The sequence below is a fragment of the Domibacillus antri genome (assembly GCF_001936625.1).
GTDB lineage: Bacteria > Bacillota > Bacilli > Bacillales > Domibacillaceae > Domibacillus > Domibacillus antri.
Map to the genome: position 1 here is coordinate 1 of NZ_MSDU01000016.1, position 50495 is coordinate 50495.

The 50495-nt window shown below is 45.3% G+C and carries 50 protein-coding genes, 2 pseudogenes and 1 riboswitch; of the genes and pseudogenes, 46 read left to right on the plus strand and 6 right to left on the minus strand.

All coding sequences use genetic code 11. The annotated features are described in order from the left end of the window. Positions 1-260 precede the first annotated feature (260 nt). The 9 genes and pseudogenes from BTO30_RS08700 to BTO30_RS08735 form a co-directional block, all read left to right on the plus strand. Positions 261-765: pseudogene (locus BTO30_RS08700) on the plus strand (DMT family transporter); the annotation flags it as partial. 28 nt (positions 766-793) lie between these two features. Further along, positions 794-1945: an IS200/IS605 family element RNA-guided endonuclease TnpB gene (gene tnpB, locus BTO30_RS08705; RefSeq protein WP_075398344.1), complete on the plus strand. Its 1152-nt coding sequence runs from the start codon at positions 794-796 to the stop codon at positions 1943-1945. Positions 1946-2059: 114 nt separating this feature from the next. Then, positions 2060-2857 (plus strand): alpha/beta fold hydrolase, encoded by a 798-nt coding sequence (locus BTO30_RS08710; protein WP_342743390.1) that lies wholly within the window; start codon positions 2060-2062, stop codon positions 2855-2857. A 238-nt stretch (positions 2858-3095) separates the two neighbouring features. Then, on the plus strand, positions 3096-3689 hold the full coding sequence (locus BTO30_RS17925) for a Bcr/CflA family efflux MFS transporter (protein WP_342743391.1): 594 nt from the start codon (positions 3096-3098) through the stop codon (positions 3687-3689). A gap of 29 nt (positions 3690-3718) precedes the next feature. Next, positions 3719-4291 (plus strand): MFS transporter, encoded by a 573-nt coding sequence (locus BTO30_RS17930; protein WP_342743392.1) that lies wholly within the window; start codon positions 3719-3721, stop codon positions 4289-4291. Positions 4292-4375: 84 nt separating this feature from the next. Continuing rightward, positions 4376-4867: pseudogene (locus BTO30_RS08720) on the plus strand (SRPBCC family protein). A gap of 393 nt (positions 4868-5260) precedes the next feature. Then, a complete protein-coding gene (locus BTO30_RS17615; protein ID WP_245796393.1) occupies positions 5261-5614 on the plus strand; it encodes a peptide-methionine (S)-S-oxide reductase in 354 nt (117 codons plus the stop codon). A 378-nt stretch (positions 5615-5992) separates the two neighbouring features. After that, the gene (locus BTO30_RS08730) at positions 5993-7204 is read left to right on the plus strand and encodes an EAL domain-containing protein (RefSeq protein WP_083632343.1); all 1212 of its coding nucleotides are present in this window, start codon (positions 5993-5995) and stop codon (positions 7202-7204) included. A 12-nt stretch (positions 7205-7216) separates the two neighbouring features. Beyond that, positions 7217-7624, plus strand: coding sequence for a hypothetical protein (locus BTO30_RS08735; RefSeq protein WP_075398345.1), 408 nt, complete (start codon positions 7217-7219; stop codon positions 7622-7624). 102 nt (positions 7625-7726) lie between these two features. Here BTO30_RS08735 and BTO30_RS08740 read toward each other — a convergent pair whose 3' ends face one another. Next, positions 7727-8050, minus strand: coding sequence for an iron-sulfur cluster biosynthesis family protein (locus tag BTO30_RS08740; RefSeq protein WP_075398346.1), 324 nt, complete (start codon positions 8048-8050; stop codon positions 7727-7729). 340 nt (positions 8051-8390) lie between these two features. Here BTO30_RS08740 and BTO30_RS08745 point away from each other — a divergent pair, with 340 nt between their 5' ends. After that, positions 8391-8771, plus strand: a complete 381-nt coding sequence (locus BTO30_RS08745; protein WP_075398347.1) for a hypothetical protein — start codon at positions 8391-8393, stop codon at positions 8769-8771. Positions 8772-8913: 142 nt separating this feature from the next. Continuing rightward, on the plus strand, positions 8914-9174 hold the full coding sequence (locus BTO30_RS08750; protein ID WP_075398388.1) for a hypothetical protein: 261 nt from the start codon (positions 8914-8916) through the stop codon (positions 9172-9174). A gap of 550 nt (positions 9175-9724) precedes the next feature. Here the strand turns inward: BTO30_RS08750 and BTO30_RS17990 are convergent. Further along, positions 9725-9811: a putative holin-like toxin gene (locus tag BTO30_RS17990; RefSeq protein WP_425429448.1), complete on the minus strand. Its 87-nt coding sequence runs from the start codon at positions 9809-9811 to the stop codon at positions 9725-9727. A gap of 714 nt (positions 9812-10525) precedes the next feature. On the opposite strand from BTO30_RS17990, the gene BTO30_RS08755 reads away from it, so the two are divergent. From BTO30_RS08755 to BTO30_RS08770, 4 genes are all read left to right on the plus strand, one after another. Further along, the gene (locus tag BTO30_RS08755) at positions 10526-11827 is read left to right on the plus strand and encodes an McrB family protein (RefSeq protein ID WP_158023579.1); all 1302 of its coding nucleotides are present in this window, start codon (positions 10526-10528) and stop codon (positions 11825-11827) included. A gap of 188 nt (positions 11828-12015) precedes the next feature. Beyond that, entirely contained in the window at positions 12016-12606 is a 591-nt protein-coding gene (locus BTO30_RS08760; RefSeq protein WP_075398349.1) for a hypothetical protein, read from the plus strand. Positions 12607-12636: 30 nt separating this feature from the next. Beyond that, positions 12637-13140 (plus strand): hypothetical protein, encoded by a 504-nt coding sequence (locus BTO30_RS08765; RefSeq protein WP_075398350.1) that lies wholly within the window; start codon positions 12637-12639, stop codon positions 13138-13140. Between the two features lie 29 nt (positions 13141-13169). Continuing rightward, entirely contained in the window at positions 13170-13988 is an 819-nt protein-coding gene (locus BTO30_RS08770) for a hypothetical protein (protein WP_075398351.1), read from the plus strand. Positions 13989-14252: 264 nt separating this feature from the next. Here BTO30_RS08770 and BTO30_RS08775 read toward each other — a convergent pair whose 3' ends face one another. After that, positions 14253-15347, minus strand: coding sequence for an NAD(P)H-dependent flavin oxidoreductase (locus tag BTO30_RS08775; protein ID WP_075398352.1), 1095 nt, complete (start codon positions 15345-15347; stop codon positions 14253-14255). A gap of 112 nt (positions 15348-15459) precedes the next feature. On the opposite strand from BTO30_RS08775, the gene BTO30_RS08780 reads away from it, so the two are divergent. Further along, the gene (locus BTO30_RS08780) at positions 15460-16254 is read left to right on the plus strand and encodes a PhzF family phenazine biosynthesis protein (protein ID WP_075398353.1); all 795 of its coding nucleotides are present in this window, start codon (positions 15460-15462) and stop codon (positions 16252-16254) included. A 26-nt stretch (positions 16255-16280) separates the two neighbouring features. After that, positions 16281-16835: a DJ-1/PfpI family protein gene (locus tag BTO30_RS08785; protein WP_075398354.1), complete on the plus strand. Its 555-nt coding sequence runs from the start codon at positions 16281-16283 to the stop codon at positions 16833-16835. A gap of 113 nt (positions 16836-16948) precedes the next feature. Here BTO30_RS08785 and BTO30_RS08790 read toward each other — a convergent pair whose 3' ends face one another. Next, entirely contained in the window at positions 16949-17893 is a 945-nt protein-coding gene (locus BTO30_RS08790) for an ABC transporter substrate-binding protein (RefSeq protein WP_075398355.1), read from the minus strand. A gap of 292 nt (positions 17894-18185) precedes the next feature. On the opposite strand from BTO30_RS08790, the gene BTO30_RS08800 reads away from it, so the two are divergent. From BTO30_RS08800 to BTO30_RS08810, 3 genes are read left to right on the plus strand one after another with little or no spacing between them, the layout of a single operon-like run. Continuing rightward, positions 18186-19181, plus strand: coding sequence for a FecCD family ABC transporter permease (locus tag BTO30_RS08800; protein WP_075398357.1), 996 nt, complete (start codon positions 18186-18188; stop codon positions 19179-19181). Then, positions 19178-20221, plus strand: coding sequence for a FecCD family ABC transporter permease (locus BTO30_RS08805; protein WP_075398358.1), 1044 nt, complete (start codon positions 19178-19180; stop codon positions 20219-20221). The genes BTO30_RS08800 and BTO30_RS08805 overlap by 4 nt, the downstream gene beginning before the upstream one ends. Positions 20222-20227: 6 nt before the next feature. Continuing rightward, on the plus strand, positions 20228-21022 hold the full coding sequence (locus BTO30_RS08810; protein ID WP_075398359.1) for an ABC transporter ATP-binding protein: 795 nt from the start codon (positions 20228-20230) through the stop codon (positions 21020-21022). A 271-nt stretch (positions 21023-21293) separates the two neighbouring features. Here the strand turns inward: BTO30_RS08810 and BTO30_RS08815 are convergent, their stop codons facing one another. Beyond that, positions 21294-23105 (minus strand): L-lactate permease, encoded by a 1812-nt coding sequence (locus BTO30_RS08815; protein WP_075398360.1) that lies wholly within the window; start codon positions 23103-23105, stop codon positions 21294-21296. A gap of 153 nt (positions 23106-23258) precedes the next feature. Between BTO30_RS08815 and BTO30_RS08820 the strand changes: the two genes are divergently transcribed. From BTO30_RS08820 to BTO30_RS08835, 4 genes are all read left to right on the plus strand, one after another. After that, positions 23259-23975 (plus strand): FadR/GntR family transcriptional regulator, encoded by a 717-nt coding sequence (locus BTO30_RS08820; RefSeq protein WP_075398361.1) that lies wholly within the window; start codon positions 23259-23261, stop codon positions 23973-23975. A gap of 138 nt (positions 23976-24113) precedes the next feature. Beyond that, positions 24114-24830, plus strand: coding sequence for a (Fe-S)-binding protein (locus tag BTO30_RS08825; RefSeq protein ID WP_075398362.1), 717 nt, complete (start codon positions 24114-24116; stop codon positions 24828-24830). Positions 24831-24843: 13 nt separating this feature from the next. After that, complete coding sequence (locus tag BTO30_RS08830; RefSeq protein ID WP_075398363.1) at positions 24844-26274, plus strand: LutB/LldF family L-lactate oxidation iron-sulfur protein; 1431 nt, start codon at positions 24844-24846, stop codon at positions 26272-26274. Further along, the gene (locus tag BTO30_RS08835) at positions 26271-26981 is read left to right on the plus strand and encodes a LutC/YkgG family protein (protein ID WP_075398364.1); all 711 of its coding nucleotides are present in this window, start codon (positions 26271-26273) and stop codon (positions 26979-26981) included. The genes BTO30_RS08830 and BTO30_RS08835 overlap by 4 nt, the downstream gene beginning before the upstream one ends. Before the next feature lie 71 nt (positions 26982-27052). On the opposite strand, the gene cls is transcribed toward BTO30_RS08835, so the two are convergent. After that, positions 27053-28579 (minus strand): cardiolipin synthase, encoded by a 1527-nt coding sequence (cls, locus tag BTO30_RS08840; protein ID WP_075398365.1) that lies wholly within the window; start codon positions 28577-28579, stop codon positions 27053-27055. A 127-nt stretch (positions 28580-28706) separates the two neighbouring features. On the opposite strand from cls, the gene BTO30_RS08845 reads away from it, so the two are divergent. The 22 genes from BTO30_RS08845 to BTO30_RS08950 all read left to right on the plus strand — a co-directional run bounded on the left by BTO30_RS08845 (position 28707) and on the right by BTO30_RS08950 (position 50384). After that, a complete protein-coding gene (locus BTO30_RS08845; protein WP_075398366.1) occupies positions 28707-31034 on the plus strand; it encodes a 3-hydroxyacyl-CoA dehydrogenase/enoyl-CoA hydratase family protein in 2328 nt (775 codons plus the stop codon). A 13-nt stretch (positions 31035-31047) separates the two neighbouring features. Continuing rightward, a complete protein-coding gene (locus BTO30_RS08850; RefSeq protein WP_075398367.1) occupies positions 31048-32226 on the plus strand; it encodes an acetyl-CoA C-acetyltransferase in 1179 nt (392 codons plus the stop codon). 9 nt (positions 32227-32235) lie between these two features. Continuing rightward, the gene (locus tag BTO30_RS08855; RefSeq protein WP_075398368.1) at positions 32236-34008 is read left to right on the plus strand and encodes an acyl-CoA dehydrogenase family protein; all 1773 of its coding nucleotides are present in this window, start codon (positions 32236-32238) and stop codon (positions 34006-34008) included. A gap of 185 nt (positions 34009-34193) precedes the next feature. Beyond that, entirely contained in the window at positions 34194-34544 is a 351-nt protein-coding gene (locus BTO30_RS08860; RefSeq protein ID WP_075398369.1) for an arsenate reductase family protein, read from the plus strand. 71 nt (positions 34545-34615) lie between these two features. Continuing rightward, positions 34616-34999 carry a glycine cleavage system protein GcvH gene (gene gcvH / locus BTO30_RS08865; protein WP_075398370.1) on the plus strand — a complete coding sequence of 128 codons (384 nt, stop codon included), beginning with the start codon at positions 34616-34618 and terminating at the stop codon, positions 34997-34999. A gap of 93 nt (positions 35000-35092) precedes the next feature. Then, complete coding sequence (locus tag BTO30_RS08870) at positions 35093-35449, plus strand: ribonuclease M5 (protein WP_143331930.1); 357 nt, start codon at positions 35093-35095, stop codon at positions 35447-35449. Positions 35450-35451: 2 nt separating this feature from the next. Further along, positions 35452-35745: a thioredoxin family protein gene (locus BTO30_RS08875; RefSeq protein ID WP_075398389.1), complete on the plus strand. Its 294-nt coding sequence runs from the start codon at positions 35452-35454 to the stop codon at positions 35743-35745. 92 nt (positions 35746-35837) lie between these two features. Beyond that, positions 35838-35942: riboswitch (SAM riboswitch) on the plus strand. 72 nt (positions 35943-36014) lie between these two features. Then, positions 36015-37040 (plus strand): methionine ABC transporter ATP-binding protein, encoded by a 1026-nt coding sequence (locus tag BTO30_RS08880; RefSeq protein ID WP_075398372.1) that lies wholly within the window; start codon positions 36015-36017, stop codon positions 37038-37040. After that, positions 37033-37701 carry a methionine ABC transporter permease gene (locus tag BTO30_RS08885; protein ID WP_075398373.1) on the plus strand — a complete coding sequence of 223 codons (669 nt, stop codon included), beginning with the start codon at positions 37033-37035 and terminating at the stop codon, positions 37699-37701. Before BTO30_RS08880 ends, BTO30_RS08885 begins: the two co-directional genes overlap by 8 nt. Positions 37702-37728: 27 nt before the next feature. Beyond that, entirely contained in the window at positions 37729-38580 is an 852-nt protein-coding gene (locus BTO30_RS08890) for a MetQ/NlpA family ABC transporter substrate-binding protein (RefSeq protein ID WP_075398390.1), read from the plus strand. 273 nt (positions 38581-38853) lie between these two features. Beyond that, complete coding sequence (locus BTO30_RS08895; protein ID WP_245796395.1) at positions 38854-39015, plus strand: YuzK family famiily protein; 162 nt, start codon at positions 38854-38856, stop codon at positions 39013-39015. Positions 39016-39189: 174 nt separating this feature from the next. Then, the gene (gene sufC / locus BTO30_RS08900) at positions 39190-39966 is read left to right on the plus strand and encodes a Fe-S cluster assembly ATPase SufC (RefSeq protein ID WP_075398375.1); all 777 of its coding nucleotides are present in this window, start codon (positions 39190-39192) and stop codon (positions 39964-39966) included. A 17-nt stretch (positions 39967-39983) separates the two neighbouring features. After that, positions 39984-41294, plus strand: a complete 1311-nt coding sequence (gene sufD, locus BTO30_RS08905) for a Fe-S cluster assembly protein SufD (protein WP_075398376.1) — start codon at positions 39984-39986, stop codon at positions 41292-41294. Then, positions 41291-42520, plus strand: coding sequence for a cysteine desulfurase (locus tag BTO30_RS08910; RefSeq protein ID WP_075398377.1), 1230 nt, complete (start codon positions 41291-41293; stop codon positions 42518-42520). The genes sufD and BTO30_RS08910 overlap by 4 nt, the downstream gene beginning before the upstream one ends. Then, positions 42510-42944, plus strand: coding sequence for a Fe-S cluster assembly sulfur transfer protein SufU (gene sufU / locus BTO30_RS08915; protein ID WP_075398378.1), 435 nt, complete (start codon positions 42510-42512; stop codon positions 42942-42944). The genes BTO30_RS08910 and sufU overlap by 11 nt, the downstream gene beginning before the upstream one ends. Positions 42945-43100: 156 nt before the next feature. Then, positions 43101-44498 (plus strand): Fe-S cluster assembly protein SufB, encoded by a 1398-nt coding sequence (sufB, locus tag BTO30_RS08920; protein WP_075398379.1) that lies wholly within the window; start codon positions 43101-43103, stop codon positions 44496-44498. Between the two features lie 120 nt (positions 44499-44618). Beyond that, entirely contained in the window at positions 44619-45464 is an 846-nt protein-coding gene (locus tag BTO30_RS08925) for a DUF72 domain-containing protein (RefSeq protein ID WP_075398380.1), read from the plus strand. Between the two features lie 15 nt (positions 45465-45479). Continuing rightward, entirely contained in the window at positions 45480-46289 is an 810-nt protein-coding gene (locus tag BTO30_RS08930) for a sulfite exporter TauE/SafE family protein (RefSeq protein ID WP_075398381.1), read from the plus strand. Positions 46290-46304: 15 nt separating this feature from the next. Then, positions 46305-47660: a bifunctional metallophosphatase/5'-nucleotidase gene (locus BTO30_RS08935; protein ID WP_075398382.1), complete on the plus strand. Its 1356-nt coding sequence runs from the start codon at positions 46305-46307 to the stop codon at positions 47658-47660. Between the two features lie 41 nt (positions 47661-47701). After that, the gene (gene yunB / locus BTO30_RS08940; protein ID WP_075398383.1) at positions 47702-48433 is read left to right on the plus strand and encodes a sporulation protein YunB; all 732 of its coding nucleotides are present in this window, start codon (positions 47702-47704) and stop codon (positions 48431-48433) included. 344 nt (positions 48434-48777) lie between these two features. Further along, positions 48778-50271: a sodium-dependent transporter gene (locus BTO30_RS08945; RefSeq protein ID WP_075398384.1), complete on the plus strand. Its 1494-nt coding sequence runs from the start codon at positions 48778-48780 to the stop codon at positions 50269-50271. After that, a complete protein-coding gene (locus BTO30_RS08950; protein WP_075398385.1) occupies positions 50271-50384 on the plus strand; it encodes a methionine/alanine import family NSS transporter small subunit in 114 nt (37 codons plus the stop codon). Before BTO30_RS08945 ends, BTO30_RS08950 begins: the two co-directional genes overlap by 1 nt. The last annotated feature ends 111 nt before the right edge of the window (positions 50385-50495 follow it).

Sequence of the window (50495 nt, forward strand, 5' to 3'; positions counted from 1 at the left end):
TGGGTCTTTATGGTGCTCTTCAGTTGGAATGGCAGGCGGAAATGCCCTTGTTTCTACATCTTTATTTTGAGGTTAACTGGAAGGAAACTGTATGATTATTGTTAATCAACACGCGTGAGTCTAAATATTTAGCATACCGAAAAAAATCGTCTTTGTTATTTACAATGGTGCAAGTAACACTTTTGATCCGAAAAAAGAAAGAGAAGTTTTTGAGGACGAAATAAACAGGGTCACGTCAGATGTTAACAGGAGGAGTGCAGGTGAATAAATTTATTTACGGGTTGCTGGTTGTAATGACGACTGCTTTAATGGGTTCTTCATTTGCTATCGGAAAAATGGGACTGGTTTATTTTTCCCCGCTGCTGCTCGTTGCTTTCCGCTTTACTATTGCAGGTGTAGTTATGGCTGTTATCGTAAAAGCTTTGAAACGCCCGCACCCGCTAAAAGTGAAACAGTGGCTTCAGATGGCGGCCGTCGGCTTTTTTCAAACTTCAGCAGTGATGGGCTTCATTTTTTTAAGCTTGCGGACCATTACATCGGGTGAGTCTGCAATTTTAACTTTTACGAATCCGCTGCTTGTTGTAGTGTTGCACAATCTTTTTGAGGGTTCGATGCCGGCTTGTTCAGTGGGTGGGAGTGCTTCTTGGAATGGCCGGTGTGTTTATTACGATGGGCAGCCAGCTCAATATCGAAACGGGTACGTTTTTAGGGTTTATGTCGGCGGTAGCGTGGGCGATTGCAACACTGCTAATCAAGTCATGGGGACACCGGATTTGAAGTGAGGTGAAAGGCAATGTTAGTCAATAAAGCATATAAATTCCATATCTATCCAAACAAGGAACAAGAAATACTGATTGCTAAAACAATCGGTTGTTCCCGCTTTGTATTCAATCACTTTTTGGCACGATGGAATGATGCTTACAAAGAAACAGGTAAAGGGTTAACTTATAACGCTTGTTCTTCTCAATTAACGCAACTAAAGAAAGAATTAGTATGGTTAAAAGAAGCAGACAGCATCGCCATTCAATCATCACTTAAAAACCTTGCTGATTCGTATTCACGATTCTTTAAAAAGCAGAACAAAGCCCCACGTTTCAAGTCTAAAAAGAACAAGGTACAATCTTACACAACCAAGCACACGAATGGAAATATTGCCATTGCAGACAATAGAATCAAGTTGCCTAAACTTGGTCTTGTTCGCTTTGCAAAAAGCTGTGAAGTTGAAGGACGTATTCTTAATGCCACAATTAGACGTAACCCAAGCGGCAAATACTTTGTGTCCATTCTTGTTGAAACAGAAGTGCAAGAACTGCCTAAAACTGGCTCATCTGTTGGAGTGGATGTGGGATTAAAAGACTTTGCAATCCTTTCTACAGGTCAAATATTTGGCAATCCTAAATGGTTTCGTACATTGGAAAAGAAGTTGGCTGATGCACAACGTGTTCTATCCAGACGACAACAGTTGGCTTTGAAACGAAAATGCAAACTGGATGAAGCTAAGAACTATCAGAAACAAAAGTGTAAAGTAGCACGACTACATGAGAAAATCACAAACGCAAGAACAGATTACTTGCATAAAATCTCTACTGACATCATCAAAAACCACGATGTGATTGGTATTGAAGATTTGCAAGTAAGTAACATGTTGAAAAATCACAAATTAGCAAAAGCCATCAGTGAAGCATCCTGGTCACAATTTAGAACCATGCTTGAGTACAAAGCGAAATGGTATGGCAAAGAAGTAGTTGCTGTGTCGAAAACATTCGCTTCCAGTCAGTTGTGTTCCCGCTGTGGCTATCAAAACAAAGATGTTAAGAATCTAAATCTTCGTGAGTGGGATGGCCCTTCTTGTGGCACGCATCACGATAGAGACGTTAACGCAGGACAAAATCTTAAAAACGAAGCTGTAAGACTTCTAACCGTAGGAGCTGCGGGGATAGCCTAATCAATAACTGGCGATTACGCTGGTGTTCTTAGGAATCTCCCACTTCAAACAGCTCGCAAGAGTGTTAAGTGGGGGTAGTTCAACATACTGAAAAACGAAAAAGGGGAGAAGATCATGATGAACAAAAAAACAATGACACTTGCAAACTCAACAATGGCTTTTATAGAGGAAGGAAAAGGACAGCCGATTGTACTGCTTCACGGCTTTTGCGGAAGCGCTGCTTATTGGGAAAAAACAGTGCCTGAACTTTCCAAGCAGTACCGGGTTATCGTGCCTGATCTGCCCGGTCATGGAGCATCTTCTGCAGATAACCTGCCGCAGACCATTGAAGGGATGGCCGAAAATGTGAAACTGCTTCTGGATGAGTTGGAGATCGAAAACGCAGTCATATTCGGTCACTCACTAGGCGGATACGTAGCCCTTGCTTTTGCCGAAAAAAACAGCGATCGATTAAGCGGATTTTCTCTTGTCCACTCAACGGCTTTTCCGGATGCAGAGGAAGCCAAAAAGGGCAGGGATGCTACGATTGAAAAAGTGAAAAATCATGGTGTTCATGTGCTGATTGATGTATTGGTGCCTAGACTGTTTGCAAAGGAAAAGTTGATCACAAATGCAAAAGACGTAGAGAATGCGAAGGATATTGGCTACACAACATCACCAGAAGGGGTGATTGCGGGACTTCAGGCGATGAAAACCCGGCCTGATCGGAATCATGTTCTGGAAAACACGCATTTGCCGGTTTTATTAGTGGCCGGTGAAGGGGATCAAGTGATCTCGCCTGAAAGAACATTTTCGGCGGCCGGCCCGACGATTACCCATTCGCTTATAAAGAAAGCCGGTCATATAAGCATGCTGGAAGAACCGGATGAACTGATTCGTGAGATGCTGTCGTTTCTGAAAAAGGTTCAGTGAATCCTTTCTAAAGCCGGACTTTCTGATTTTAGGCCGGATTTTTGGCAGTTTGGGCCGAATTTTCTTATTTTGAGCCGGATTTTTGGCGCTTTAGGCCGGATTCTCATCTATTCGGCCTTCGAGAGGCGGAATCCGGCTTTTCTATCGATAAATCGGCCTAAATGACTCGAAATCCGGCCTTCCCCCATGCTTGTGGAACAGTCGCGTTTAAAAAGCTAGAAGAAAGGTGCTGCATCACGTGAATCAATTACTGGAAAACAAACGAATGCGGTTTGCGCTGCTTCTCGGCGCGCTTGCGGCATTGGGTCCTTTGACGATCGACACCTATTTGCCGTCGTTTCCCACCATTGCAAATGACTATGGCACAACGGCATCACTTGTTCAGATCAGTTTAACAGCCTGCTTACTTGGGCTCGGTTTCGGGCAGCTCGTTATCGGACCGATGAGCGACGTCCGGGGCCGGCACAGACCGCTCATTTTCTTTCTTTTCTTATACTTCGCTGCATCTATTTTTTGTGCCTTCGCGCCATCGATCTTTTGGTTTATCGGCGCGCGCTTTATGCAGGGATTTTCTGCAGCAGCCGGACTCGTTATTTCACGGGCGATTGTTCGCGATGTATACAGCGGCCGGGAACTGACGAAGTTTTTTGCCCTGCTCATGCTGATAAACAACATGGCGCCGATTTTAGCTCCGGTTGCCGGTAGCGGCATTCTTGCGTTTACGGATTGGAACGGGGTCTTTATCGTTTTGGGCGCAGTTGGTATTTTGCTTGTCCTTGTCGTGACATGGAAATTGGATGAAACGCTGCCCGCTGACCGCCGAGCAATTTAGGACAAACCTTCCGAAACTTTCTTTCTTTAATTAAAGACCGCCATTTTGCCGGTTACGCGCTCACACAAGGATTTACGCTGGCGGGGATTTTTGCGTATGTGTCCGGCACGCCATTCGTCTATCAATCCATTTATGGGGTGTCCCCGCAGTTATTCAGTGTCTTATTTGGGATGAACGGAATTGGTCTTATGATCGGCACGCAGCTGGTCGGCCGCTTTGTTGATACCGTTTCGGAAACCCGCTTTTTAAAAATAGGCTTATCGATGTCAATCGCCGCGAGCATCACCTTGTTAGCTGTGGTTTTATTCAAAGGGCCGCTTTGGGCTGTCGTGATTCCGATATTCTTTTTCGTTTCTTCGATTGGCATCATTGCCTCATCCTCGTTTTCACTCGCAATGGAAACACAGGGTCATATTGCGGGAAGCGCCTCTGCTCTATTAGGTTTATTGCCTTTTGTTCTTGGTTCCATTACCGCGCCGCTTGTTGGAATAGCAGGTGAACAGTCAGCCGTTCCGATGGGAGTCATTATCTTTTCCGCAAGCTCTCTTGCACTGCTGTCCTATTACGGACTGGTCAAAGAAACGCAAAAAAGTGTTTCGTAGAATGGCCCTGTATTTTTGAAGTGAAAGTAAATGACTGGTACGTCCGTTAAGAGGGAATGATAAAAACGGAAAGGGGAGAGTATGATGTTAGCGGCCATACAAAAAGCGGAACAAGGTTATATTGCCCGGTTTGAGCGTCATTTCAATCATTCTGTTGAAGAAGTTTGGGGGATGCTGACGGAGAACGACAAGCTGGAGAAATGGTTTTCCGAGCTCCGGGTCGAGGATCTTCGGGAAGGCGGCACGATCACGTTCGATATGCAGAATGGTCTGTTTGAAAAGATGAAAATTCTTGAACTCAGGATGCATTCCGTCTTGGAATATACATGGGATTAAGATATTGTTCGGTTTGAGCTGTATCCAGATGCGGCAGGCTGCCGGATGATCTTCATTGAAAAGATTCGTGCGTTAACGGACCATACGCCAAGGGATCTTGCCGGCTGGCATGTATGTCTGGAGGTCATCGAAGCACTTCTGGATGGCAGAATTATAGAATCCCGAAAAGACAAGTGGGAAACATGGTATGAGAAATATGTTTCAGCGGTAAAAGAAGTATCAGAAAATGGGCTGAAGTAAATTGAATAATGTGAAAGGGAGCGGCTTCGTTAAAAGCGTCTCTTTTTTTCTTCATATGTTAGCGGAAAAAGTCGCGCAGCCATTAAACAACGCCGACTCTTATATGGGCGGCGTATGCTAAGCTTGTTGAAAGATAAAGTAAGGTTGTATTTTGTAATTTATTCCTAAATGATGTGTCCTATAAGCTGCTGATGGCGAATGGGTGCCGGATTCTGCACAAATTCGGCCGAATTCAAAGAAAATCCGTCCAATGATCACGAATTCCAGCCATCGACATAAGAAGGGGAAGTCTCAATGAGTTTCTAAGAGTTCCCCTTTTTCTTTTACTATTAAAGCACGGTCTTGTATCATTTTTTAAAAGGGGCGAAAAACATGAATTAGGATGAAAAGCTGATGCCTGCGATTGAAGGGGAGTGGCAGTCTCATCTATTGAAAGTGGAAACAGCGACATTCGGGATGGGCTGTTTTTGGGGGGCGGATGCAAGATTTGGTTCACTGCCGGGTGTGATTAGCACGCGTGTCGGCTTTGCGGGCGGCTTAAGAGAGAACCCGACGTATCGACACATGGGTGATCATACCGAAACTCTGCAGGTGGATTTTGATCCGGCGGCCCTTTCATTTGAAAAGATATTGCGTATTTTTGGGGGAAATCACACATCGACAAATCGGGTGAACGATAAGGAGCGGCAGTACATGTCGCTGTTGTTTTATCATGATGGGAAGATCGTCATCAAAAATATTATTTGAAGCGTTTTTTGAAAGCGACAGAATGGCTAAAGCTATATTATCCGTCGGAGAACGCGTTTACCGATTCGGCGCTAACCGCGAGATTAAACGGATTCGTGAGGGAATTTGGCACACTGAATCATATTAAAAATGAAGTGGACGGCTGGGACATAAGCGAGGATTCCAGGCAGGCTGTGCAGCATCTATTGAAAAAGATTCGATGGTGAGAAAATGAAAAAAAGGAATTCATCAGGTTAACACCTGCTCATTTTTATATCAGAATGACGTTATTCATTCTAACTTATAGAAACTTTTCAAAAGTTTTGTGTTTCAAATCTGTATAATAAAGATAACATTTATCTTCAGGGGTCAGCCCCCTATCGAAGGGAACGTATTTTTATGAAAATAGAGACGAAAAGAGGAAAACGTAAAGGGATGATAGATCTGCAGCAGGTCATTCCCTATTTTCAGCCAATTGTCAGTGCAGATGAACAGGAAATATGGGGATATGAAGTATTGGGAAGACTGAATTCCCCATCTGGTGTCAAATCACTCGGCCCTTTTTTTAATGATCCAGAAGAAGATGCCGAACTTCAGCGCCGTGTAGATCAGCACATTAGACAGTCTGCATTGCAGCGCTTCGCGAAAGTCGAAAATAAGAACACTCATTTATTTATCAATATAAATCCGGACTGGCTTCAGATGGACTGGCAGGACGGGGACAAAGATTGGATATCGAAACATGGCGTCGATCCAAAACAGGTTGTGTTGGAGGTTACTGAATTCTTGTTTCTGATTAAGGAAAAGGAATTGATCGAAATGCTCGACTACTACCGGAAGCTGGGCTGTAAAATCGCCATTGATGACGTCGGAAAAGGGTTCAGCAATTTAGATCGGATCGCTTCCTTTCATCCTGATATATTGAAGGTTGACATTCTTTTACTTAAAAATAGTACACATTCCAAGTCGTTTATGGACGTTCTCCAATCCTTATCTGTGCTGGCCCGGAAAATGGGGGCTTCTTTATTATTCGAAGGAATTGAAACACAGAGTGAATTGCAAAATGCCTGGAAAAGCGGCGGGCGTTTTTATCAAGGCTACCTTTTTGGCCGGCCGAATTCCAGCTTTCAGGAACTGTACGCTTCTGCTAAGAAAGAAATCGTACATATGATCGACCAGTTAATTGAAGCGGAATTAACTGCGTGGAAAAATCAATTTGAGCTGGAGCATTCGCTAAACCAAACATTAAAGAGAATTCAGTCTTCTATATCAACGATGTCCGATCCGATGGTTTATCTATCAGACCTGGCGGCGTATATGAAAGACTTTTGTTATCGTGTGTACGTATGTGATGATAAAGGATACCAAAAAACGGACAATTTCATTTTATCGAAAGGAAAGTGGCGGCAGCAGCCTGAATATAAAGGGAAAAACTGGAGCTGGCGGCCATATTTCGTGTATAACATTGCCAGAATGAAAATGGAACGAAGAGGAATGTTGTCCGAACCTTATCCGGATTTGGAAACCAATTTGCTCATTCGAACTTTTTCCTATCCGATTGACCGGGGTTATTTATTTATGGATATTATGATCGATTCGAAAAAAGAATAGGAGCGTGCTGCTATGTATCCCGCGACGCTGATTACGTGTTTTTTATTTTTAGTGCCGATTGCCCTGGTCTTGTTAATCGCGCTGCTTATGAAAAAGCGGAGAACCGGGCTATTGCTGGCGGCTGTGTGTATCGGTGCTGGAGAAGTCATTTATTTAATGAATGACAGGGATGCGGACCGAGTTGAAGGATATGAAAATCTGGACGCCGTCGACGAGCATTTACGAGCGCTGTATCCGGATGAGAAATGGGTGTCGTACAATGCGGTCGGCGCAATGTATGAAGTGGAAGTCGTCTTTTATAATGAACCCGGTGTCATGTACGGTTATGTAGTGGATGATGAACGCGTATACCAAAGCGGCGGAGGATATGAAGAAGGGGTTGATCCCGAATGGCTGCATTATGAGGAAGAAACGAGATAGAAGGAAGCGAGGGCAAGGAAAAGTAAATGGCGGATAGGGAAGAACGGCCGGATTCCACACGAGAAGACCGGATTCCATCTAAATCCGGCCATCTCCTTCTTTTTATTTATTCCGGAACGCCATCCGGCCATTTAAAATCTGGTTCGGGCTTTTGAGCTGAAACATACCCGCTTCAGCAGAGTAATCAATTTTCAATTCTTCATCATAAAAGACCATTTTCGGTTTCTCCACCAGAATGGGCATATCGTTTGTTTCAAGAAGCACATCATGATCGGCATCCGCTTCATCCACGTACCAAAGAGTCGGCACACCATTGAGGACACAGCCGTTTCCTTCCGTATCCCACTTCAACTTCAAGATGCCGTCTTCCCGATTTTTTAACGCATTTATTTTTTCGGACGCAGCCGGTGTGATGGTAATATCCAAGTCAATCAGTCCTTTTTCTTTTCAGTATAGCACAGACACATTTTATGAGCCGGTTTCATGTTTCCCTTTCTAGGAAAGTCAAACTATTATTGAATAGCGTCAACATCTAGTTCGTCGAAATCCGTTAATTTTAGATGAAAGGAACATCCGAATGTTCCAAAAATTGCATTGAAGCTCCTTGTGGTGATAGGATCATGCTTATATGGTGATTATTGATGATGCGGATTTTCGTCGGCTGTTGATTGACGGAAGCAAAATGAAAATCCATTCTTATGTCGTCTGCTTCCCTTCTAAATAATGTATAATAATGAAAAACGAACGAAAGGCAGGGGGGATGTTTATGGGCAGAACAATTCAATTTGAAGAGAAAGAACTTGTCATCAAATTTTCAAGATTAACGGCTGCTGCCGGCTTAAAAAAAGAGCTGAGAATTCCGTACCAGACGATCCGAAATGTAGAAGCAGGAAATTTTAAGCTGCACTGGGCCGCTTTGCGTTTGGGAGGAACCTCTATCCCGTTTGGATATAAAGCTGGCCGTTTTATTTATAAAGGAAAGAAATATTTTCTCTCTTATAGCGATGCAAGCCATGTGGTGGTACTTGATTTGCAAGGTCATGATTTTGATCATATCGTCGTGCAAGCCGGCACCCCGAAACAAATGAAACGGGCTATTTTGAAGCGCTGCCCGCATTTAATACCGGAAACGGATTTTCCTTCCTGAAAGACGAGCCTTATTCATCCGTCATCGTGAAAAAGCGATCTGCTCTGCGCGGATCGCTTTTGTTTACTCTTGTGTTCGGAATTCCGTTTCTCTGACATCGCATTCCCCCAAGAAATGCAGAAGGAAGGGAGTGCCTGCTTTTATGATTGAAAAAATCTGGACGCGAATTATAGAGTGCGAAGGTGAAATATTCACGCAGAAAAAAGGAAAAGAATTCAGCTATTCTATCAAAGGGAACACATTGTTTCTTAGTACTACCAACCGCTCTATAAGCAAGCAAGTTATAGAGCATGCATTGGAATTTGTTCCATTAGAAAAAAAGACGCCATTGCAGCATTTGCAGGCGCCATCGTATCTATACGGAAATTTAATGGATGATAGAATCAGAAAACATGATTGGTGAACAGCAGTAAACAATTTCCTAAAGTTATTTTTATTTTAAAAATGAAAACATGTGTTTAAGAAACGGTAGAGTTTTTCAGAGAGCTGCATGAAGATAACGGAACAATTAGCGGCAGCCCGGGAATTTCAAGAGAAACAGAGGAAGGGTCTGCAAAAGTGGGATATTCTTCTTTTCGAAAATATAATTTAACGCGAAAGAAAAACGCTGAGGCATGCAATTATGATTTTCATAAAAAGTGAACGTCTTATTTTCAGCAGACGGGCGGAGCAACAATATTTGCGCTGCCTCACAAGTTGTGCAGGGAAAAGGTGTAAGGCTGGATTCTTTTTGGGATGTGTGTTGAACAAGATAAGCTTTACATATGATAAGTCTTTATTTGAAATCCCCCGCCAAAGCCGTTATAATAACCGTAACAAACGCATAACATAAAAAAAGCCGCAGGTGCTGGTAACACCCACGGCGATGTACAGATCGCTGCCACTCAGGGAGCGGCTGACTCAGGAGTATTATGAAATAGACCTCCCCGAACTTGTCAGGGCTCAAGGGAGGTCTATTTCTTTGTATCTTTAGACAGCAGGACCATTAATGTTCCGAAAGCGATCATCAGTGATAATGCTTCAAATACTGTCCTGGGCATCACCCCCTTTCAAGCGGGGTGAGCCAGACCATCCCTTGAGTGAGCCTATGCGATTGTACAGATGCCATTATAGCACATATATTCGGATGGCATTGCATCAAATAACGGATAGTGCTGACAAAATGAAAAGTCATGAAACACAATCTGCAAAACAGAATCCGCCGCGCCTCCTCATGAATGCACAATGCGGCGGATCATTATAGGTGAAGCAAAAAACCCGCACCAAAAATGGTACGGGTTTTTTGCATTCCTTTTCTTTTAAAAAGCTGCCGACGAAATTCCAAGAAAATAATCAAGTTTTATAGGAAATTCGACAACTTTCGACAAAAGTAATCAAAAATAATTGGTAAAATTGTCTTAAAAATGGAGTGTGAGCATGATGGCTTTTTTGACATGCCGCTGTGGCGAAATGATGAAAGGAATTCAAATTGGCCGTCATGTTCGTTATTTTGGAATGAAGTATAAATGAGAAAGGGGGATTTCTGATATTGCTTCTTTGTAGAATTAAATATCAGAAATAATGGTTATGACTAAAGACACGAAAGTAAAAACATTTGAACATTGGCTAAATAACGAGGGATGGGAGGATGCTTTATATTTAAGAGAGCAAAAGAGCTGTGTAACAAAAATAAGCAAAATGATTATCTCGAGAATGTACCGCTTTTTTTACAGCGTTTGAAAAATGAGTTGTTCTGGGAGCATATGGTTTTTTCAGTGGATTCATTTAAAAGGATTAAAAAGCCATCCAAAACAGATGCCATTATTGTAAATGCTACGGTTATGGAACCGACAGAAACAGGAGAATATCATCCGTGCCCGCATCCATTACAGCCAGGACTAAATTGGTCTGTATCCTCGATTATTTCTGAAGAGAAACTTTCAGCAGTGCTTGTAAAAGGCACTTTATTTGAAGCAGCATATGAAATGCAGCGCGATAAAAGACACTTACATAATCTGATTAAGTTTGATTTAGAAACATATAAAGACATTCAGCTGACTGAAAAACAAATTCAATGGCTAAAAATTCTCGGAAAAATTGATCGGTACATAAATTTAGCAGAAGATGTAAAGGAAGAGGACGACAGACCAACACATCCTTGGGAGCCTGAAAAAGCTGTAGATACGCTGCAGACACTTATTTATCACAAATCAGAAGATGATTTGATCTATGACGAAAGAGTCATTGAAAATTTGTTGCGTGCTATTCAAACGAATACAATGGTTGTCTTAAGCGGACCATCTGGAACAGGGAAATCAAGCATTGTATCGGAATTTGCCCATGCTATTAAGAACGCAAAAGCGACATTCGTTCCGGTACAGTCCGGGTGGACAGATACACAAGATTTATTGGGGTATTTTAATCCGATGGATCAATGTTTTGTTCCGACACCTTTCATGGAAGCGCTGGCGGATGCGGCAAATGATTTGGAAAACCTGCATATCATTTGTCTCGATGAAATGAATTTGTCTCATGTGGAATATTATTTTTCTGAGTTTTTAAGCAGCCGTGAAAATAAGTCCTCTTCTATTCGTCTATATAGTAAGAGGTACTTTGATATTGCTGAAAAGAGGATCAGCAGTGATCAGGTTGATCCGGAAAGCGAAGAATTCTTAAATGCAGCAGATCTGGTCAATCGATATCCTTATAAATTTGACATCCCGCCGAATGTCCCCTTTATCGGAACGATGAATATGGATCATACAGTGAAATCATTAAGCCCAAAAGTCATTGATAGAAGTTTCATTATTGAAATAGATCATTTAGACAAGAAACAAAAAGGGCAAATTGAAAAAAAGGTGCAAGAGAATGTGCTGACCGGCTGTATCGTTGTGAATGTAGAAACGCTCAGCCGGTTTTTTACCGTCGAAAATGCGTTTGAAAAGGAAACACAGGAAATAATCGATTTATCTCAGCAGCTGGACATTATTGCAAATGCACCTTTAAACAGCTGGGGAAGAAAGCAAATTGCCGCTTATCTCGATAGAATTCCTGAACAAAAAATGACAAAAAAATAAAAAGATGTATACTATGACCAATTAATTTATTCTAAAATCCTTCCGCGTATTGAAGTGTCCAAGAAAAATGAAGAAGGAATAAAAGCGCTGCAAGATTTTGCAGAGAGAATAAGGAAATACAAATATTCATCCACAAAGCTTGAAAAAATGCTTGCTGATGAACGTATTGTGCGGTTCTGGTGATCAACATGAGATTGTTTTACATTTACGTAAAAGAAGAGAAGCCAGTTCTTTCAACGGGGAGGAAGAAGTGCAAAGAAATAGCAATAGAGGTATTTGAAGAACTGCCAAAAGACGGGTCATTTTATGTTATGCAGGAATATGAACGGTTAAAAGGTAAAACAATGAGGATTGGCGTGAAGGCTGAAGGAGCAGTACGTGTAGAAATAAAAGGATCATGGGGAAAGGAAATTCCTTTATCACAATCTGAAAATGAAAAAAACATGTGGTATGAAAAGTCGGAAATATGGATGGAAGATGGATTTGAGACAAAGAAAGAGTCGATTTTCGGCATCAATTCATGCGGAGAATGGACTGTAACAGCTTACGGCGAAAACGGCAGCATTCTTTCAATGGCAAAAGCAAAAATTGTTCCTCAGACGTTAACCATAGAGCAATATACCGTCATGCAAATGGAAGTGAAAAAGATGTTTGAAGAGCTGGCTTTTACGTCAGCGCAGCCAGATGAGCGAACAAAAATTAAAGAACTGGACATTGCTCTTTTTCCAATCGAAAAGCTGGAAAAACAGCTAAAGAAATGGGCGGAGTGGCTGGAATAAATTATAGAAAATCCGGCTGAAACGCTTCAATTGGAAAAAGAAAAAGTACAGAAGCTTCATTTGAAAAAATGGGACAGCCAAACGGTTTTAGAAGCAAGCCTTTTTCCTTATCGTGAAAAGCTGTCAGCCAAAACATTCAAAAAAGAAACAAACATAACTGAACACCGCATGATACGCTGGATGCTGGAACAAATCGACAGCAGAATTGAACAAGAAGTACAAACAGAAAAAGCAGCTTATGAAAACGTGAAGCGAATTGCGGATGATTTACAAAAATTGAATACAAACAACACAATAGAAGGCGGCCGCGCTATTGAGAAAATAAGAAAACGGAATGAACAGCTTAAAGAAGATATAAAAGAACTTGAAGAGCGAACGATAAGATGGGAAGCATTAAGCGGGTTCATGTCGTCTTTTATTGTGAACCCGCTGTTTGATGTCCCGGAAGAAGAACCAAGCTGGACACATTTATTTATCAGTCATCCAGCATATCAAGCAGTTTATGAAATATACGAACAAATGCACCTATTCTGACGGCAAAAGAGAGGGATTTTGAATCGGCAATGGTCAGTTCCCCTCATCTGTATGAAGTGTGGATATTATTTCAATTAATTCATCAACTGAAAAAAGCTCAATTTACATGTGAAAATATAACCGGATCCATGATCGCTCATTTTGAGAAAGAAAGAACACTAAGCGGCTGGAGCGGGAAGTTTAAATCTTCAAAAGGAGCAGCAGGTCTGTACTATGAAAAAGAGATTGATTTGGAAAATGGAAGAAAAGTTAAGCCAGACTTCATTTTTCTTTTCAAAAATTCAAATCAAAATTGGGATGCGCATGTTTTAGATGCTAAATACAAACCGTATACGAATATAAACGAAAACGTACTCCAAAACGATTTGGAACATTCGGCACGACGATATTTAGAAATCAAACATGAAAAAATAACGGTAAAAAGTGCGGCGCTCGTTCATATAGATGAAAAAACAAATAACTGGAATGTAGATGCAAATCATTTGTATAAAATTAGCCAGTTCCCCACATTGCCTGGCTTGACAGACCATTTGGCCACATACATGAAAAGAATTTTTCATCACTTTAACAATTGGCTGTCAATGTGCCCTAAATGTGGAGGCGATGCCGAATGTATTCTGGGAAATTATAAAGTTACTTACATTTGTGACAGATGCGAAAATGTTTGGGTGAAAAATCAATGCAGAGGTGATTTTCATCCGAATAGTACGACGCCAAGATTATTAAAATATCCATCCGGCAACTATAATATTCAAGTCGGGAACCAGTGGAACGTTTACTGTCCAGTTTGTTTTAGAGATGTAAATGGGAACAGGATACGTCAAAATCTTTATGGGCATTGTTTATAAGCGGACTTGTGTCTGCTCAATTCTAAAGTGACACAGCCGGACGATACCTTCTTCCGGCTGGGAGAGTCTCTCAAGAAGATAGGATGAGACATCCCTTTTTCATTACAATAGCCGGATTTCTTGCATCTTGGGCCGGTTTCCTCTCGATAAATCGGCCTAAATGGTTCAGAATCCGGCCTTCCCCATACTTGTGGGACCGCCTCTTTGTGTAACAGTAAGGGCAACACTTCGAAAAAAACGCCCATTTCAGCTCCATAATGGAACCTAAACCTGCTTACTTGTGCTGAGATTCCCTAAAATCTGTTCGGCTTCTTTCATGACTTGATGAATCACATCACTTGCGGATTGGTCCTTTTTTAATAGACGAGTTCCCTGCCCGGCCCATAACGACATGAATTCCGGCTTGTTTTGTTTAGCGGCTGCCCGGCGGATGTCACCGGTTACGGCGTTTTGTGTCGGAAAGGCTAATGGCGGAATGCCGGACTCTTCAAAGGACTGGATAAATTGGTTACGAATGCCGCGGGCAGGGCGGCCGGAGAAGCTTTTTGTGATAACTGTCCTTTCTTCGGTGCTGTTCAGTAATGCTTCTTTATACGATTCGTGAGCGCCGGATTCTATTGTCGTCAGGAAAGCTGTGCCCATCTGAACGCCTTTTGCGCCTAAGGCAAGAGCACTGACCAATCCTCTGCCATCCATGACGCCGCCGGCCGCAATGACCGGGATATGTACTTGATCCACTATTTGAGGAAGGAGAGAAAACAATCCGACTGCGGCGCCGTTCGGGTGTTGTTTCATGTCAAACGTGCCGCGGTGTCCGCCGGCTTCACTTCCTTGCGCGACAATCACATCTGACCCCTGTTCTTCCGCCAATAGAGCTTCTCTGACGGTGGTGACCATTGTGATCACTTTCATATTGCGTTCTCTCGCCAGCTTCATGGCATAGGGAGGCAAGATGCCAAATGCGGTGCTGATGATGGGCACTTCCTCCTCCAGCAGCACTTGAAATTGCTGCTCAAAAAGGTTTTTCGACTGCACTTCTCTAGGGCCGGGTTCGATGCCGAGCGATTCACGCATTTGGTCCAAAAAACGTTGTACGTCGTGGATGCCGGTCAAATCATCCGTCATGTCCGTGCAAAATAGGTTGACAGCGAATGGCTTATTCGTCCGCGCCTTTACATTTCGGATCGTCTCACGAATATCTTCCGGTTGCATGTAAGCAGCCCCAAGTGTTCCAAGTCCGCCAGCTTCAGAAACAGCGGTAATTAAATCAACGGTTGTTAACTTATCACCGGCCATGCCTGCTTGAATGATCGGATATTGGATGTTTAATAACGTACATACTTCATTATGGAAATTCATAACAGTTCCCCCTTTGCAAAAAATCTTTCAAGCTGTTTTCATTTTACCATAATTTATGAATTATATATTATGATAGAAGCGAATAAGTGTCATTTGAAGGGGTGGGTTAAAAGTGAACGTGTCTATATTGAATACCTTTACAGAGGAAGCGTTTCAAGGAAATCCGGCAGCAGTTTGTTTGCTGACGGAGGAAAAAGCGGATCAATGGATGCAGCAGATGGCAAAAGAAATGAATTTGCCTGTTACGGCATTTGTTCGAATGTCCGGTGGAAACGTTCGGTTAAGGTGGTTTACGCCGACGACGGAAATCCCGATTTGCGGACATGGGACGCTGGCAAGTGCTTATTTTTTATGGAATAATCAAAATATTTCAAAAGAGCAGACTATTCATTTTCAAACGAAAAGCGGGGTGCTGACGGCAACTTTGGCAGATGATTCAGTCCAATTATGTTTTCCTGCGCTTTATGAAATTGAGATCGAGACGCCGGCATTTCTTGTAGAAGCGCTGGGAGTGAACCCTGTTTACGTCGGAAAAAATCAGTTTGATCTGCTGGTGGAAGTGGAGTCGGAGGATATCGTCAGAAACATGAAGCCTGATATTGGGCTGATTGAGAAGATTCCAGTGCGCGGTGTGATCGTAACAGCCCGTTCGGATGCTTCCGGTATCGATTTTGTATCCCGCTTTTTTTCTCCTGTTCAAGGATTGAATGAAGACTATGTCACGGGATCGGCGCACTGCTGTCTCGGCCCATATTGGCAAAAGAAGATGGGGAAACATACTTTTACTGCTTATCAAGCTTCGGAAAGAGGCGGTCTATTAAACGTATATGTTTCTAATGATGAAGTGCGGATTTCCGGAAAAGTGACAACGATATTGGAAGGGAAACTTTCAGAACATTTGATGTAGAGAATAGTGAGCGGAGGGAGAAAAAAATGAATATCGCATTTATTCTATTTAATGGTGTAACGGCGCTTGACTTTGTTGGGGTGTACGACGCTGTAACGAGATTGAAAACAATGAAGTTCATTCCGGATTTAAAGTGGGATCTTTGTGCTTTTACGGAAGAGATTGTGGATGGAACAGGACTCATTTTTACACCGGCAAGAGTGAAGGAATCTCTTGAGCCGTATGACATGGTCATTGTGCCGGGCGGATTTGGTACAAGGACATTGGTTAATGATGCTTCTTTTATTGATTGGCTCAAAACCGCCGAGAACAGCAAAATAAAAGCATCGGTTTGTACCGGCTCATTGCTGTTTGGAGCGGCTGGATTTTTAGAAGGGAAGTCCGCGACAACTCATCCGAATGCATTTCGTGAATTAGAAACTTATTGTACAGTACTCGATCAGCGGATTGTTGATGAAGGGGACCTTATTACGGCAAGAGGTGTCAGTTCTTCCATCGATTTAGGTCTGTATCTTTGTGAAAAATTAGCCGGTTTTGATGCGAAAGAACAAATTAGAAAACAAATGGATTATCAAACATAAAGGAAATGGATACCGGTTATTATTGGACTCTCTATTTATTATACGAAAAGGTTTAATAAGAACAAGAAAGCAGCATAGAAAAGAGGCCCGGCATTAGAGGGGCCTCTTTAGCATTATTCAGCCATATATTTTTCAAGATCGTCAAGCATTTTGTGTGCTGCGAGCACGCCGCCTGCTGTGTTCCAGATGGCGTCATCGACTTTATGAACGTTTCCTGCTTTCGCAGCTTTAAGGTTTTGGAACAATGGATCGTTAACCCATTCTTCTTCAGCTTTCAAGGCTTCACCGTCACCAGTATCGTACGTGAAGTAGAAAATGACATCGCCGTCCATTGCCGGAATGCGTTCTTTTGTGGCATTTGTTTCAGCAAAATCCGGCTTATCCTGTTCCGCCGGGCGAGCAAATCCTAGCTGTTCTAAAATGACGCCGGAGAATGAATCTTTATGGTAAATACGAGTGTCTCCGGCCATAAAGCGGACCATGGATACTTCCTGTGACAATTTATCACCAAAGGTTGTTTTCATGTCTTCAATGCGGCTGTCGTATTCTGCAAGCACTTGTTTTCCTTCTTCTTCTTTATTCAATGCTTTAGCATACAGTTCAAAGTTTTCTTTCCAGTTTCCTTTTAATGTTTCAGAGAAAACCGTCGGAGCAATCGCGCTCAGCTGCTCATAAATGGCTTCCTGGCGCATTTTGTTTCCGATAATTAAATCCGGCTGCAGCTTTGCGACCGCTTCCACATTAACCGGGTCTTCCATCCCAACCACTTCAACGCCTTCTATATCCGCTGCAATGTGATCATACCAAGGATCGCCGGTCCAGGACTGAACTGCGCCAACCGGCTTCACGCCTAGTGCGAGAAGAGCTTCAGTTCCTTCATTTGTTAAAATGACAACCTTTTCAGGTGTTCCAGTAATTTCAGTCGTACCCATTGCGTGTTCGACTGTATATGTATCCGTTTCCGGTTCAGCGGCTGTACTGCTGCTTTCTTCTTTGTTTCCGCAAGCGGCCAAGAAAAGCATCAGCACCGCTGGAATAAATAAAAGCCATTTCTTCATCTTTCTTTCCTCCTGAAAAAATAAAAATCTATCGCTGCAGAAAAATTCTGTTCGCTGCAAAAAAGGGGGCGATCCGGATGGGCGTTCGGACCGCCAAAATGTGCACAATGAATCGGTGGGGTAAAGCAAAAGTGATAATGATTATCATTACCGTTTACAAGTATTATCATAAATGCTGCTTTTAAATCTGTCAACACATAATTGAAAATGATTTTCAAAATCATTGACGAAAAGCCCATGTCTTTTTACAATGGAAGACGTGAAAAACTTTGACAGACAGGAAGCGTTTACGATGACAACAGGAACAAAAGCGGGGCTTCTTTTTATAGGAACAGTCATGACGATTATTTTAATGGCCGCAAGTGTCGTGTACGGCTATACAGACACGACATGGAAGGGCGTGTACGATTCATTTACCTCTTTTAATGGATCGAACGAACATATCGTTGTTCAAACAGTGCGTATTCCGCGGGCGCTGATTGCCGCATGTATTGGGATGAGTCTCGCGATGGCGGGAGTGATCATGCAGACATTGATGAAAAATCCCCTGGCATCACCGGACATTCTCGGCATCAATGCCGGCGCCGGCTTTTTCGTTGTGATGGGACTGGTTATGTTCGGCGTCGGCAGCAATCAATCTATCACATGGCTTGCGTTTATTGGAGCCGCTCTCGCGCAATTCCTTGTTTTTGTGCTCGGTTCGGCTGGACGGGAAGGGTTGACACCGATGAAAATGACGCTTGCCGGGGCGGCCATTGCGGCGATGTTTTCGTCCATCACGCAAGGCTTTCTCGTTTTTAATGAAGCGATGCTGGATCAGGCTTTATTTTGGCTGGCGGGATCGGTGCAGGGAAGAAATCTTGATTTGCTTTTATCCGTTTTGCCTTATTTAGCAGCCGGTGTTCTCGGGGCCATGCTTCTCGCCGGCAAATTAAATGTACTGGCAATGGGAGAAGATGTCGCCCGCGGGCTCGGTCTGCATACAGGTTTTACGAAAATCGCCGCATCACTCCTCGTTGTTTTGCTTGCCGGCGGGGCGGTCGCAGTGGCCGGTCCGATCGGGTTTGTTGGCATTATCATTCCGCATATCGCCAGAAGCTGGATCGGGATTGATCACCGCTGGCTTTTGCCGTTTTCCGGACTGCTTGGGGCCATTCTTCTTCTTGCATCCGACATTGCGTCACGCTACATCATTATGCCGCAGGAAGTACCGGTCGGTGTGATGACCGCGGCCATTGGCGTGCCGTTTTTCATTCACATCGCCCGTAAAGGAGGGATGAGCCGATGAAAGCAATCCGTCCTTTACGCGGAGCTGTGTCCTTGTTAATTGAGCAAAAAACCGTCTATAAAATGACGGCTTTGTTTGCAGGACTGGTGGCTGTTCTTATTGCCAGTGCCGCGCTCGGCGATATTAAGTTCAGCCCTATCGCGGCGTTTCAAACCATTCTCGGCTTCGGTGATCCGTTTCAGCATATGGTGGTTTATTCATTCCGCATGCCGCGCATTTTAGTGGCGCTCTGTGCAGGAGCAGCATTGGCCGCAGCCGGAGCGATTTTGCAGGGACTTGTCCGAAATCCGCTTGCGTCACCTGATTTAATTGGGATGACCGCTGGCGGCAGTGCAGCTGTGACCGCGTTTCTAGCAATATTCAGCGATAAAAACAACGCGCTTACCGTCAGCATTGCCTGGCTGCCGCTTGCCGCCTTTATCGGGGCAGCTGTCACGGCATTTCTCGTCTATCTTCTCGCCTGGAAAAACGGTATGTCCCCGATTCGTCTTATTTTAATCGGTATCGGATTGACTGCTGCGATGAAAGCTGTTACGACGATGATGATGATCATCGGGCCGATTTATCAGGCGTCCAAGGCCAATATGTGGATGACAGGTTCGGTGAATGGTTCATCATGGGGAGAAGTCATGATCATGGCACCGTGGGCAGTGATTGGTTTGATCTCTGTCCTTATTGCGAGCCGCCATTTAAACATGCAGCAGTTTGGGGATGAACTTGCGATTGGTGCGGGTGCCCATGTCGAACGGCAGCGATTTTTCTTTCTCGCGCTCGCGACGGCTCTTGTCGGTGGTGCCGTCGCCTTTGCGGGCGGCATCGGTTTTGTCGGCTTAATGGCCCCGCATATTGCTCGCCGTCTCGTCGGTTCACACGCAGGTCCGCTCATTACCGCGGCCGCGCTGATCGGTGCCATTCTTGTCATGCTGGCCGACCTTGCAGGGCGCACGCTCTTTTTACCGCTTGAAGTACCGGCCGGCGTGTTCACCGCCGCAATCGGTGCACCGTATTTTATTTACTTACTTTTTCGGACGAAAGGATAGATGATAATGAGTATCATCACGATGGACAGCGTCACGCTCCAATATGGAAAACAAACGATCATTCATGAACTGGACTGGACGGTGCCGGAAGGGAAAATTACGGTGCTGATCGGCGGGAATGGCTGCGGGAAGTCGACGCTTCTCCGGTCCGCCGCCCGCCTTTTGAAGCCATCATCCGGTCACGTACTGCTGGACAATGTCCTTTTAGAAAAGATGTCGACCAAAGAAGCGGCGCGCAAAATGGCGATTTTGCCGCAGTCCCCCGCCGCTCCGGAGGGATTAACGGTGCTGCAGCTTGTAAAACAGGGGCGCTACCCGCATCAGACGTGGCTGAAGCAGTGGTCAGTGTCGGATGAGGAAGCGGTGCAGCGTGCATTGAAGGCGACAGCGATGGAAGAACTGGCGGACCGCGTTGTCGATGAATTGTCCGGCGGCCAGCGTCAGCGCGCATGGATTGCGATGACGCTTGCGCAAAATACGGATATCATTTTGCTTGATGAACCGACGACATATCTGGATATGACGCATCAAATTGATATTCTCGATTTGCTGTTTGAACTGAATGAACAGGAAGGCCGCACCATTGTCATGGTGCTGCATGATTTGAATCTCGCCTGCCGGTACGCCGACCATATTGTTGCTGTTAAAGATAAAACGATCTATGCGGAAGGGGCGCCGGAAAAGGTCGTCGATGCTGCACTCGTCAAGCACGTCTTCGGCCTCGACTGCCGGATTGACCGCGACCCTATTTTCGGTACGCCGTTATGCATTCCCTTTGGAAAGGGACGGAGAGTGGTATAGACTGAAGGAACAGTAAGTGAATGGAAGCAATATTTTTCTAAGAGCGAAGATGAGGCTGTCCCACAAGGCCGGATTCTGACCCAATTAGGCCGATTTATTGAAATGAGAGCCGAATTCTGCTTCTTGAAGGCCGAATTGATCGGAATTCGGCCAAAGTGACAAGAAAACCGGCCCAAAATCAGAAAATCCGGCCCACACTGTAAGAAATCCGGCCATAGAAACGAAGAAAAGGCTGCCTCCATGATCTTTGGAGACAGCCTCTTCTTACTATTTATCGGACTGAAGCCACGGCTAAACCGTCTTTTGCGGTAAAGAGCCGGGCAATGTAGACGAAGACGATGATGGCATAGATGAGAAGCCACACATTGAAGACGCCGTGAATGATTGCCATGCCGAGAAAACCGGCAGCAAGCAAGTAATATGTCAGCGGCAGCAGCACACGACGGATCAGTGCGCCTTCTTTTCCAATCAAGCCAACTGTTGCAGAAGCGGCGACCACGTTATGGACGCAAACCATGTTACCGGCTGCACCGCCGACTGCCTGCAAGGCAACAATTATCCCGGATTGATGCACATCGAGGCCGATGTTGCCGGCTGCGCCGAACTGGAAGAGTGAGAACATCATGTTGCTGAACGTGTTGCTTCCGGCAATAAATGCGCCGAGTGCTCCGACAGCAGGGGCAACGATCGGCCAGAAATCGCCGGCGACAACGGATACGCTTTCAGCAAGGACAAGCGGCATATTTTGACCGGCAAGTGCTTCTGTTGCTGCAGATACTTTATCCGAAGCTAACGATGTATTTAAGAAAATTTTGATCATCGGCACCGCAAAAATAAGTGACAAGCCGGCAGATGCCGCTGTTTTAAAAGAGCTTTTCCATGCGCGCGTGTAGTCTGATGACTTCATGCGGTGCAGGAAGAACGTTAGTACGGAAACGACGATGAAAATAAAGCCCGGTAAAAACAATGGTGTTGATGTTGTGGTAATACCGGAACCAAATGTATTTTCAAAAACAAGTGCAGGCGCTTTCAACGCGGCTGTTAATGGTTCGACTGTACGGGATGCAACGAGAAGTCCTGCAACTAAAATGTAAGGAAGCCATGACATACCCATAGAAATCGAACGCTGTGAACCTTCTTCTTTTTCCGGTTCATAATTCAGTTTACCGAACCAGTCTTCTTCCCATTTGCTGCGCGGCGGGAAGTCGAAATGATCATCAGCTGACGGCATAAACAAACCTTTTCGGGCTGCAGGAACGACGATCAGCATCGCAATCAATGCACCGAGCAAAGATGGGAATTCCGGACCTAGCGTGATGCCGATAAAGTAGTACGGCACTGTAAATGAAATACCGGCAAATAAAGTAAATTTCCATACTTTGAGGCCTTCGCGGAACGATTTATTCGGACCGAAAAAGCGGGTAAGCACAGCCGCCATTAAGAGCGGAATGAGTGAACCGACGATACCGTGAACGAGCACGACATTGGATGAGATGTACATCAAATAATCAATGTAGCCCATTCCTGTACCTTCAAGAGCAGAAAGAACCGTCGGCTGGTCGGTTAAACCGGTATTGACACCAATTTGAATCGGTGTTCCGACCGCCCCGAATGAAACAGGCGTACTTTGAATAATAAGCGCAACCATAACCGCAGCCATTGCCGGAAAACCGATTGCCACAAGAAGCGGCGCGGCAACAGCGGCCGGTGTACCGTATCCTGCAGCGCCTTCAATAAAGGCGCCGAACAGCCACGCAATGATAATGGCTTGAATCCGGCGGTCTGGTGAAATACTGGTAAAACCGCGGCGAATTGTATTAATAGCACCGCTTTCTTTTACGGTATTTAACAAGAGGACAGCGCCGAATACGATAAAAATAACTTCAAGCGCGGTGATAAGACCGTTAAATGCTGCCCCGGCGACAATCGTGCTGTCTGTTCCCCAGACGAACATCGCGATCAATGCTGTCACGACGAGTGCAATTGGCATGGCCCGGGTAGCCGGCCAGTTTAAAAAGACAAGAAAAATAAGAATGGTCACAATAGGCACGATAGCGATCATTGATAAAGTAAATAAGCTCAAAGAAGTTCCACCTCCGATAAGTAAGCGATTTCAATGTGTAAGTTAGTTGATCATCAGATGACCTGTTTTTGATTATAGAGGGAATGTTTTCAAAAAACAATCAAAATTTTTTGTTATTTGTGTTTATAATAAAATAAAGAGGTGACGATAACGTTGAAATACAAGCAAATTAAACCGAAAAAAATATATGAAGAAGTAGCGGAAACGCTGCTCGAATCCATTCGCTCCGGCGACCTGCAGCCAGGTGAAAAATTAGATTCCGTCCAGCAGCTGGCGGAAAGTTTTCAGGTCGGGCGCTCTGCCATCAGGGAAGCACTGACCTCACTCCGGGCGATGGGCTTGATTGAAATGAGGCAGGGGGAAGGAACATACGTAAAGTCCTTTTCTGCAGATGGGATCGCATTTCCGCTGCAGAGTGCGCTGTTAATGAACCGCGATGATTTGACCGGTTTAATGGAAGTGCGCAAAATTCTGGAAACGGGTATTGCGGCATCGGCAGCGGAACGGCGCACCGATGAAGATCTCGCCGCAATGGAGCAGGCATTTGCCGATATGGCGAAATATTCAGGGGACGCAGAGCTTGGCGAGAAAGCGGATCTCGCCTTTCATTTGGCGATTGCCGAAGCAGCCGGTAATAAATTGCTGGCGAGCTTAATGCATCATGTATCCGATATGACAGCGGAGTCGATGCGTGAAACGCGCCGTATTTGTTTATATGAAGAAACGGCGACTGTTGACCAGCTCAATGTGCAGCATGAAACCATTTTGCGGGCGATTCAAAACCGTGATGCATCGTCTGCGCGAAAGGCAATGGCCGCACATCTTGATTATGTTGAAAACGTCTTGCATGATTACATGGACAGTCATTGAATTTGGTGGAAACCGGCGGAGTGCAGCCGGTTTTTTTGTTTCGAAAAAGGATTTGAAAATTTGTAAGCGTTTGTAGTATGATAAAAAGAAAAATGGTATACAGGTCATCAGATGACCTTACTTTATGGGGTGAACAAAGTGAAGGTGACACTTTTTATTACGTGTATTGTCGATATGTTTCAGGCCGATGTGGGCAAAGCCACAGTGGAAGTGCTGGAGCGCCTCGGCTGTGAGATTGAATTTCCGATGGGACAGGTGTGCTGCGGCCAGCCGGCCTATAACTCAGGCTACGTGGAAGAATCAAAAGATGCGATGAAAAAAATGATTGCGACGTTTGAACATGCGGAAGTGGTGGTAACGCCGTCGGGTTCATGCGCGACAATGTTTAAAGAATACCAGCATATTTTTCATGATGATCCTGTTTGGCGTCCACGGGCGGAAAAGCTCGCGTCGAAAACGTATGAACTGACAGAATTTATCGTCGATGTTTTGAAAGTGGAAGATGTAGGAGCCAAATTGAACGGTGTAGCGACGTATCACCCGTCCTGCCACATGACGCGCCTTCTCGGCGTAAAGGACGCGCCAATGACGCTGCTCAAAAATGTCAAAGGGCTCAAATTTGAACCGCTTCCCAACGCGCATAACTGCTGCGGGTTCGGCGGCACATTCTCGGTGAAAATGGGCAATATTTCCAAGCAGATGGTGGATGAAAAAGTAGACTCGGCGGAAATGAGCGGCGCCGACTTTTTAATTGGTGCTGATGGCGGCTGTTTAATGAATATCGGCGGCCGAATCGAGCGAAGAGGAAAACCGATCCGCGTCCTGCACATTGCGGAAGTATTAAACAGCCGGTGAGGGGGAAAACAACATGGCAATGAAAATCGGTGAAGGCAAATTTAAAGATAACGTAAACGAAAACATGCAGGATACATTCATGCGCGGTGCAGTGGCGGGTGCGCAGGAACGTCTTCGCACGCGCCGTCTCGATGCGGCAGAAGAGCTTGGCAACTGGGAAGAGTGGCGGTCGCATGGGGAAGAAATTCGCAAGCATGTGCTTGATAACCTCGATTACTACTTGCATGAATTGACAGAAAATGTGCAAAAACGCGGGGGACACGTATTTTTTGCTGAAACAGCAGAGGATGCAAATGCATACGTCCGTGAAGTTGTTAATTCCAAGAATGGGAAAAAAATTGTTAAGGCAAAGTCGATGGTGACAGAAGAGATCGGCTTAAATCAAATTTTAGAAGAAGAAGGATGCGAAGTGATCGAGACGGATCTCGGCGAATACATATTACAGCTTGATGAACATGATCCGCCGTCTCATATTGTTACACCGGCACTTCACAAAAATAAAGAACAGATCCGTGATGTATTTGCGAAGAAATTAGATTATAAATTAACATCGAAACCGGAAGAGCTGGCGCTTCATGCCCGGGAAAAACTGCGTCAGGAATTTTTAACGGCGGACATCGGCATTACCGGCTGCAATTTTGCGGTCGCGGAATCCGGTTCGATCAGCCTCGTAACGAATGAAGGCAATGCGCGTCTCGTATCAGCTTTGCCGAAAACGCAAATTACGGTGATGGGCATGGAACGGATTGTGCCGACATTTGAAGAACTTGACGTTTTGGTCAGCCTGCTGACGCGCAGTGCGGTCGGACAAAAATTAACAAGTTACATCACGGCACTGTCCGGACCCCGTCAGGAAGGGGATGCCGATGGACCGGAAGAATTCCACCTGGTCATTGTGGATAACGGCCGCTCGAAGATTTTAGGAACGGAATTCCAATCCGTTTTACAGTGCATTCGCTGTGCGGCCTGCATTAATGTGTGCCCTGTTTACCGCCATATCGGCGGACACTCATACAATTCCATTTATCCTGGCCCGATTGGCGCTGTCCTCACACCGCTTCTCGGCGGATACGATGATTTTAAAGATTTACCTTATGCATCAACATTGTGCGCAGCGTGTACCGATGCATGTCCGGTGAAAATTCCGCTGCATGAGCTTTTGCATAAACATCGGCAGGTGATTGTGGAAAAAGAAGGACGGGCGCCAATATCAGAAAAGCTGGCGATGAAGGCGTTCGGACTCGGAGCGGCATCAAACCCGATTTATGGAGCCGGCTCAAAAATGGCCTCCGCCATGATGAAGCCGTTTACGAAAAATGACCGGATTTCAAACGGACCAGGTCCTTTGAAAGCATGGACGGAAATTCGTGAATTTCCGGCACCGAATAAAGAACGGTTCCGTGACTGGTTTAAAGACCATGAAAAAGGAGGAAGCGGCCAATGATCCATCATCGTGATTCCTTTTTAACTAACGTGGCCGCACAGCTCGGCCGCAGCCGGAATACGTCTGTAAAACCAGAGCGCAACTGGAAATTCCGACCGCAGGACAAAACATTGAGCGGCAAAACACCGGATGAACTTATGACCGTTTTGCGCGATCAATGCCGGCTTATTCATACGGAATTAATTGAAACGACCAGTGATAAGCTCGAAACGGTGCTGGAATCAACCGTGAATTTGTACGGAGGCGGACCGATTTCATTATGGCGTGATCCCCGCTTTGACGAATTCGGCCTTGGAGAACTCATTCGTGAAACGTGGCCGGCCCGCAGTGTCGAAGTGAACGAATGGGACTCATTCCGCGGGAAAGCCAACATTGCAGAAGCGGAACGGGCGAACATTGGCATCACATTCAGCGATATGACGCTTGCTGAATCAGGTACGGTTGTCTTGTTTTCAAGTTCTGACAAAGGACGATCCGTCAGCCTGCTTCCGCACAAATACATTGCGATTATCCCAAAAAGTACGATTGTCCCGCGCATGACGCAGGCCGCGCAGGAGATTTCGCGCCGTGTACAGTCGGGAGAAACGATTCCGTCCTGCATCAATTTTATCACCGGCCCAAGCAACTCGGCCGATATTGAAATGAACCTCGTTGTCGGGGTGCACGGTCCTGTGAAAGCGGCTTATATAGTAGTAGAAGACCGATAAGCTTTTCAGAATTTAATAAACGAAAAGAGGCTGCTCTGTAAGTGATGATTGATCACCTTACAGAGCAGCCTTCATAAAATAGGCGACAGCAGCCGGGCGAGTGATTCGCCGATTCGTGTCGGGAAACTTCTATGTTCATACCGTTCGCGGCTGATTGGAACAGATACCGAGAAATCATTTAAAAAATCTACCTCGACTTTTTCGACGGCAGGTGTCCGGTTGTAGATGAATGTCATGAGTTCATGATTGAGCCGGAAGCTGCGGACGTCAAAGTTGGCTGTGCCGACAATCGCGTGCTGCCCGTCAATCAGCAGTACTTTTGAATGAATGAAGGAATCATCACGGTACGCGAACACTTTCACACCAGCGCTCAACAGATCATGAAAATAAGAATTCGTTCCGTAAAAGGAAATCGTGCGGTCCCCTTTACCCGGCACGATCACGCGCACATCTTTTCCGCTTCGGGCCGCAACGCGCACAGCAGCCAGCGCCTCATCATCCGGTACAAAGTAAGGGGATGCAATCCAAATCGATTTTTCCGCGGTCTGGATCATTTCCATCATCGCATCGCGCACATCGCGTTCTTCATTATACGGGCCGCCATACACGGTCTGAACCATCTCGTCTGCTTCGTGCGGTTCAGATGGAAAATAAGCGGAAAATCGAAATGCTTCTTTTAATTCATCCAGTAGGGACGTTTTAGCATGTGTCGCATGAATCCAATCGGTTATAAAGGACTCCTGCAGCTGGCGGACAGCCGGCCCCTCCATTCGTAAGTGCGTGTCACGCCACACTTCAAACTGTTCCGTATTACTCCGGTATTCTTCACCGACATTGAGCCCGCCGGTAAAGCCGGTATGTCCGTCCACAACGACGATTTTCCGATGATTGCGTAAATTCGCTGTGCGCGTAAACCATGGGGATACAATCGGATCAAACGCATACGCTTCACCGCCGGCTTCTTTCAAAGGGCTTAAAAATGCTTCCGATAATCCGGATGAACCAAGCCCGTCATACAAAAATCGGACGTGAACATTTGCTTCTGCCCGCTCGACGAGAGCATCACGTATTTCGGTTGAAATGTCATCTTCCCGGAAAATATAAAATTGAATGTGAATGTGATGTTCCGCATGGCGGATGGCATCGAGAATGGCAGGGAACGTTTCTTCTCCGTTTGTTAATATATCAACTTTATTGCCGGCCAGCGCTTCAAAGCCCGTCATGTTTTGGATCTTTTTCGCTTGAGGCAAAACATCGGAAACATCCCATTTCTCCCCTTGATGGCGCATGGTGGTGATAAATCTTGTCGTTTCCGCAATGACATGCTTCGGCAGCATCCGGTTGCGCGGATCGCGTCCGAATACGGAATAAACAATGGCTCCCGCCAGCGGAAAGACGAGGACGATCGCAATCCATGCCACTTTTGAATTCGTGCCCCGCGAATCGAATAAAAGTAAATTAAACACGACGAAAATGGAAACGATTCCAGCGAGATACGTAAACGCGACCGACAATTCATTTGAAAAATAGCGTATTCCAAAATAAATAAGCGCTACAACACTAATTAAAACAATAAGCTGTACGGCTTTTTCTCTCATGGCAAATACCCCCTCTCAACTATAATTCAGTTTACCCGTTTTTTCCGAAAGTGACAGTTGAAATTTAAAAAAGAGTGCTGTATAGTAAAAATAGAATAAATGAATGAGCATTCATTCAAAGGGGGATATGAACGTGGTTCAGCACATTCGAAAAGCAGCGGTTATCGGTTCCGGTGTTATGGGTTCCGGCATTGCAGCGCACCTTGCGAACATAGGCATTCCATCTATTTTACTTGATATCGTCCCGGAACATGCGCAAAATCGAAATGAACTTTCTGAAAGCGCTCTTCAAAAACTATTTAAACAAAAACCTGCTCCGCTTTCGTCCCCAAAAAACGCCGCGTTGATCGCAGCTGGCAATCTGGAAGATGACTTGGACAAATTGGCGGAAGCCGACTGGATTATTGAAGTTGTTGTGGAGCGTCTTGATGTAAAGAAAGCTGTATTTGAAAAAGTAGATCAGCATCGGAAGAAGGGGAGCATCGTTTCCTCCAACACATCCGGTATTTCCGTTGAAGCCATGAAGGAAGGCCGGAGTGAAGATTTTAAGAAGCATTTTCTAGGCACGCATTTTTTTAACCCGCCGCGCTATTTGAAATTGCTTGAGATCATTCCGACGTCTGAAACAGCTTCGGAAGTGTTAGAGTATATGAAAATGTTTGGGGAAGACGTGCTCGGCAAAGGGGTCGTATTAGCGAAAGACACGCCGAATTTTATCGCAAACCGGATTGGCACATACGGCTTGCTGAAAACCATGCATGTCATGACCGAGATGAACTTATCACCGGGTGAGGTCGATTCAATGACAGGACCGCTGATCGGCCGGCCGAAAAGCGCTACGTTCAGAACGCTCGATGTCGTCGGGCTTGATACGTTCATACACGTCGCTAAAAATGTTTATGATCAAGTGGATGGTGAGGAAAAAGCCGTATTTGATATACCTGATGTGCTGTTGAACATGCGTGACAAAGGCTGGATCGGTGCAAAAGCGGGGCAGGGCTTCTTTAAAAAGGATGGGAAGACGATTCTTGAATTAGACCCAAATTCAATGGAATATATTGAACGGAAGAAAATGAAAGCGGCTTCAATCGAAATGGCCAAACAGCAAAAAGGGGCAGCGAAATGGAAGACACTCGCCTATGCGAATGATCAGGCGGGGCAGTTTATCTGGAAGATGCTCGCCCCCACGCTTCTTTATTCAGCGGAATTAACCGGTGAAATTGCCGATGATATCGTGTCGATTGACCGGGCGATGAAATGGGGATTTGGCTGGAACGAAGGCCCATTTGAAATATGGGATAAAATCGGTGTCGCTGATTCAATCAAAAAGATGGAATTGGAAGGCCGCAGCGTACCGGACTGGGTGAAAGAAATGGACGGCTCATTTTATAAAGACGGTCATTATTACGATCCGTTAACTCAATCGTACAAACCGATTGAAAAAAATGCGAAAGTCATCGATTTGAAACAGCTGAAAGAAGACGGGAAAATCATAAAACAAAACAGCGGAGCGAATTTGATTGATCTGGGCGACGGTGTGGCACTGCTTGAATTTACTTCCCCGAACAATGCAATCGGCATGGATATTGTGCAAATGATCAACACAGCGGTCGATGAAGTCGAGAAAAATTATAAAGGGCTGGTCATCGGAAATCAGGGGAAAAACTTCTGTGTTGGCGCGAATCTTGCGATGATTTTAATGGCTGCCCAGGATGATGGCATATGGGAAATCGACATGGTCGTTAAAGGGTTCCAGCAGGCGATGATGAAAATCAAATACAGTGCAAAACCGGTTGTCGCGGCCCCGTTTGCGATGACACTCGGAGGTGGAACAGAAGTGTGTTTACCAGCTGCCCATATTCAGGCATCCATGGAATCGTATATGGGCCTTGTGGAAGTCGGAGTTGGACTCATTCCAGGCGGCGGGGGCAATAAAGAGCTTTATATCCGCCACCTTGAGCAGCTGCCGGCAGGTGTTACGGTTGATTTACAGGCAGTTGCCAATAAAGTATTTGAAACGATTGCGATGGCTAAAGTGTCCACCTCCGCAGCGGAAGCACGCGATCATAACTTTTTATATAAAGCGGACGGCATCAGCGTGAATCAGGATCACCTGCTGCATGACGCGAAACAGGCCGTCCTTCATTTACACGAGAATGGATACACAGCACCTATTCGCAAAAAAGTGCCGGTCACGGGTGAAACAGGTTATGCCACCTTATTGCTCGGGGCCCAGTCGATGCACGCGTCCGGTTTCATTTCCGACTATGACTTAACGATTGCGAAAAAACTGGCATGGGTGATTGCAGGCGGGAATGTACCATTCGGAACGGAAGTTGATGAACAATATTTGCTGGATCTGGAGCGGGAAGCATTTTTACAGCTCGTAGCACAGCCGAACACACAGCAGCGCATGCAGCATATGCTCGTTAAAGGGAAACCACTTCGTAATTAAAGGGGAGATAGAAATGAAGGAAGCGGTCATTGTCGCCGGTGCGCGTACACCGGTCGGCCGGGCAAAAAAAGGGACATTGCGGAATACGCGGCCGGATGATCTCGGGGCCATTGTTGTAAAAGAAACGCTGAAAAGAGCCGGCAGCTACGATGGCAATATAGACGATCTCATTATTGGGTGTGCGATGCCAGAAGCGGAGCAAGGATTGAATATGGCGCGGAATATCGGCGCCCTCGCTGGACTTTCGCATGACGTACCGGCTATTACGATTAACCGGTATTGTTCTTCTGGCTTGCAGTCCATCGCCTATGCAGCAGAAAAAATCATGATCGGACACGCGGACACGATTATCGCAGGGGGAGCGGAATCGATGAGCCATGTCCCGATGATGGGTCATGTCGCAAGGCCGAATGTGCGGATAGCGGAAGAGATGCCGGGGTATTACATGTCGATGGGGCATACAGCAGAGGAAGTGGCAAAGAAGTACGGGATTTCACGCGAGGACCAGGATGCGTTTGCGGTCCGCAGTCATGAAAGGGCCGCCCGTGCCATTGCGGAAGGGAAATTTGCCGATGAAATTGTGCCGGTCGAAGTGACGTTCAGAGATGTTGGTGCTGATCATAAATTAACAGAGGATCATGTTGTTTTTTCACAAGATGAAGGGGTGCGGCATGGTACATCGATGGAAGGCTTGGCAAAATTGCGTCCGGCATTTTCAGTTACAGGCACCGTAACGGCCGGCAATGCTTCACAAACGTCTGACGGCGCAGCGGTGGTGATGGTGATGGAACGGGAAAAAGCGGAGTCACTCGGGCTCACCCCGATTGCGAAGTTCCGCTCGTTTGCGGTTGGGGGCGTGCCGCCGGAAATTATGGGTGTCGGGCCGGTTGTCGCGGTGCCAAAAGCATTGAAGCTCGCCGGACTGGAATTATCGGATATTGATTTGTTTGAACTGAATGAAGCGTTCGCATCCCAGTCGATTCAGGTCATTCGGGAGCTCGGGCTGAATGAAGACATTGTCAATGTAAACGGAGGGGCGATTGCACTTGGCCATCCACTTGGCTGTTCCGGGGCAAAGCTGACTTTGTCATTATTGCATGAATTGAAGCGCCGCAAGCAGCAGTTCGGCATCGTCACGATGTGCATCGGCGGCGGCATGGGGGCCGCCGGCGTCTTTGAAATGATGGAATAAAAGGGGGAAATGATCATGGCAGCAAAAGGCGGTTCGTTTTTAATAGAAGAAGCGGCATTCAACTCCATTTTCACACCGGAAGATTTTTCAGATGAACAGAAAATGATTGCAAAAACGACGGAAGAATATGTCATGGGCAGCGTCATGCCGGCATTACCATATTTAGAAAAGCATGAATTTGACCGTTCGGTGAAATTATTGCAGGAAGCGGGTGAGCTTGGACTGCTGGCAGCGGATGTACCCGAAGAATATGGCGGACTGAATCTCGATAAAATCAGTTCTGCGCTGATTGCCGAAAAAATGGCGGCCGCGGGCGGGTTTTCCATTTCGCACGGTGCGCACGTCGGGATCGGATCTTTGCCGATTGTGTTATTTGGAAATGAAGAACAAAAGCAAAAATATTTGCCGGATCTGGCTTCAGGCACACGTTTTGCGGCATATGCACTGACGGAACCCGGCTCGGGATCAGATGCATTGGGCGCGAAAACGACAGCCCAATTGAATGAAGCAGGGACACATTACGTGTTGAACGGGGAAAAACAGTGGATCACGAACTCGGCCTTTGCCGATGTGTTCATTGTGTACGCGAAAATTGATGGAGAACAATTTTCAGCGTTTATTGTAGAGAAAGAGTATCCGGGTGTATCCACCGGAGCGGAAGAAGAAAAAATGGGAATCAAAAGTTCATCAACGCGGACATTGATTTTATCGGACGCGCAAGTGCCGGTCGAAAATTTGCTTGGGGAAGCGGGACGCGGGCATGTGATTGCGTTTAATATTTTAAACATCGGACGTTACAAACTAGGCGTCGGTACGGTCGGAAGTGCGAAGCGGGCTCTTGATATTTCACTGAAATACGCCAATGAGCGCCAGCAGTTCAAAACGCCGATTGCCAACTTTAATTTAATTAAAGAAAAGTTTGGGACGATGGCATCGAAAATATATGCGGCAGAAAGTGCGATTTACCGGACGGTCGGCTATTTTGAAGAGCGGATGAGTGCGCTGTCTGAAGAAGAACAAAAAGATGGCAAGTCGATTGCGGCATCCGTTGCCGAATATGCCATTGAGTGTTCACTCGGCAAATTTTTCGGGTCAGAAGTACTTGATTATGTTGTCGATGAAGGTGTACAGATCCACGGCGGTTACGGGTTTATGGAAGAGTATGAAATTGCGAGAATGTACCGCGATTCCCGCATTAACCGCATTTTCGAAGGCACGAATGAAATTAACCGGCTGCTTGTACCGGGCACATTTGTGAAAAAAGCGTTCAAAGGCGAACTGCCGCTGTTTGAAAAAGCACAGGCGCTGCAGGGGGAAATCATGATGCTCATGCCGGAAGAGCCGGGGGAAGCTGTACTTGCGCAAGAAAAAATGCTCGTGAAAAATGCGAAGAAAATCGCGCTTTTAGCAGCTGGTCTTGCCGTTCAAAAATACGGAAAAGCGCTTGAAGCGGAGCAGGAAGTGTTGGCCAATATCGCGGATTTGGCGAATTTAGTCTACGCAATGGAATCAGCGGTATTACGCACTGAAAAAGCAATTGAAGAGTCCGGAGAAGAAAAAAGCAAACAGAAACTTTTGTACACACAAATTTTCTGCCAGGAAGCCTTTAATGACATTGAAGCACATGCAAAAGAAACGCTCGTGGCAATTGAATCCGGTGACAGCCTACGCATGATGATGTCTGTATTGCGTAAACTCGGCCGCCACACCCCGGTCAATGTTATCGCGAAAAAGCGTGAAGCAGCAGACAGACTGAACAATACGTTGAAATACGTCGTTTAATAAACGAGAGCCCCTTTTGACAAAAAGGGGGCTTTTTAGCGTGAGCAAAAGGAGATAAACGTGAATAAATCCAGATGAACTAGGGCATTTATAATTATTCACAACCAAATTTGAATCCGGACGCTCAATTGGAAGAAGGATTTATATAAAACGTGTCGAAAATCATCCGTTGAGGTGATTTAATTATGAAGTTTTATTGGTATCCAAAATGCGGGACGTGCCGCAATGCAAAAAAATGGCTGGATGAACACAATGTATCATACGAAGCGGTTCATATTGTGGAAACGCCGCCGTCCAAAGCGGAATTGAAAAAAGCCTATGAAAAAAGCGGACTGCCGTTAAAGAAGTTTTTTAACACGAGCGGGCAAAAATACCGGGAGCTCGGATTAAAGGATAAAGTCGCATCCGCTTCAGATGATGAGCTGCTTGACATACTGGCATCGGACGGCATGTTAATAAAGCGGCCGCTCGCGATCAGCAACGAAATCGTGACAGTTGGCTTCAAAGAAGAAGAATATGCACAAAAATGGCATTGATCTTCTTGCTTTCTGTATGAATAATCAGTAAAGTGTAAAGTGTAATTATTCTAATCTGGAGGGACAAACAAATGAATTTGCCTAAAGAGCTGCGTTATTCTGAAGAACATGAATGGGTAAAACAAGAAGACGGGAAAGTGCGCATCGGAATCACGGATTTCGCCCAATCTGAACTTGGCGATATCGTATTCGTTGAGCTTCCGTCTGTCGGTGATGACGTAACAGCTGACGAACCATTCGGCAGCGTTGAATCCGTTAAAACGGTTTCTGAATTGTATGCACCGATCAGCGGGAAGGTTGTTGAAGTGAACGAAGAGCTGGATGACAGCCCGGAATTTGTCAACGAATCTCCTTATGAAAAAGCATGGATGATTGTTGTTGAGCCGTCTGATGCGTCTCAAATTGACGATCTCATGACTGCTGAGCAATATGAAGAAATGACAAAAGAAGATTAATTCAAGGGCCGGTTTTTTGCCGGTCTTTTTATTTTGCATTTTCCATGAAAACAGGTGACAATAGAGATAACAACATGCAGCGGGGGGATGGTGATGTTGGTGGAAAAAACAATTATCGTGGAAGGATCGTCTGATCGGAAACGGGTGGCTGAAATTGTGAAGGAGCCAGTGGACATCATTTGCACGAACGGAACGATTGGTGTGTCGCGTCTCGATGAGCTTGTAGATGAGTTATTCGGACGGGACGTTTACATCTTAGTTGACGCGGATGCATCAGGCGAAAAATTGCGCCGTCAGTTTAAACGGGAGCTTCCTGAAGCGCGGCATCTTTATATTGACCGCCGCTACAAAGAAGTCGCGGCTGCACCGCATTATTATCTCGCTTCTGTTTTAATGAGCGCGGATATCGACGTGCATGGAGAATTTTTGCAGAAAGAAGGTTCACAATAGTGATGGAAACGACACAATTCATTCAACCATTAATGGCTGCACCAAAAGCAGCATTATATGCCTATACACCGATGTGCGGCACATGCCAGGTCGCCGGCAGAATGCTTGATGTTGTCGAAGCGATGAACATTGATGTGCCGCTTGAGCGGATCAATTTAAATTATTATGAGGATCTGGCGCGTGAATTTGAGATTGAAAGCGTACCGTGTTTACTTTTATTTTCAAACGGGAAACTAAAAAAGAAAATTTACGCTTTTCAGTCAGTTCCATATATATATGAAGAAATACGATCATGAATGTAATGCCATTTATTTCAGTCGGGATTGAAAAATGTTTTGTTGACATAATTGTTTTGTGAATGTTAAAATCCATTCAGATTCATAACAAGCTCTTATCAAGAGAGGCTGAGGGACGTGCCCGATGAAGCCCAGCAACCGTCTTTTATAGAAAAGGTGCTAAATCACACGAAGCAGTTTGCTCCGGCAGATGAGAGGAAGGAACGTAACGCTTCGCCTTTCTGTCATTTTGAGCAGATAGGTTTTTTTTATGGAGAGGAGTTGACATCATGATTTTAATCGAACAGGCCAAGAAGATCTTTCAAACGAAAAACGGTCCGGTGACGGCTGTGAGTGATATAAACCTATCCGTTCAGGAAGGGGAAATTTTTGGCATGATCGGCTACAGCGGTGCAGGAAAAAGTACGCTTATCCGGATGCTGAACGGTCTGGAGACACCAACGGAAGGCTCTGTCACGGTTGCAGGGCGCGCGGTGTCAAAAATTAAAGGCGGCGAACTTCGCAAAGCACGCCAGGAGATCGGCATGATTTTTCAGCACTTTAACCTGCTTTGGTCACGCACGGTTCGCGGCAACATTGCATTCCCGCTTGAAATAGCCGGCGTGTCAAAGGAGGAACGGGACAAGCGGGTAAACGAACTGATTGAACTCGTCGGACTCGATGGACGGGGAGATTCGTATCCGTCACAGCTGTCGGGCGGTCAAAAGCAGCGTGTCGGCATTGCCCGGGCGCTTGCCAATAATCCGAAAGTATTACTGTGTGATGAAGCAACGTCCGCTCTCGATCCGCAGACAACAGATTCCATTTTAGAACTGCTCGTTGATATTAATCAAAGGCTCGGTTTGACCATTGTGCTCATTACGCATGAAATGCATGTCATCCGGAAAATTTGTCATCGTGTGGCGGTGATGGAAGCGGGTAAAATTGTGGAGCTTGGACCGGTACTGGATGTATTCCGCCGTCCGGAACAGCCGATTACAAAGCGGTTTGTCCAGCAGGTGACAGAGCCGGACGAATCAAAAGAAACGATTCAGCATTTGCTTGAAGCTCATCCAAATGGGAAAATTGTGAAATTAACGTTCGTTGGCGTTTCAGCTGAACAGCCGGTGATAACCGAATTGATCCGCCAGTTTGACGTGGCTGTTAACATTTTGCAGGGGAAAATTTCACAGACACAAAATGGTGCCTATGGAACATTGTATGTTCACTTAACGGGTGATACTTCTGAAGTGAACAAAGCGGTGGCATTTTTAGATGCACAGCAAGTGGATTCGGAGGTCGGAGCGTATGACTGAACAATGGTTTCCGAATGTCGATTGGGAAAAAATGTGGGAAGCAACAGTACAGACGCTTTATATGACGAGTATTTCAGTCATTATCACCTTTATTTTAGGTATATTACTCGGTCTCCTGCTCTTTTTAACATCGAAAGGGCAGTTGTGGGAAAATAAAGCTGTGTATGGCGTAACAGCTATCATCGTCAACGTATTCCGCTCCATTCCCTTTATCATTTTAATCGTTTTGCTCATTCCATTTACAAAAGCGGTTGTCGGAACGATTATTGGTGAGAATGCGGCGCTTCCGGCACTGATTATCGGTGCGGCGCCATTTTATGCCCGGATGGTCGAAATTGCCTTGCGGGAAATAGACAAAGGCGTTATTGAAGCGGCGCGTGCGATGGGGGCATCAACCGGTACGATTATCCGGAAAGTATTACTTCCGGAATCGATGCCGGCACTTGTTTCCGGGATTACCGTTACAGCGATTGCGCTCGTCGGCTACACGGCAATGGCCGGTGTCATCGGCGCAGGCGGTCTCGGGAATCTTGCGTATCTTGATGGTTTCCAGCGCAGCCGCAATGATGTGACGATGATGGCAACAATCATTATTTTAATTATTGTGTTTATCATTCAGTTTATCGGCGATACGGCAACCCGCAAGCTCGATAAACGATAAAATATATTTTTCAGGAGGAATTTCATGATGAAAAAATGGCTTTTAGGCTTCTTAACAGCTGCCATCGTACTTGTTTTGGCAGCATGCGGAGGCGGAGAAGAAACAACAGATAACGAAAGTGCAGATTCAGGTTCATCGGAAGAAGATACTGCATTAGTCGTAGGGGCATCGAATGTACCGCATGCCGTTATTTTAGAAGAAGCAAAACCGCTGCTTAAAGAAAAAGGATATGATCTTGAAATCGAAACGTTCCAGGATTACATTTTACCAAACAAGGTGCTAGAAGAAGGCGAAATTGACGCAAACTATTTCCAGCACATTCCATACCTTGAAGCGCAGAAAAAAGAACACGGTTATGATTTCGTCAACGCCGGCGGTATTCATATTGAACCAATCGGTGTCTATTCACAAAAATATAAGAGCCTGGACGAACTTCCAGAAGGTGCAACCATTTTGATGAGCTCATCTGTTGCGGACCACGGCCGTATTTTAACAATGCTTGAAGCACAAGGTCTTATTACGCTGAAAGATGGCGTTGTGAAAGAAGAAGCAACAATTGATGATATTGCCGAAAACAAAAAGAACTTCCAATTTGATTATCAATATGAAGCAGCGCTGCTTCCGCAAGTGTATAATAATGGAGAAGGCGATGCTGTCTTGATCAACTCAAACTACGCGATTGACGCCGGCTTGAATCCGCTTGAAGATTCCATTGCCATTGAAGACAAAGAATCTCCATACGTGAACGTGATTGCGGTTCGCTCCGGTGATGAAAACCAAGAAAAAATTAAAGCGCTCGTTGAAGTGCTTCATTCTCAAGAGATTCAAGACTTTATTTTAGCGGAATGGGGCGGCGCAGTCGTTCCTGTAACCGAATAATTTCAGATGACGCCCGGCATTTCGCCGGGTTTTTTCAATGGAAGTTTTCAAACAATTACGAATTTGTGAGGATTTGGTTTATATTCTGCGTATAGGGATATATACAAGAGTATATTGGAGCTCACAACATGTGAGAGGATCTCAGGCGGTTTTATGGCCTTTGCGCGTCCAGGCTGTAAGCTGTTACCATTAATAACGGAGCAGCTCTCCAAAAAAAACGAAAAGGATTGATTCCCTATTAGTAACTCACTGGATATGAAGTACACAGAAGGTATGGAAAAAGCGATGCACGCATCACACGGTGTCGGCTACGCGGTGTACAGCCAGAAACATGAAGTGAGAATTGACGTCGAGCAGCAGCGCGAGCAGGATTACCTGGAAAGCAGACGCATGGTTGCGGATTTTAACCGGAAATTTACCAATCACATATCGTAACGAAAAGAGGGGAAACCGGCATAAAAGCCGGTTTTTCTACTTTTATTTGCGAATACAAATTGTAATCGTTTTCTTGGGTTGAATATAAATTCTATTTGTTATAAGATTGTAATGAGAATAAATTGAGAATAGACACAATCGGTTACTCAAGCCGATGAATACGGAGGGTAAAACATGTCACAATCAACATTAACAATTAAAGATCTTCACGTCTCCATTGACGGGAAAGAGATTTTAAAAGGGGTCAACCTTGAGATTAAAGGCGGCGAGTTTCATGCGATCATGGGACCGAATGGAACAGGTAAATCCACGCTTTCTTCCGCGATCATGGGCCACCCTAAATATGAGGTAACACAAGGATCGATCACGCTTGACGGTGAAGATGTGTTGGAAATGGAAGTAGATGAGCGCGCTCGTGCGGGCCTCTTCCTGGCGATGCAATATCCAAGTGAAATTACAGGCGTTACAAACGCGGAATTCCTTCGCTCTGCTGTGAATGCACGCCGTGAAGAAGGAGACGAAATTTCACTCATGAAATTTATCCGTCAAATGGACAAAAACATGGACCTTCTTGAAATGGATCAGGATATGGCACAGCGTTATTTAAATGAAGGGTTCTCTGGCGGGGAGAAAAAACGCAACGAAATTCTTCAATTAATGACAATTGAGCCGAAAATTGCGATTCTTGATGAAATCGACTCCGGTCTTGATATCGATGCGCTTAAAGTGGTATCAAAAGGGATCAACAAAATGCGCGGCGAAGACTTTGGCTGCTTAATGATTACCCATTACCAGCGTCTCTTGAACTACATCACGCCTGACCATGTTCATGTTATGATGCAGGGCAAAATCGTGAAATCCGGCGGTGCGGAATTGGCTGAACGCCTTGAAGCAGAAGGATATGACTGGATTAAACAGGAACTTGGCATCGAAGACGAAACGGTACAGTAATCGAGGAGGAGCAAACAATGACTGAAACAAAATGGTCAGTTGACGAATCGGCAATCCGCGATTTCTCAGCTGCAAACAACGAACCTGAATGGCTGTTAAACGCCCGTCTTGATGCGTTTAACAAAGCGGAGGATCTTCCGCTGCCAAAACCGGATAAAACAAAAATCGATAAATGGAATTTTACGGAGTTCGGCACACACAATGTACAGAGTACTCCATTTGAATCGCTTGCGGCTCTTCCGGAAGAGGCAAAGGCGGTCGTTGGTGAAGAAAGTTCCGTTCAAAATGTATATGTACAGCGCAATGGAACACCATCCATTTTAAATATATCTTCCGAATTGAAAGAAGCAGGCGTTATTTTCACTGATTTCGCGACAGCGGCAAAAGAACATGGCGAACTTCTTCAAAAATATTTTATGACGCAGGCAGTCAAAGCGGATGAGCATAAATTGACCGCTCTTCATACAGCGCTTGTAAATGGCGGCGTATTTTTATACGTACCGAAAAACGTGGAGATTAAGGAACCGGTACAGGCTGTGTTCATTCATGACGATAAAGATGCGGCTCTTTTCAACCACGTCATCGTTGTGGCGGAAGCGAACAGCTCAGTCACATACGTAGAAAACTACATTTCCACAGTGGAAACAGAGCAAGGTGTTGCGAACATTATCACGGAAGTTATTGCAGGCGATAACGCGCAAGTATCTTACGGAGCGGTTGATACGCTTGCCGAAAACGTCACAACGTATGTAAACCGCCGAGGTATTACAGCACCAAATGCACGCATCGAATGGTCACTTGGTGTCATGAACGACGGCAATACCGTTTCTGAAAATGTGACGAACTTAATCGGTGATGGTTCATTCGCTGATACAAAAATGGTCGTTGTCGGCCGTGGTAAACAGTCCATGAATTTTACAACAAAAGTCGTTCATTTCGGCAAGCATACAGAAGGCTACATTTTGAAACACGGTGTCATGAAAGACGAAGCAAAATCGATCTTCAACGGAATTGGCAAAATCGAACACGGCGCGTCAAAATCAAATGCCGAGCAGGAATCACGCGTGTTGATGCTCAGCGAAAAAGCGCGCGGGGATGCGAATCCGATTCTGTTGATTGATGAAGATGATGTAACAGCGGGACACGCCGCTTCTGTCGGACGTGTTGATCCACTTCAGCTTTATTATTTAATGAGCCGCGGCATCACGCAGCAGGAAGCGGAACGCCTTGTTATTCACGGCTTCTTAGCACCGGTTGTCAATAAATTGCCAATCGAAAATGTGAAACAGCAATTAACAGGTGTCATTGAAAGGAAAGTACGCCAATGAACGCAAAAGAATTGAGAAAGTATTTTCCGATTCTCGATCAAGAAGTGAACGGCCATCCACTCGTTTATCTTGACAGCGCGGCAACATCGCAAAAACCTGTTCAAGTGATTGAAGCATTGAACGCCTATTACCGCCAGCATAACTCGAACGTCCACCGCGGCGTTCACACGCTCGGCAACCGGGCGACGGATTTGTATGAAGGGGCGCGCGATAAAGTGCGCCGCTTCATCAATGCATCGTCCACAAAAGAAATCGTCTTTTTACGCGGAACAACGACAGCATTAAACCTTGTTGCTCAAAGCTATGGACGGGCCAATGTGAAAGAGGGTGACGAAATTGTCATCACATACATGGAGCACCATTCAAACATTATTCCATGGCAGCAGCTGGCTAAATTTACGGGTGCAACGCTCAAATACATTCCAATGCAGGATGACGGAACGATCTCGATGGAAGATGTGAAAGCAACAGTCACTTCAAATACGAAAATTGTTTCTGTCATGATGGTCTCGAATGTACTTGGTACGATCAATCCGATTGAAGATATCACAAAAATCGCCCATGAAAACGGAGCTGTTATGGTCGTTGATGCCGCGCAGGCCGCTCCGCATATTCACATTGACGTACAAAAGCTCGATTGCGATTTTCTTGCTTTTTCGGGTCATAAAATGTGCGGCCCGACCGGAATTGGGGTATTATACGGGAAAGAGCAGCACTTAAACAACATGGAGCCGATTGAATTTGGCGGCGAAATGATTGATTTTGTTGGTCTTTATGAATCAACCTGGAAAGAGCTTCCGTGGAAATTTGAGGGCGGCACACCGATTATTGCCGGCGCTGTCGGATTAGGAGCAGCGATTGATTTCCTGAACGAAATCGGTCTTGATGCGATCGAACAGCATGAGCATAAACTGGCATCATATGCGCTTGAAAAACTGCCTGAAATTCCGGGGCTCACGATCTACGGTCCGAAAAGCGGAAAAGACCGTGCCGGCGTGGTGACGTTTAATTTAGATGACGTTCATCCACATGATGTAGCGACGGTACTTGACGCGGAAGGCATCGCTGTCCGCGCCGGCCACCATTGCGCACAGCCGCTGATGAAATGGCTGGATGTATCCGCGACAGCCCGCGCAAGCTTTTATTTGTACAACACGGAAGAAGATATCGACAGACTTGCCGCCGGTTTGTTAAAAACAAAGGAGTATTTCTCAGATGTCTTTTAATAATTTAGATCAACTGTACCGTCAAGTGATTATGGATCATTATAAAAATCCGCGCAATAAAGGGTCAATTGAAGACGGCAGCGTCACAGTTGATATGAATAACCCGACGTGCGGCGATCGTATTCATTTGACGATGAATGTAGAAGACGGGATTGTCACAGAGGCGAAATTTGACGGGGAAGGCTGCTCCATTTCTATGTCTTCCGCATCGATGATGACGCAGGCTATTAAAGGCAAGAATATAGATTACGCACTGCAGCTTTCCAATGTTTTTTCTGAAATGATGCTTGGCAATGACTATCCGGATGACTTAGACCTTGGCGATATTGAAGCGCTGCAAGGTGTCGCAAAATTCCCGGCACGTATTAAATGTGCGACGTTGTCGTGGAAAGCAATGGAAAAAGGACTGCAAGACGAGAAGTAAATATAATAAAACAGAATGAGTGAAAACGCTTGTCTTTCCAGGCGCGAAGCCGGTTTTGAAGCGGAGTGACCCTAATGGTCATGAGCATTCAAAAATGGCAAGCAACGCCGAAAGCGAGCGTTTGCCACCATTCTGCGACAACAGGAGGAATGAAGCATGGCTAAAAAAGCCCCTGAAATTGGCGATTACAAATATGGCTTCCATGACCGTGATGTCTCGATTTTTCGATCAGAACGCGGATTGACGCCGGAAATCGTAAAAGAAATTTCAAAAATGAAAGAAGAACCACAATGGATGCTCGATTTCCGTTTGAAATCATTGGATCACTTCTATAAAATGCCGATGCCGCAATGGGGAGGCGACATGTCGTCTCTAAACTTCGATGAAATTACGTATTACGTAAAGCCATCCGAAAAGTCGGAAAAATCCTGGGATGAAGTACCGGAAGAAATCAAACAGACGTTTGACAAGCTCGGTATTCCTGAAGCGGAACAAAAATATCTTGCGGGTGTTTCCGCTCAGTACGAATCAGAAGTTGTATATCACAACATGAAAGAAGATTTGGAAGAGCTCGGAATCGTCTTTAAAGATACAGATTCAGCTTTAAAAGAAAATGAAGACGTCTTCAAAAAATACTGGGCGACGGTGATTCCGCCGACTGATAATAAATTTGCTGCATTGAACTCGGCTGTATGGTCAGGCGGTTCATTCATTTATGTGCCGCCAGGTGTAAAAGTCGATACACCGCTGCAGGCGTATTTCCGTATTAATTCGGAAAACATGGGCCAGTTCGAGCGTACGCTTATTATCGTCGACAAAGACGCAAGCGTGCATTACGTTGAAGGATGTACGGCTCCGGTTTATACAACAAACTCACTTCACTCAGCGGTTGTTGAAATTTACATTGCTGAAGGCGCGTACTGCCGTTACACAACGATTCAAAACTGGGCAAACAATGTGTTTAACCTTGTAACGAAACGTGCGGTATGTGAAGCAAACGCGACAATGGAATGGGTTGATGGCAACATCGGTTCAAAATTAACGATGAAATACCCTGCTGTTATTCTAAAAGGTGAAGGTGCACGCGGCATGACATTGTCCATTGCCCTTGCCGGTAAAGGACAGCATCAGGATGCCGGTGCGAAAATGATTCACCTGGCGCCAAACACTTCGTCAACGATTGTATCAAAATCCATCTCAAAACAAGGCGGAAAAGTAACGTATCGCGGAATTGTTCACTTCGGACGTAAAGCAGACGGAGCCCGTTCTAACATCGAGTGCGATACGTTGATTATGGATAATAAATCAACATCTGATACGATTCCATACAACGAAATTTTAAATGACAACATTTCACTTGAACATGAAGCGAAAGTGTCGAAAGTATCCGAAGAGCAGCTATTCTACTTGATGAGCCGCGGTATTTCTGAAGAAGAAGCAACAGAAATGATCGTCATGGGCTTCATCGAGCCGTTCACAAAAGAACTGCCAATGGAATATGCCGTTGAAATGAACAGATTGATCAAGTTCGAAATGGAAGGCAGTATCGGTTAATAAAGAGAAGATCCCCTTTTGCGAGGGGATTTTTTTCGTATGAATGAAATTTGATCATGCTCAAAATGATATGTAAACGGTTTAGCCCTAATTATGATAAAATCAGTATGAGGTGATTGTATGATTTATACGGGTGTAACGGGATGGGGTGACCACGATACGCTTTATACGCAAGGTGTGGCTTCCCGTGATAAATTAACAGAATATGCGGCCCATTTTCCAACGGTTGAAGTCGATTCCACCTTTTATGCCGTGCAGCCGGAGCGGAACATGCACAAATGGACAGATGAAACTCCGGAAGGCTTCCGTTTTGTTGTGAAAGCGTATCAGGGAATGACGGGACATGAACGGGGAGAGATTCCTTTTGATTCAAAGGAAGAGATGTTTCAGGCTTTCCTATTGTCGCTGACGCCGATGATTGATTCTGGCAAACTCGCAATGGTGCTGTTTCAGTTTCCACCATGGTTTGACTGTACACGGGAAAATGTGACGTATCTTCGCTATTGTAAAGAAAAAATGGGGGACGTGTCTCTTGCGGCCGAATTCCGCAATCAAACGTGGTACAAAGCGGCTTTTATTGATAAAACCATCGCTTTTTTGGAACGGGAAAACTGGATACATACGGTGTGTGATGAACCGCAGGCAGGAGAAGGATCGGTTCCAATTGTGCTGCAGGCGACCCATCAAGAAAAAACGTTAATCCGCATGCACGGGCGGAACCGTGCCGGCTGGCAGAAAAACGGAAACAAAAATTGGCGTGAAGTGCGTTACCTGTACCGCTACAACGAACATGAACTGCGCCAGTGGGTAGACTATACAAAAGAGCTTACGCAGCAGTCTAAAGACGTATATATCTTGTTTAACAATAATTCGGGCGGCGATGCGGCTGATAATGCGAAGCAGTTTCTCGATCTGGCCGAAATACAATATGATAATCTGGCATCACGCCAGCTCGATCTTTTTTAGGAGGAACACCGCGTTATGGAATGGATTATTTTACTTATCATCGGCTTTATTGCCGCTGCAATCGGAGCGCTTGTTGGGCTTGGAGGCGGGATTATTATCGTGCCCGCGCTGCTGTTTCTCGGCGGTACAGCCCTTTTCGCTCCTGTTTCACCGCAAGTCTCGGTTGGCACGTCATCGGTTATTTTAATTATTACGGGTCTGTCCTCGACGCTTGCGTATATGAAACAAAAAAAGGTTGATTATAAACTTGGATTCATTCTTTTTATTGGAAGCGCGCCGGGCAGTATTCTCGGTGCTTATGCGAACAAAGGACTCGACATGAGCCAGTTCAGCCTTTATTTCGGTTTGTTTATGGTCTTCATGTCATTCGTTTTAATGTTTAAAAGCCGTGCTAAACCTATTTTCGGCACGCGCGGCATCCCACGTACATTTATTGATCAGGAAGGAACACATACATATTCGATTGAGCCGGTGACCGGTACAGTCGCGTCGTTTATTGTCGGGTTTTTCGGTGGACTGTTTGGTATTGGAGGAGGATCTCTTATGGTGCCGGCCATGATTATGCTGTTTGCTGTTCCGCCGCATGTTGCCGTCGCTACATCGATGCTGTTAATTTTTCTTTCAGCCGGCGTCTCGAGTGCGACGCATATCTCGCTTGGGAATGTCGAATGGTTTTATGCCGCAGCGCTAGTACCAGGCGCATGGTTTGGTGCCAAATTTGGTGCATGGCTGAATGCGCGGATAGCGTCCAAAACGGTCGTTCTCCTGCTTCGCCTTGTCCTTATTCTCATCGGAATCCGGCTTATTTGGCAGGGCATCAGTTAAAGGGTGGAATGATTGATGGAGAAAACGATACATATTTACCATACGAACGATTTGCACAGCCATTTTGAAAATTGGCCGCGCATTGCGCATTTCTTAAAGGAAAGAAGACGCATTCATGAAGAGGCGGGAGAATGTACATTAACATTTGATATCGGCGACCATGTGGACAGAGCCCACCCGCTGACAGAAGGAACACTCGGTTCTTTCAATGTGGAATTATTAAATCAGTCGAAATTTGACGCCGTCGCTATCGGCAACAACGAAGGCATTACATTGCCGAAAGAGGCGTTAAACCGGCTGTATGACCGGGCTGAATTTACCGTTATTTGTGCCAATCTATTTGACAAAATGGGCGGGCGGCCGGATTGGGTTTTACCATATCGTTTTTTTCACGCAGGGGATATGAAGATTGCGGTAACATCCGCCACAGCTCAATACACAACATTCTATGAGCAGCTTGGCTGGACGATTACCGATCCGCTGAACGAGTTGAGAAATCTAATTAAAATGCTCAAAAAAAGAGCGGATATGGTTATTGTGCTTTCCCATCTCGGTATGTATGACGATGAAAAGCTTGCGGAAGAAACAGAAGCGGATGTTATTCTGGGCGCCCATACGCATCATGTGTTCCATGAGGGAAAAGAAATCAACGGCACGCTGCTTGCGGCTGCTGGAAGATATGGATATTTTGCCGGTCATGTGGAAATTGAAATTAATGAGGAAACCCGCTCAATACGCAAAAAACGGGCACGTGTATATGAAACGAACCGGTCATTGGAAGCACCGGCAGATGAACGGCTGCAGCAGGAAACATTTTCTTCAGAGGGGAAAAAAGCGCTGTCCGTACCCGTTGTTCATCTGGAGCACGAATTGAATAGCGACTGGTTTCAGCCGTCAGTATTGCCGTTGATGCTCACTGAAGCGCTGACAGAGTGGTGCAATGCAGACTGTTCCTTTTTAAATGCGGGGGTTGTGCTCGGCCATCTGCCTGCCGGAACCGTGACGAAATACGATATTCATGGATTGCTTCCACATCCCATTAATCCATGTGTCATCGAACTCAAAGGCGCAGAACTTGCCGAAGTGCTGCGCCAGACACGGGACGAACAATGGCCGCATATGCAAATTAAAGGGCTCGGTTTTCGCGGGAAGGTGATGGGACGGTTTGTTTATGACAAGATTGAAATGGACGGCCAGGTGATTTACATTGATGGAAAGCCGCTTGACATGAAGAGAATATATAAGCTTGCAACGCTGGATATGTTCACCTATGGACATTATTTTGTTGAATTGCACCGGGCGCCTGTAAAAACGTATTTTATGCCGGAGTTTTTACGTGACGTGCTGGAGTGGAAATTATTAAAGTTATGACGCTCCTTTGCCGCATATAATGCGGTAAAGGGGGTTTTTTTATGCGCCGGCGGAGAAAATGGAGAAGCCGGTCACAGCTGTCAATACGGCACCGGCTGATGATTGCTGTTCTTCTATTTATAGCAGGTATTTTCTTCATTTTATGGCTGATTAACCGGAATATTCAGCCGGTGCTGCTCAATTTCGCCGATGCGCAGACAAATAAAATTGCCTCGATGGTGTTACAGAAAGCCATCAGTAAAGAAATTACAGAAAATCTGGATATACAAGACATCATGATTACAGAAAAAGGAGAAGGCACATCGACTGTTTTCAACGCTGAAGTGATCAATAAAGTGCTCGCAGAAGTAACGGACCTGGCGGAGGAAAATTTAAATCAGGCAGAAGAAGGAAATTTGCGCGAGCTGGAAGAATTGTCGGGTGTCGATATTGATACGGAGCGGACCGAGCAGGCGGAGGGGATTTCATATACCATTCCCCTTGGACAAATTACGAACAATGCGCTGCTCGGGAATCTCGGACCGCGCATACCAATTCGCTTTCACGCTATTGGTGACGTAACGTCCAACGTAAAAACGAAAGTGGAGCCTTTCGGCATTAATTCAGCCTACGTCGAAGTGTATATTGAGCTGGAAGTAGCTGTACAGGTTATCGTCCCGTTTGCAGCGGATACAACGGTTGTCAGACAGACACTTCCAGTAGCGATGGGGCTTGTTCATGGCAGTGTGCCGGAGTATTATAACCCTGATTCGATTGGTGTACCACCGAAATAAAAAGAGAGCGGTATATGTTTGCAATTTTTATTTTCGCTGAAAATGAAATGGAATGCAAAAGCAATGAGCGCTTATTCTCATTGCTTTTTTTGTGCTCGAAGAAATAATATTTTGCACGAAATTCAGCACTTTTCTGTTTATTTCAGGAAGGTTTTACTAATATGAAAACAGGGAAAAGAGGGTAATATGGATATGTATGCGCTTTTGTATAAATTATTCTATAAAAACAATCAAAAACATATTTACGAATGTTTTAAAGAGGTTTATACTAAAGATGTGTTTCGGAAATTATCTGAAAATAAAAAAATTTGGCACATTCGTGCGTTATAAGGAGGTCCATTTTTATGGAACAAAATCGGCCACAGTGGGGATCTCGTGCCGGCTTTATTATGGCAGCTGTTGGATCGGCAGTCGGACTTGGAAACATTTGGCGTTTTCCGGCTGTTGCGTATGAAAATGGCGGCGGCGCTTTTTTCCTTCCATACTTGTTTGCCCTGCTCACGGCAGGTATCCCGCTTCTTATCATGGAATTTACGCTTGGGCATAAATACCGTGGTTCAGCGCCGCTTACGATGACGCGTTTGAACAAAAAAGCAGAGTGGCTCGGCTGGTGGCAGCTTGCCATCGCATTTGTTATCGCCACGTATTACTCCGTTATTGTTGCCTGGGCAACATCGTATTCATTTTTCTCATTCAAATTAACATGGGGTGATACGCCGCAGGACTTCTTGCTTGGTGATTACTTGCAGGTTGTTGAAGCGGGGCAATTTGGGGGATTTGCGAACGGTGTTCTTTTACCGCTCTTAATTGTCTGGATTGTGACACTTGGCATTATGTTTTCCGGCGTTAAAAAAGGAATTGAAGCCGCTAATAAAGTCATGCTTCCCCTTCTAGTCATCTTATTCTTTATCGTGGTTGTCCGTGCGGTGACACTTCCGGGTGCGCTTGAAGGGCTTGACGCTTTCTTCCAGCCGGATTGGTCAAAGATTACGGATGGTAAAGTCTGGATTGCCGCTTACGGTCAAATTTTCTTTAGTTTGTCGGTAGGTTTTGCGATCATGGTCACCTATTCCAGTTATTTACCGAAAAAAGCGGATATTACGAATAATGCTTTTATCACGGCATTTTCAAATTCATCCTTTGAATTACTTGCGGGTTTCGGTGTCTTTGCGGCACTTGGATTCATGGCCATGCAGCAAGGTGTTCCGGTTAATGAAGTTGTGTCGAGCGGCGTCATCCTTGCATTTGCCGTTTTTCCGCAAATTATTAACGAGTTTCCGGTGGCGAACGGATTTTTCGGTTTCTTGTTTTTCATTTCGTTAACACTTGCAGGCCTTACATCACTCATTTCTATTATAGAAACATTTGTAGCCGGTATTCAGGAAAAATTCAATATTTCCCGCACGAAATCAGTGGCGTTCGGAGGCGGGCTTGCTGCCATTATTTCATTAGTGTTCGCGACAAAAGGCGGTTTGAATTTCCTTGATGTTGCGGATAACTTCATTAACCAATTTGGGATTGTATTCGCCGGACTTGTTGAGGTTATTTTAGTTGCATGGGTGTTTAAAGAACTCGATTCATTAAAGCAGCATGCTGACTCTGTTTCAGATATTCAGCTTGGCGCATGGTGGAAAATTTGCTTAAGCATCGTGACGCCGATTGTTCTATTTTTTATGATGTTCGATAACATCCGTCAAAATATCAGCGCGCCATATGGCGGGTATCCAGTTTCATTCGTCCTGACATACGGCTGGCTCGTCGCAGCGGCCGCGTTAATTGCCGGATTTGTATTTATGTATGCTAAACCGTGGAGCGGTAGCAATAAGGGGGAATTGTAATGAGCACAAGCGCGATCGTGATGATGATCATTGGGGTTCTCATTATTTGGGGCGGCATGGGCACCAGCATTGCCTATGCCGTGAAAAAAGCGAAAGAACGGAAAAGTATATAAATAATAATGAAAGACCAGCAGAGTGCTGCGTCTTTATGCTCTCCAGTGTACGGAATGAAGCCGGACTGCCAGCAGGCAGGCCGGCTTTTCTTTTGTGTTCTTTGAAAACCC

What these genes read in the sequence shown, in the direction of transcription:
- gcvH (WP_075398370.1), top strand. Translation starts at nt 34,616, where the DNA reads ATGAATTTGCCTAAAGAGCTGCGTTATTCTGAAGAACATGAATGGGTA.
- tnpB (WP_075398344.1), top strand. Translation starts at nt 794, where the DNA reads ATGTTAGTCAATAAAGCATATAAATTCCATATCTATCCAAACAAGGAA.
- cls (WP_075398365.1), bottom strand. Translation starts at nt 28,579, where the DNA reads ATGAGAGAAAAAGCCGTACAGCTTATTGTTTTAATTAGTGTTGTAGCG.
- sufD (WP_075398376.1), top strand. Translation starts at nt 39,984, where the DNA reads ATGACTGAAACAAAATGGTCAGTTGACGAATCGGCAATCCGCGATTTC.
- BTO30_RS08710 (WP_342743390.1), top strand. Translation starts at nt 2,060, where the DNA reads ATGATGAACAAAAAAACAATGACACTTGCAAACTCAACAATGGCTTTT.
- BTO30_RS08790 (WP_075398355.1), bottom strand. Translation starts at nt 17,893, where the DNA reads ATGAAGAAATGGCTTTTATTTATTCCAGCGGTGCTGATGCTTTTCTTG.
- BTO30_RS08925 (WP_075398380.1), top strand. Translation starts at nt 44,619, where the DNA reads ATGATTTATACGGGTGTAACGGGATGGGGTGACCACGATACGCTTTAT.
- sufB (WP_075398379.1), top strand. Translation starts at nt 43,101, where the DNA reads ATGGCTAAAAAAGCCCCTGAAATTGGCGATTACAAATATGGCTTCCAT.
- BTO30_RS08910 (WP_075398377.1), top strand. Translation starts at nt 41,291, where the DNA reads ATGAACGCAAAAGAATTGAGAAAGTATTTTCCGATTCTCGATCAAGAA.
- BTO30_RS08750 (WP_075398388.1), top strand. Translation starts at nt 8,914, where the DNA reads ATGATTGAAAAAATCTGGACGCGAATTATAGAGTGCGAAGGTGAAATA.
- BTO30_RS08890 (WP_075398390.1), top strand. Translation starts at nt 37,729, where the DNA reads ATGAAAAAATGGCTTTTAGGCTTCTTAACAGCTGCCATCGTACTTGTT.
- yunB (WP_075398383.1), top strand. Translation starts at nt 47,702, where the DNA reads ATGCGCCGGCGGAGAAAATGGAGAAGCCGGTCACAGCTGTCAATACGG.
- sufU (WP_075398378.1), top strand. Translation starts at nt 42,510, where the DNA reads ATGTCTTTTAATAATTTAGATCAACTGTACCGTCAAGTGATTATGGAT.
- BTO30_RS08775 (WP_075398352.1), bottom strand. Translation starts at nt 15,347, where the DNA reads ATGAATTTCCATAATGAAGTATGTACGTTATTAAACATCCAATATCCG.
- BTO30_RS08835 (WP_075398364.1), top strand. Translation starts at nt 26,271, where the DNA reads ATGATCCATCATCGTGATTCCTTTTTAACTAACGTGGCCGCACAGCTC.
- BTO30_RS08830 (WP_075398363.1), top strand. Translation starts at nt 24,844, where the DNA reads ATGGCAATGAAAATCGGTGAAGGCAAATTTAAAGATAACGTAAACGAA.
- BTO30_RS17615 (WP_245796393.1), top strand. Translation starts at nt 5,261, where the DNA reads ATGCCTGCGATTGAAGGGGAGTGGCAGTCTCATCTATTGAAAGTGGAA.
- BTO30_RS08805 (WP_075398358.1), top strand. Translation starts at nt 19,178, where the DNA reads ATGAAAGCAATCCGTCCTTTACGCGGAGCTGTGTCCTTGTTAATTGAG.
- BTO30_RS08855 (WP_075398368.1), top strand. Translation starts at nt 32,236, where the DNA reads ATGATCATGGCAGCAAAAGGCGGTTCGTTTTTAATAGAAGAAGCGGCA.
- BTO30_RS17990 (WP_425429448.1), bottom strand. Translation starts at nt 9,811, where the DNA reads ATGCCCAGGACAGTATTTGAAGCATTATCACTGATGATCGCTTTCGGA.
- BTO30_RS08845 (WP_075398366.1), top strand. Translation starts at nt 28,707, where the DNA reads ATGAACGTGGTTCAGCACATTCGAAAAGCAGCGGTTATCGGTTCCGGT.
- BTO30_RS08945 (WP_075398384.1), top strand. Translation starts at nt 48,778, where the DNA reads ATGGAACAAAATCGGCCACAGTGGGGATCTCGTGCCGGCTTTATTATG.
- sufC (WP_075398375.1), top strand. Translation starts at nt 39,190, where the DNA reads ATGTCACAATCAACATTAACAATTAAAGATCTTCACGTCTCCATTGAC.
- BTO30_RS08760 (WP_075398349.1), top strand. Translation starts at nt 12,016, where the DNA reads ATGAGATTGTTTTACATTTACGTAAAAGAAGAGAAGCCAGTTCTTTCA.
- BTO30_RS08860 (WP_075398369.1), top strand. Translation starts at nt 34,194, where the DNA reads ATGAAGTTTTATTGGTATCCAAAATGCGGGACGTGCCGCAATGCAAAA.
- BTO30_RS08870 (WP_143331930.1), top strand. Translation starts at nt 35,093, where the DNA reads ATGTTGGTGGAAAAAACAATTATCGTGGAAGGATCGTCTGATCGGAAA.
- BTO30_RS08930 (WP_075398381.1), top strand. Translation starts at nt 45,480, where the DNA reads ATGGAATGGATTATTTTACTTATCATCGGCTTTATTGCCGCTGCAATC.
- BTO30_RS08875 (WP_075398389.1), top strand. Translation starts at nt 35,452, where the DNA reads ATGGAAACGACACAATTCATTCAACCATTAATGGCTGCACCAAAAGCA.
- BTO30_RS08850 (WP_075398367.1), top strand. Translation starts at nt 31,048, where the DNA reads ATGAAGGAAGCGGTCATTGTCGCCGGTGCGCGTACACCGGTCGGCCGG.
- BTO30_RS08785 (WP_075398354.1), top strand. Translation starts at nt 16,281, where the DNA reads ATGAATATCGCATTTATTCTATTTAATGGTGTAACGGCGCTTGACTTT.
- BTO30_RS08895 (WP_245796395.1), top strand. Translation starts at nt 38,854, where the DNA reads ATGGAAAAAGCGATGCACGCATCACACGGTGTCGGCTACGCGGTGTAC.
- BTO30_RS08735 (WP_075398345.1), top strand. Translation starts at nt 7,217, where the DNA reads ATGTATCCCGCGACGCTGATTACGTGTTTTTTATTTTTAGTGCCGATT.
- BTO30_RS08810 (WP_075398359.1), top strand. Translation starts at nt 20,228, where the DNA reads ATGAGTATCATCACGATGGACAGCGTCACGCTCCAATATGGAAAACAA.
- BTO30_RS08885 (WP_075398373.1), top strand. Translation starts at nt 37,033, where the DNA reads ATGACTGAACAATGGTTTCCGAATGTCGATTGGGAAAAAATGTGGGAA.
- BTO30_RS08745 (WP_075398347.1), top strand. Translation starts at nt 8,391, where the DNA reads ATGGGCAGAACAATTCAATTTGAAGAGAAAGAACTTGTCATCAAATTT.
- BTO30_RS08770 (WP_075398351.1), top strand. Translation starts at nt 13,170, where the DNA reads ATGGTCAGTTCCCCTCATCTGTATGAAGTGTGGATATTATTTCAATTA.
- BTO30_RS08800 (WP_075398357.1), top strand. Translation starts at nt 18,186, where the DNA reads ATGACAACAGGAACAAAAGCGGGGCTTCTTTTTATAGGAACAGTCATG.
- BTO30_RS08730 (WP_083632343.1), top strand. Translation starts at nt 5,993, where the DNA reads ATGAAAATAGAGACGAAAAGAGGAAAACGTAAAGGGATGATAGATCTG.
- BTO30_RS08935 (WP_075398382.1), top strand. Translation starts at nt 46,305, where the DNA reads ATGGAGAAAACGATACATATTTACCATACGAACGATTTGCACAGCCAT.
- BTO30_RS08880 (WP_075398372.1), top strand. Translation starts at nt 36,015, where the DNA reads ATGATTTTAATCGAACAGGCCAAGAAGATCTTTCAAACGAAAAACGGT.
- BTO30_RS08950 (WP_075398385.1), top strand. Translation starts at nt 50,271, where the DNA reads ATGAGCACAAGCGCGATCGTGATGATGATCATTGGGGTTCTCATTATT.